Here is a 55,662-nt window from a genome sequence, read left to right as displayed (position 1 = left end):
GCGCCGGACCGTAGGAGAGGTCCAGAAGGGGAGAGGCCTCCAACCCGTAGCCGTCGCCAGAGGTGGAGATAAACGAGCGGCGGTTGGCGTACAGCGGCGTAGACTCGGCGCGGGCACCCAGGAACCCGGCGGTCTCGCGGCCCAGGTAGCCGTCCAGAAGCGCCCGGTCCACGGCAGACATCCCGCTCGCGTCGATCGAGTCCAGCATCGCGAGGGCCGCGCGCGTGTTGAGCGGCAGCGCGCCGGGGTCCAGCCGCGGCAGGCGCCCGAGCGCGTGCTGGCGCAGCACGAACCGTTCGAGGTCGCTCTCGATCTGCGTCAGCCCCTCGGCCTGAGCGCGGGCCTCTGGCGCAGCGAGGAGGAGAAAGGGGAGAGCGAGGAGCGGGAGAAAGCGGCACATGGGCGGAGCGGAGGGGCACGCGAAGGTAGGCTCGCGCGCGGTCCCTCCGGCGCCAGAGGCGCACGCGCACCAGACGTGCTACGCGGCCGTTCGGACGAGCCCCTAGCTTCTGCCACATGACCCGGCTGGCCGCTGTTCTCCTGCTCCTCGCGCCTCTGGCGGCTCCGCTCGCGCAACCGGGGGACTGGCTCGCGCCAGAGGCCCCACCGATGACGCTCTCGCTGCGCATCCCGATCAACCCCGCGCCCGGGCAGCCGACGATCACGCCGCGCCAATGGGCCGAGATGGGCGCCGTCGCGCTGACGGGCGTGGGGCACCTCGCGGCGTCGGAAGCCGGACTCTCGGCGGCGTACATCCCTGTCGTGATCGGCGGCTGGGGCGGCTACGTGGGGTACCGCGGCGTGACGGACGAGGACTTTTTCCGCGACCTCGGGTTCACGTCAGAGAACCTCGGCCCGGCGTTCCGCGACGCCTCCATCCTGGCGGGTGTCGCAACGGCCGGGATGGTCGCGATCGGCGCGGCGCAGGGGACGCTGCGGCTGGAAGCGGACATGCTGCCGCTTCTCGTGCTTTACCCCGCGTGGGGGCTTACGCAGCAGATGCTCGTGCAAGGCATGGTCACGCGCCACCTCAGCGATGGGGGCTTGAGCCCGTACCTCGTCACGCCGATCGCCGCCGCCGCGTTCGGGTCGGTCCACGTCCCCAACTGGGAACTCACCGCGGCCACAACGGGCCTCGGGCTGGCCTACGCCGGGCTGTACCAGAAACACGAGAACCTGTGGCCGCTCGGGATCTACCACGGCGTGCTCGGCGCCGAGTTCTACGTCTGGGTGCTGGGGCGGAACCCGTGGGAGGAAATGTTTGGCGGCGAGGCGCCATAGCCACGCTGCCAGAGGCCTCTGGCGCGACACGCGAGGCGGCCCTACCGCCCGCGCCACGCGTAGACGGTCGTCGTCCCGCTGGGGTCGGTGATCCACAGGCGGCCGCCATGGAGCGCGAGGCGAGCGGCGCCGGGGAGTGCCTCCAGGCGCAAGCGGCCTCTGGCGACGGTGCCCACGAACGCCTCCGGCCGGCCGCCATTGAGCCGCTCGTCCCACCCGCGGAGCGTGGCGCGGCCCGTCGGGTTGACGATGAGCGTTTTCGCGAGGCGCCGCAAGCGGAGGTCGAGCGTTGTCGAACGGTCGCCACGCACCTCCACGGCGTCCCACCGGCCCACGATGGACGTCTCGCCCAGCAGCACGTCGCGGTGGGACTCGATCGCCGAGGGTGCGCCGTGCGGGTCCAGGGTCTGCGCCGACGCGGCCGCCGCGAGAAGGAAGGGAAGGGCGAGAGCGATTCGCCAGAGGCGGAACGGGAGCATGCGCGGTACCTCGCGGAGACCGTGCCGGCGCCCCGCGTGTCGGAGAATAGCGCGCCGCTCGGTGCCTCTGGCGCGACAGCGAGGGGAGAGAGGTGCCGCGCCCCACCTGTTTCGCCTCTGGCGCCAGAGGCGAGCGGAGTCGAATGCCAGAGCCCCATGTTGCTACTCCGTGCGCATCACGCAGTACGCATCACCCCCCTGCGCCAGAGGCCCGCCCGACGGCGATCTTCCCCCTTCCACTCCATCGCGCCCATGTCCGACTTCGACGCCGCCGTCCGCACCGTTCCTGACTTTCCCGAGCCGGGCATCCAGTTCAAAGACCTCACGCCTGTCCTAGCCAACGCAGCCCTGTTCGCCAGAGGCGTCGAGGCGTTGGCGGAGCCGTGGAAAGACGCAGGCGTGACGCACGTGCTCGCCATCGAGTCGCGTGGGTACTGGTTTGGCGGCGCGCTAGCAGTGCGGCTCGGCGCCGGGCTCGTGCCGGCGCGGAAGCCGGGCAAGCTGCCTCTGGCGGGGCCGCGCGAGACCTACGCGCTGGAGTACGGCGAGGACGCCATCGAACTGCCCAAAGACGTCCTGCCACCGGGCGCACGCGTGCTCGTCCACGACGACGTGATCGCGACCGGCGGCACGGCGGGGGCGGCGTGCCGGCTCGTCTCGCGCGAGGGCGCGGCGGTTGTCGGCGCGTCGTTCGTGCTGGAACTCGCGTTCCTCGGTGGCCGCGCGGCGCTCCCCGAAGGCACGCGTGTCCACGCGCTGATGACCGAGGGGTAAGCCTCTGGCGCCAGAGGCGCGCCCCAGAGAATTAGAATTAGGCGACCGCGATGCAGGAGATCTCGACCTGCGCGTCGCGCGGCAGCTTGCCCACTTCGAGGGCCTCGCGGGCGGGCGTGGCGCCGCTGAAGTAGCGGGAGTAGACCTCGTTCATGAGCGCGTAATCGTCCATGTCGCGCAGGAAAACCGTTACCTGCACGACATGCGCGAAGTCCATCTGCGCCTCGCGGAGCACGGCCGCGATGTTGTCCAGCACCTGCGCCGTCTCCTCCTGGATGTCGCCCTCGATCTTCTCGCCGCTCTCCGGGTCCATCGCGATCTGGCCCGAGACGTACAACGTCTCGCCCACGAGCAGTCCCTGGCAGTACGGACCAATGGCAGCGGGCGCGCCAGCGGCGTTGATTCGGCGTCTCGGCGAGGGCGGTCGCGGGGTCATAGGGGCGTGGGGTTGGAGCGCTCAAGTTGCCTGTCGCCAGGGGCCCACCCAAGCGAAAAACCAGCGGAACGCGCGAGAAGGACGGGTGCGCCGCGTTGTTGCACCTAGGTTCCCTCTGCCCCTTCCGTCCCACCCTGAGATCCCATGAGCCGTCACGGCCGCGTACTTGTCGCCATGAGCGGCGGCGTCGATTCCAGCGTCGCCGCGGCCTTGCTCCATGAGCAGGGGTACGACGTGGTGGGCGTCACCATGAAGACGTGGGACCACGCCACGACCGGCGGCAAGGCCGAGGCGCAGGCTCGCGCAAAGGCGCCCGGTGGCAAGCAGGTCGGCTGTTGCTCCTTGGACGACATGAACGACGCCCGCGCCGTTGCCGTCCGGCTCGGCGTGCCGCACTTCATCGTCGACATCCGCGACGAGTTCGGCTCGTTCGTCATCGACCGCTTCGAGCGCGACTACCTCACCGGACGCACGCCCAACCCCTGCGTGCTGTGCAACACCCACGTCAAGTGGGCCGCCCTCCTCAAGCGCGCCGACGCGCTGGACTGCGAGTGGATCGCGACGGGGCACTACGCGAGGGTCCGGGCCTCTGGCGCGGAGGTATTGGGCGGTGGAGACGTGGCAACGGGAGGGCCTCTGGCGCCAGAGGCGGAGTCTGCCGCTGGCCGCTCCCCGCAGGCTACCTCCCGCCGCTACATCCTCTCGCGCGGCGTGGACCGCAACAAGGACCAGAGCTACGCGCTGTGGGGCGTGGAGCAGGCGCACCTCGCGCGCACGCTGCTCCCGCTCGGCGCGATGACGAAGCCGGACATCCGCGCCCTCGCGGCCGAGATGGGACACCTCGAAGTGGCCGACAAGAAGGACTCCTACGAGATCTGCTTCGTGCCCGATGGCGACTACCGAGGCTGGCTGGAGCGCCGCCGTCCCGGCCTCGCCGAGCGCGTGGGCGGCGATTTCGTGTGGGAGGCCTCTGGCGACGTTCTGGGGCAGCACCGCGGGACGCCGTTCTACACCGTAGGGCAGCGGCGCGGACTCGGACTCGCGTGGAGCGAGCCCATCTACGTCACGCGCATCGACCCGCTGACGGAGACGGTCTACCTCGGGCCGCGCGAGGCGCTGAGCGGACGGACCGTTCTCGCGAGCGACCTCAACTGGGTCGGCGTGGGTGGCTTCCCGGAGGAGACGCGCGTAACGGCGCAGGTGCGCTACAAGGACCCCGGCGCGCCCGCGCTCGTGCGGCAGACCGGCGAGGACTCCGTCGAAGCCGTCTTCGAGGCCCCGCGCTCGGCGCCCGCGCCCGGACAGGCGCTCGTGCTGTACGACGGCGACGACGTGCTCGCCGGCGGCTGGATCGACGCCGCGCACCGCGACGGCGCGCTAGAGGCGAAGCGCGCCGGAGCCTCTGGCGACGGCGAGATGCACACCACGCTGCCCGTCCTGTCGTGAGCGAGACCCGAGAGTGCCCCGCCTGCGCCATGCCGACCGACGCCGAGGCGCCGGAGTGCGAGGTCTGCGGCTACGAGTTCCCCGAGTCCAAGGCCGGCGTGACGGCGATGACGTGGCTGTTTATCGGTCTGATGGTCCTTTTCGCGGTCCCGCTCTTGGCGTGGCTCGCGGGGTGGTTCGGCTAGCCTCTGGCGCCAGAGGCTCTCAGACCGGCTCCGGCTCGCCGAGCGCTACGTCGAGGTCGTCCACGACGACGCGGAGCCGTGCTTGGGCGTCGCGGAGGCCCTGGTTGTAGATGGACGGACCGATCTCCTCCAGCACGAAGTCCAGGACGAACCCTGCCTGCAGGTCCCCGATGGTTTCGTCGCGCTCATCCTGGAAGTAGGCCTGAATGGCGCGCGTGAGGTGGCGGCGCGTCGGGTCAGGGAGTGAGATGGGCATGGGCACGGCGCCAGAGGCCTCTGGCGGGGTCGGGAAAATGGAGGCGAGAAACGAAAAGCGGGGAGGTGCGCTGGCAGAGGGGGGCACGTGTCACGCCTTGCGCACGAACTCGGACTTGAGGCCCATCGCGCCGATGCCGGGGATCTTGCAGTCGATGTCGTGATCGCCGTCGGTCAGGCGGATGTTCTTGACCTTGGTGCCGACTTTGACCACGGACGACGAGCCGCGCACCTTGAGGTCTTTGATGACCGTCACGGTGTCGCCGTCCGCCAGGGGCGTGCCGTTGGCGTCGGTCACGCCAGAGGCCTCTGGCGCCGCCACCTCGGCGGCGTCCTGTGACCACTCGTGCGCGCACTCGGGGCAGACGTAGTTGTTGCCGTCCTCGTAGACGTAGACGGAGGAGCAGTGAGGGCAGGGGGGAGGCTCAGGCATAAGCTCGGTGGGGAGCCCGAAGCTACCGGGGCGCGGGCGCCAGAGGCTTTACGAGCCGCCGTAGATCCCGTCGAGCAGGCTCGCCGCGGCGAGAGCCACGAGCGCGAGCAGTGCGGCTGCGATGCCAACTCCGACGGCCGCTCCACTAGCTACGCCGGTAGCAGTGCGGGTTTTACCGGCGGATGGTTGCTGTGTATCCACGCGACGAATGTCCGTAAGGGCGAAGGCGACCCGGGCGTTCTCCACTCGGCCGATAAGGCTGTCGCCCACGGTTGATGCTTTTTTGATGTACAGCTGACGACCGTCGAGCAGCAGGAGCCGGACTGTTTCGGGGCCACTGGTAGGGCCGCCAACGCTCGCGCGCGGGACGGGCCGCCAGGCTGTGCATCCGGCGAGCAGGAAAACGAGGCTGAAAACAACTAGCCGCATCGCAAGGCCTAACGTGTGGGCGCGTAGTGTGCGGCCAACGTACGCCGTTACGCGTTGGTCTCACCAGAGACATGGGGCTCGGCCTCTGGCGCCAGAGGTGGGGAGCAGGCCGGCGCCACCCGCTTGCGGTTCTCGCTTCCGGTCGTACTCTTTTGGTCCTGATAGACTTATCCCACGCGATGATCATGACACGCTCTTACCTCCTGACTCGTACGCTCCCGTTCCTGCTCGCCCTCGCTGCGGTAGCGCTCATTGCCCTGCCAGCCACCGCGCAAACGGGTTTCCTCAAGATGGATGGCATCGACGGGGATGCAAAGGCCCGCGACCACATGGGCTGGATCGACGTTGTATCCGTCTCCTATGATTGGGAGAGGGCGGCCGGTCCGGGAACGGGGCAGGGAAGACGGCGAGCCAGTGTGACCTACGGCGACGTGGTCATCGTCAAGGAGATCGACGGCTCTACCCCTATGCTCATCGATGCGCTAGCGCGAGGGCGTGCCATTCCATCGGCTTTGCTCGACGTGATGCGCGGCAATTCGGTGGTGCTGAAGTACGAACTCACCAACGTGGCGGTCACCTCTCATTCCATAAAGGACGGAAGGGAGCAGGTGTCTCTGAGCTTCGAGAGCATCGCGATCACGCATCCAGATTCAGGCCGCGAGACCGAAGTCAATACCGTCACTGGCAGGTGACCGGCCTAGCTTCGTAGGATCCGTAGCGTGCGCACGACTTCCTGAGCTGAGCCTCTGGCGCCAGAGGCCACGCGTCACGCGGGCGCCTGCCGACGAGGCCAGCGGTCGCTCTTGCCTATTACCGGAGCGCGTGCCTCCGCTAGTTCATCCGCGGGTCATCCGGGAACGTGGAGAGCAAGGCGTACTCGCCACCCATCTCACGCAAGATCTGGCGCCAGAGGTCGTCGTCCTCCTCGGCGAAGGCAACGCCGGGCGTGCCTTCCATGACGATCCACGAGCCGTCCTCGGCTTCGGCGTCCAACTGCCCCGAGCCCCAACCGGAGTAGCCGACGAAAAAGCGGATGCGATCCGCGTCCAGACGGCCGCTGGCGATGCCGTCCGAGATGGCGTCGAACTCGCCGCCCCAGTACACGTCGTTCAGGACCGGCATCGCGCCGGGGACTGTGTCGCCGTAGGGGTGGAGGTAGTGCAGCGTGTCCGGCTGGACCGGGCCACCGTGCCAAAGCGTCGCGTCGAACGGGAGGTCGATCGTTGCGACTTCGGAGAGCTTCACGTTTGCGGGCCGGTTGAGCACGAGCCCGAATGAGCCCTCCATGGTGTGCTCGCAGATGAGGATGACGGTCCGCTTGAAGTTGGGATCGGGCATCGGCGGCTCGGCGAGGAGCAGCGATCCGGGGACGGGCGAGGTCATGCGGCGGTGGGAGGAGGGGCCGATCTAACGGCGCGCCCGCGGCACGGGTTCGGCCTCTGGCGCCAGAGCCTACTGTCCCGGCGGAGGCGGCCCGGAGGGAGGGCCGCGGCGCACCGGACGAGCAGACCTGGCCTCTGGCAGCGCGAGCGCGCCGAGGTCGATCTCGCCCATGTCCGTCTCGAAGCGAGCGCGGATGGTCTGCGTGCCCGAGGCGAACGCCAGAGTCTCCGGAGCCGCGTAGGGCGCGAGGCGCCCGCCCGTCCACGCGCCGTCGCCGTCACGGTCGACGACGAACCGAACGCGGAACTCACCCGGGGGAAGCGCCGGGAAGGCGAACCGGCCGCTGGCGTCGGCTGTGGTGCGGTACGGCTCACCCGAAGCGGGGAGCGCTTCGATGAGGACGGTCTCGCCAGAGGCTCCGCGGATGGAGCCGCCCGATGCGTCTACGATGCTCCCAACAAGTGCGCCCGTTTCGCTGGGTGCCAGGCGCCGGTATCGCTGCGTCTGGGTGGAGTCGCCGGCGCGGAGCGTAAAGGCCGTGGCCTCTTGCGAGACGAGAAAGCGGAAGGTGAGCCCGTCCGATGTCTCCCACGCCAGAGGCTCGTCGGTGGACGCGCCGGTGACGGAGACGGCGTCGAGCGCGGCCGAGTCTGGCGGTGCGGTAAAGCGGACGCCGGGTAGCACGCCTGGCCGGAGCGTAACAACGGAGTCTGTCGGCGCCTCTGGCGAGGGCACGAAGCCGGCGAAGCGCGCCGTGACCGTATCGGGCCGCGCGGGCGGCGTGAACGTGAGGCTGAACGCCGCCGTCCCGTTGCCGGTGGAGTCGGTCACAACGCCTTGCGCGACCTGCGCGATCTGGTGCGGCACGTTCGCCAGAGGCCGCGAGGCGACCAGGCGCACCTCTTGCGGGCTGATCGGGTCCACGTAGACGGCGCGGATCGGCACGCGCGCGCCAGAAGCGGAGTCCGCCAACGCCCACGCCTCTGGCGAAGCGGAGCCCAGCCGCACGAGTTCGGAGAAGCGAACGGCGAGGCGCTGGTCGCTCAAGCCTCGGGCGCGTTGCGGCTCGGGCGCGAGGCTGTCTGCGCTCGCGAGGTACAGCGCCAGCGGCGCGGCTTCGGTCGTGTCCGCCGTCGCCAGAGGCCGGGCGGGGAGCGCGAAGGCTTCGCCGGGGTCGGCGCGGCGGTTGCGGTTGGCGTCTTGCACGGCGGCCACGAAGAACGTCCCGCGGCGGAGGTATTCCAACGAGAACGCGCCGTCGGCGCCGGTCTCGGTCTGGTAGTCCGGGGGCCTCTGGCTGGGATCGGGGAGCGCGCCGGAGGAGTCCGCGGCGTAGGCCCACACGGCGACGCCAGAGGCCGGCGTGCCGTCCTGGGGCAGCAGCACGCGGCCGGAGATCTGCGCGCGGTCCAACTCGTCGCCCGTTGCGAAGGCGAGCGTGATCGGCGCCCGGAGTGCCACGCGCCGCGCGTCGCGGAGGTCGGTCGTGACCGTCACGACGTAGGTGGTCGCCTCGCGCAGGGAGTCCAGCGTGATGCGGACCTCGCGGCCGCGGATCTCCACCTCGGGCGGCGTCTCGGCCTCTGGCGTCACCTGGACGGCGCGCGCACCCGCCGCGTCCAGCCGCTCGGAGAACGTGAGCACGATCTCGCCAGAGGCCACGCGCACGGCTCCGGCCTCTGGCGAGCTGGAAACGAGCGCGGGCGGCGTCGTGTCGGCCGGTCCACCGGTGGGGGGGACGGGCGTGGCGCAGCCGGCGGCGGCGAGGGCGAGCAGGAAGGCGAGGAGGCGCAGAGCGAGGACCAGAGCGTGTGGATACAAAACCGCCTCTGGCGCGAACGCCAGAGGCGGGAATCTCGCACCATCGGTGGATGGCGAGAGGCGTGCGCCAGAGGCGCGTACGCGGCGTTACGCGTAAATGCCGCGGAGGCGGAGCGCGTTGGCCACCTTCTCGATCGCCATCACGTAGGCGCCGATGCGCATCGGCACGTCGTACTTCGTGGTCTCGGCGTAGACGGCGTCGAAGCCGGAGCGCATCATGCGGTCCAGGCGGCGGTTGACGCGGTCCAGGCTCCAGAAGTAGCCCTGGCGGTCCTGCACCCACTCGAAGTAGGAGACGGTCACGCCGCCCGCGTTCGCGAGGATGTCCGGGACCACGAGGATGCCCTTGTCGCTCAGGATCTCGTCCGCGTTCGCCGTCGTGGGGCCGTTGGCGCCCTCGACGATGATCTTGGCCTGCACGTCGGCGGCGTTCTTGCTCGTGATCTGGTTCTCACGCGCGCACGGCGCGAGCACGTCCACGTCGAGCGCCAGAAGCTCCTCGTTCGTGATCGTCTCCGCGCCGTCGAAGCCGGCGAGCGAGCGCCCGTGCGCCTCGGAGTACGCGATGGCGGCGTCGATGTCGATGCCGTTGGCGTTGTAATAGCCGCCGCTCACGTCGCTGACCGCGACGATGGTGCAGCCCTGCTCACGGAGCAGCTGCGCCGCGATGGAGCCCACGTTGCCGAAGCCCTGCACGGCGACCGTGCACTGGCCGGGGCGGAGGCCCAGCTTCTCCATCGCGCTGAGCGTGGAGGTCATCACGCCGCGGCCCGTGGCCTCGCGGCGGCCCTGAGAGCCACCGATCGAGATCGGCTTGCCGGTGACGACGGCGGGCTCGGTCCGGCGCACGTGCATGGAGTACGTGTCCAAGAGCCACGCCATGACCTGCTCGTTCGTGTTCATGTCCGGCGCCGGGATGTCCTTGTCCGGGCCGAACACGTCGAGGAGGTTGGCGGTGTAGCGCCGCGTGAGCCGCTCGATCTCGCCGGGGCTCATCGTGGACGGGTCACACGTGATGCCGCCCTTGGCGCCGCCGAACGGGACGCCCACGATGGCGCACTTCCACGTCATCCACGCCGCCAGCGCCTTCACCTCGTCGAGGTGCACGTCGGGCGCGAAGCGGATGCCGCCCTTCGAGGGCCCGAGGACCTCGTTGTGGATCACGCGGTAGCCCTGGAAAACCTCCAGGTCGCCGCTGTCCATCACCACGGGCACGCTCGTGATGTGGATGCGCGACGAGGAGCGGAGGTACTTGTAGAGTCCGTTGTCCAGTTCGAGCAGTTCGGCTGCGTAGTCGAACCGCTCCATCATGTCCTGGAACGGGTTGTCTTTGTCGACGTGGGGCGTGGGCTCCTGGTAGAGAGCGGGGGTCGTGACGTCGCGCTTGAAGGGGGTAGCCATGGAGTCCCGGCGGGCCGGGAGCGGGTGTGTGTCGAAAGGGATCGCCATGCGAAAGCTACGCGGAGGGGCAGCGGCTCGTGATGAGGAGCAATGCTCGCCGCTTTGAGGAAATGGCGAACGTCAGGAAAGCATGCAGGCCAGATACCGCCGATGGATCGGAAGCGCTTCCGGCAGGGGAAGCTATCGGCGGATCTGCTCTGTTCTCAACACGGGATTCTCCTGAGGAGCGGTTCGGCCCCGTCTTCACGCGGAAACAGACAGGCCACGCCCTGCCAGAACCCAAACTCCGGCCGAGCGCTCGCCAGAGGCCTCTGGCGCGTCCGATCTTGCCGCTCCCCACCCGGTACCTCTGCGTGACCCGCCAGCGGCTTAAAGACCTCGCTTCTCTCTCGTCCCGCAAGGGGCGTCGTCAGAACGGCGCGTTCCTGGTGGAGGGCGTCCGCTCGGTCGAGTCCGCCGAAGCCGCTGGGGCGCCTCTTGCGGAGGTGCTCGTGGCGCACGAGGCCGCGGAGACCGACCGCATCAGTCTGCTCATTTCGCGCCTGGACGCCAGAGGCGTGCCCGTCCACCGCGTGGCGGCGAAAGACATGGCGCGCGTGGGCGACGCGCGGACCTCGCAGGGCGTCGTGGGCGTGGCGCGGTCCATCGTCGCGCCTCTGGCGCCACCGGATCGGCGCCCAGGGGAGGCGCCGGCGGCCTCACGGGTTTTGGTCTTGGACGGCGTGCAGGACCCCGGCAACGTGGGCGCGCTGGTGCGAACGGCCGCGTGGTTCGGCGTGGATGCCGTCCTGGCCGACGCCAACAGCGCCGACTTCGAAGGCCCCAAGGCCGTCCGCGCCGCGATGGGCGGTTTGTGGGACGTGCGCCTCTCGCGCGTGGACGATCTCGGCGCGGCGCTCGACGCGCTCCGCGCCAGAGGCCTCGCGCTCTGGGGCGCGCACGCCGCGCCCGGCTCCAGCGTGCCTCTGGCGGAGTGGGCGCCGCGCGCCCCCTCTGCGCTGGTCATGGGCAGCGAGGGGCACGGGCTCTCCGAGGCCTCGCGCCAGAGGCTGACGGGCGGCGTGTGGATCCCCGGCGGCGGAGGAGAAGGCGCCGAGTCGCTCAACGTGTCGGTCGCAGCCGGCATCCTGATGCACGCGTGGGTGCAGGGATAGCAGGATGCGCCGTGGGGGAATGGGCGGGTCCACGCCTCTGGCGCCAGAGGCGAGCCCTCTACGCCAGCGCGTCGAGGCTGAACGCTTCCAGCGTTTCGAGCACGACCGTCGCGCCGGTCTGGTTGAGCGCGTCCATGTCGTAGCGGCCCGTCGCGACCGCCACGCTTTTTGCGCCGACCGCCTGCGCCGCCTCCACGTCGCGCGGGGTGTCGCCGATGAGGACGAGGTCCTCCGCCGCCAGAGGACGCTCAAACAGGCCTCTGGCGCGCTCCAGCGCCACGAGGGGGAGCTCGTTGCGCGCCTCGCGGTCCGAGCCGTAGGCGCCGAACGCGAAGGCCTCGCCGAGCCCGATGCGGCCGACTTTGAGATGCGCCATGGGCTCCAGGTTGCCGGTGAGAAGCCCCAGCGGCTCGCCTCTGGCGCCGAGCTGCTCCACGAGTTCGACCGCACCCGGGAGCGCGTCGACGGTCGCCTCGTCCCAGGTCGCGTGCATCCGGCGGGCGTACGCCTCGCAGGCCTGGCGGACCGCCACGTCAAGGTCGAGGTCCAGATCGCCGGCGATGTCGGGGTCCGAGAGGATCTCGCGGAAGATCTGGGGGTCCGTCTTGCCCGAGAACGGGACCGACTGCGTGTCGAACGGGCGCCCGAAGTGCGCCTGCAGCGAGTGCTCCACGGCGCGGCGGCCGACGCCGTGGGACTGAAGGAGCGTGCCGTCGATGTCGAAGAGGAGGACCATGCGGGAGGGAGGCGGGATGGAGAGATAGGGGATGAAGGAACGCGGGACAAGATCCCAGGCCTCTCGCGCGCCACCCTGCTTTCGTGCGGTCTTCGGCCGCTGGCGCCAGGGGGCCCCACATCCTTCCCGCTGCGCCAAACCGCTGTCGCTCGTGCGCGTTACCATGCGCCCCAGACTCCGCCGACCGCTTTCGATGCCCGAGCCCTCGCTCTTCGACGACCTCCCCGAGCCGCCCGCCACGCCAGAGGCCTCTGGCGACACCGCGCCAGCCGGCGCGCCCGACCTGTTCAGCGCGCCAAGCGCCTCCGCCACAGCGGAGCCCGCGCCAGAGGCGCCCTCCAGCGACGACACGCCGCCCTGGGACGAGCCCGACGCCGACGCACCTGACGACGCGCCAGAGGCCTCTGGCGAAGACGACGAGGAAGGGGAGGAGCGCGAGACGCTGTTCCTCGCCGACGCGATGGCGCTGGCCTACCGCGCCTTCTTCAGCATGAAGAACGCGTCCATGAACGCGCCCGACGGGACCGATACGCGCACGCTCTACGGCTTCGCGACGGCGCTGCTCAAGCTGCTGGAGGACCACCAGCCCGAGCACATCGCCGTCGTGTTCGACCCGCTCACGGGCGGGCCCAACTTCCGCGACGAGCTCTACGAGGACTACAAAGCGCACCGGCCGCCGATGCCGAGCGAGATCAAGTCCTGCATCCCGCTTATCAAGGACCTCTGCCGCGGCTTCGACATCCCCGTTCTGGAAGTGGACGGGATGGAAGCCGACGACGTGATCGGCACGCTCTGCCGCCGCGCCGAGGGCGAGGGCGTGGACGTCGTCATCTTCTCCGCCGACAAGGACTTCCGCCAGCTCCTCTCCGACGAGGCCTCTGGCGCCGGCCCCGGCTGCGTGCACATGCTGCGCCCGCCGTACATGGGCGAGGTGTTCAACCGCGAGACCGCCGAGACCTTCCGCGAGAAGTACGACGGCCTGGAGCCCGTGCAGTTCATCGAGCTCCTCGCGCTCATGGGCGACAGCGCGGACAACGTGCCCGGCGTGCCCGGGATCGGCGAGAAGACCGCCATCAAGCTCATCAAGCAGTACAAGACCGTCGAGAACCTCATCGAGCACCGCGACGAGGTCAAGGGCAAGCGCGCCAACGACGGCCTCACCAACCACGCCGAGGACGCGCTGCTCAGCAAAAAGCTCGTCACTATCGCCACCGACCTCGACGTCACCGACGACTTCGGCGACCCGTTGGACTGGCACTCGCTCCGCCGCACCGACCCCGACATCGGCGCGCTGAACAACCTCTTCGACCACGTCGGCTTCGGCACGCGGCTGCGCAACCGCGTCAAGGACTACGCCGAGGGCCGCGAGCGCACCCGCGCCTCTGGCGGCTACCGCAAGAGGCAGAGCACGCACCTGCCCGAGAGCGACCCGTCGCTGGACTTCGACTTCGGCCCCTACGAGCCCGTCACCGCGATGGACTCCGACGCCGTGAGCTACGCGACGGTCTACGAGAAGGCCGACCTCGGCACCGCCGCTGAGGAGGCCGCGGGCGAGCCTCTGGCGTTCGACACCGAGACCACGAGCGTGGACGCGATGGAGGCCTCGCTTGTCGGCGTGTCGCTTTCGTCCAAGGAAAAACGCGCCGTCTACGTCCCCACGCCGCTGCCTGACGGGACGCAGACGCAAGAGGCCCTGGACGCGATTCGCCAGAGGCTGGAGGACCCCGGCGTCGAGAAGGTCGGCCACAACGTGAAGTACGACCTGCTCGTCCTGGGCAACCACGGCGTCGAGGTGGCCGGGCCGTTTTTCGACACGATGGTGGCGCACTACCTCATCGAGCCCGAGGCCAGCCACAAGCTGGACGACGTCTCTAGCTTCTACCTCAACTACCGCCCGCAGCCCATCACGGACCTGATCGGCACGGGCAAGAACGCGCTCAACATGCGCGACGTGCCGGTGGAGGACGTGGGCCCCTACGCCTGCGAGGACGCCGACATCACGCTCCGCCTCGTCCCGCTCCTGCGCCAGAAGCTCATCGACGATAAGCTCCTCGCCATCGCGGAGGAGATCGAGTTTCCCCTCGTGCCGGTCTTGGCCGACATCGAGCGGCGCGGCGTCAAGGTGGACGTAAAGGTCCTGGACAAGATCAGCGTCCAACTCGAAGCCGAGATGGAGCGGATCGAGAAGGAGGTCGGCGAGCTCGCGGGCCGCGTCTTCAACATCGGCTCGCCCAAGCAGATCGGCGAGATCCTGTTCAACGACCCGCCCACGGACGAGGAGCGCGCGGCGGCCGCGCAGTGGGAGCAAGACGTGCGCGACAACGAGTCGGGCAAAGTTGAGGGCGACCCCGATGCGAAGCCCAAGACCAAAAAGCAACTCGCCGAAGAGGCGCCGACGTGGGGCCTCGGGCTCCAGCCTCTGGCGAAGACCAAGAGCGGCGCGCCCAGCACGGCCGAGAACGTGCTCAGCGAGCTCGCCCAGGAGCACACCCTGCCCGCGCTCATCCTGGACTGGCGCAAAGTGTCCAAGCTCAAGAGCACCTACGCCGACCGCCTGCCCGAGCTCATCCACCCCGAGACGGGCCGCATCCACACCGACTTTAACCAGACGGTCACGGCCACAGGCCGCCTCTCGTCCTCCAACCCCAACCTCCAGAACATCCCCATCCGGACCGAGATGGGCCGCGAGATCCGCCGCGCGTTCGTCGCAGCGGATGGGTGCAAGCTGTTGGCGGCGGACTACGCGCAGATCGAGCTCCGCATCATCGCGCACATGAGCCAGGACGCGGGGCTCGTGGAGGCGTTCAGCGAAGGGCGCGACATCCACACCGCGACCGCCGCCCGCGTGTTCGACGTGGACTACGAGGACGTCACGCGCCCGCAGCGCGACCGGGTCAAGCAGGTCAACTACGGCATCCCGTACGGCATCAGCGCCTTCGGGCTCGCCAACCGGATGCGGATCTCCAACTCCGAGGCGCAGGAGCTCATCGACCAGTACCGCGCCAGCTACCCGACCGTGATCCGGTTCCTGGACGGGCTCGTGGACGACGCCCGCGCCAGAGGCTACGCGGAGACGCTGCTCGGCCGCCGCCGCTACCTCCCGCAGCTCAACTCCCGCAACCCTAACGACCGGGCCTACTCGGAGCGCATCGCGCTCAACATGCCCATCCAGGGCACGCAGGCGGACATGATCAAGCGCGCGATGGTCTCGCTGCACAACGCGCTGCCTCTTGCGGGGTTGGAGACGCGCATGATCCTCCAGGTCCACGACGAGCTCGTCTTCGAGGTGCCTCTGGCGGAGGTGGACGCCGCGACGGAGTTGATCCGGCGCGAGATGACCGCCGCCTTCCCGCTCGACGTGCCGGTCGTGGTAGACGTGGGCGTGGCCGACAACTGGCTGGACGCGCACTGACGCCTCTGGCGTCCGCATCCGGTAGGGGAGAGGGACACCCCCTCTCCCCGCCATGCGCACCCTCCTGCTCTCCGCCGTCCTCCTCCTCGCCAGCGGCTGCGCCTCCGACGCGCCCGCGGACGCCGCCCCCTCTGACGATTCCGCCTCTGGCGACGCCACCTCCGCGTCAGAGGCCGCGGCTCTCTCCAACGCCAGCGGCGCCGGCTGCCTTGTCGGCACGTGGCAGATCGACCCGGCGTCGATGGACGTAGGCAAGGTCCCCGCGATGCAGCAGATCCCGGACGCGCAGTTCTCCGTCGGCGGCAGCAGCGGGCGCGCGCTGCTCGTCTTCGAGGCCTCTGGCGACGCCGTGCAGCGGTTCGAGAACTTCTCCGTCACGATCAACGCGGCCGTGATGGGCCAGACGGTGAGCGTCCGCAACGACTACAGTGGGACCGCGCGCGCGACCTACGCCGTCGAGGACGACCGGATCGTGATGACGCCGGGCGAGGCCGAGCTGACCTCGTCGGTGAGCGTCAACGGCGGCGCGGCTGAGCCCAACCCGTTCGCGACCGAGAGCGTCTTCGAGGAGTGGGAGCGCGGCCGGACCGCCTTCGAGTGCAGCGGCGACGAGCTCACGCTCGACATCTACGGCCCGGACAGTGCCGGCGGCGAGGTCTTCGTCCGCGACGTGCGCTACACGCGGGTCGCGGCCTGACACCAGAGGCGGCGCATACGCGGTGCTCGAAGCCTCTGGCGCCTGAGACGTCCGGCGCCAGAGGCCCAAACCGCTGTCATCGCGAGGAGCGCAGCGACGCGGCGATCTCGCGGTTCAGCGCTCGGCGGGACGAGATCGCCGCGCTTCGCTCGCGATGACACCTGTCTGGAGAATGGCGCACGTAGAGCCTCTGGCGCCAGAGGCGGGAGCTACTTCTGGAACCGGACCTTGAGTTCTGACGCCACGCGGGGCATCAGAGCGACGGCTTTCGCAATCGTCGCCTGCTTGGCTGCCGACGAGCTGTGCGTCGCCACGAGCCACCCGTCTGTGACCTCGCGCACTTGGCGGTGGAACTCCGGCTTGCCGGGATAGAGCGCCTCTGGCGTCGGGGCGAGAAGCCTCCGCTTCTTGGTTCGGGTTGCCACATCGAACCGCTCTAGGAACGACGGGTCTCGCTCAGAAAAGGCGCGCAGAACCCCCGCCAATACGTCCGCTCCCGTTTTGCAGGCCACGAACCGTCCGTCGAGTTCGAAGCCTCTGGCGGGGAGCGCGCTCGCATTCAGCGCAGCAGGTGGCGTTGCCTCTGGCGCGAGAGGCGCCGGCTTCTGTCGCCTGGGCGTTCGAGGCTTCGACTTCTTGCCCTTCGGCAGCGCGCCAGAGGCGGGCGCGAGCGTGGCGAGAAACGCCACGAGGTCGGCGGGCTCGGACTGGAAGCCGCTCACGCTCTCCACCTCTGCCGCCAGACGCTCCAAGATCGTAGCGTCCTCGCTCTTGACGAGATTGGCCCACGCCTGCGGGATCGCCGCTAGCGCCCCACGCCTCTGGCGGGCGCGCTGGCAGTCGCGGCGTGCGCGGTCGAACGCCTCGCCAGAGGCCACGGCGTCGCGCGCGAGGTAGCGCGTGAGCTTGTCGGCGCCTTCCGTCAGCGACCGCTCCGCGAGGTCGAGGAAGAATGCTCGGCGCTCCTCCATTGAGCCCTGCTCGGCGGGGACGTGCACGCTCCACGTCGCGCCATCCGTCAGCACCGCCAGAGGCACGCCCTCCATGAACGCGTACTCGAACAGCTGGCGGTCGGCGCCCGCAGCCTTGCCGGGCTGCTTGACTTCGACAAAAACCGCCGGCCGCTCTCCTACGAACAAGGCGAGGTCAACGCGCCGCGCACCGACGCGGTACTCGGGCTTGTTTATTGACGGGTTGTAGAGGTCCCATCCAAGCGCGTTTAGGATGGGATCAACGACGCCGGAGCGGATCGCGGCCTCGTTATCGAAGCTGTTCGTAGCGAGCCGCTCGCGGGCGGTCTCAATGCGGTCGCGGAGGTTGGACATAAGGCAAGAGAAAGACTGAGCAAGATCGCACGCCGGCTCCAACGCGCCAGAGGCCTTTGGCGTGAGAACCCGTCACGGGGACACTGGTACGCACCGCATGCCGCCCGATCTGCCCCCCGTCCCCGACGCCGCCCCGCCGTTTGTCACGCCCGAGCCTCTGGCGCTCCGCTTCGATGGCTTCCCCGCCGAGGGCCTGGAGGCGCTGGAGCGCTTGCGTGCCGAGCCGCACATCGGACGCTACCGCGAGGAGAAGGAGGTCATCAAGCGCGCCATTACCGAGCCGTTCAAGCTCTACCGCGACGACCTCGCGCTCAACTGGGTGATCCCCAACGGCATCCCGTTCGAGACCGAGAAAAACGTCTTCTCGCGCATCCTCAAAAACGACTTCGGCGCCGGCGGCTCGCACAGCCACCTCTGGATGAGCTTCTACCGCCTGCCGCGCAAGAGGCTGACGGACATCCAACTCAGCCACGCCGTCCACCCCGACGCCTTCCGCTGGGGGCTCTACATCGGCGACTACGCGCGCGGCCTGTTCGGTCCGGCCCGCCAGAGGCTGATGGACGAGCCGTCCGATGCGCTCGCGATCCTCAACGGGCTCATCGAACGCGGCTACCGCTTCTCGTTCGCGCCTCACGTTACCAAGCCCGAAGGCCGCCCCGAGTTCTCCGAGCCTCTGGCGGCGTTGCCGGACGGCCTGGAGCGCGCCAAGGGCATCTGGATCATGCGCCGGATCGGACGCGAGGAGATGGACGCGCTGGGGCCGCGCCTCGTCGCGCGCGCCATCGAGGAGCAGGCGGCGCTGTGGCCGCTGTACCGGTTTCTGGCCGAGGCGCCTCTGGCGGGAATGGAGGGATAGGCGGAGCGGTGGAGCTTCGCGCCTCTGGCGCCAGAGGCGCGAGGGATGGGAGGCACACAAAAAAAGCCGCCCTCCCGAAGGAGAGCGGCTCGTGGAAAGGCCGAGGCCTATCCGGTTGCGCTTACATGAGGCTGCTGCCAGCCGAGGAGAGCGCGGCGCCGAGCTGCTCGAGCGCGGCGTCGCCGCCGGCTGCTGCAGTCGTCTGCTCACCGAGCGAGCTCAGCGTTGCGCCGATGGCGGCACCGTCGAGCGGGTCGGTCGTGAGCTGCGTCTTCAGCGTCTGGAGACCTTCGACGACGCCAGAGGCCTCGGGAACGTCGCTCAGCTTCGCGATCCACGAATCGATGTTGGCGACGGCTGCGCCGGGCGCCATGGCGGTGAGGCCTTCAGCCGGGACGGCGTCGAGCGTCGCCTGTGCGGTGACGTCGGACTCCATCGTGGTGTCGTCAGTCATCATGTCGTCAGCCGGGGTTACCGGATCAACAACCGCGACATCGTCGACGGTCGTGGTTTCGACGGTGTCGTCGTCGGCGCAAGCCGCGAGCGGCAGGACAAACGCGAGTGCGAGGAGGGAGATCTTGTTGAACATGGGGAGGGGGGATGATATGGAGAGCGAGCCACCGTGGGCGAGAGCCGTTCAAGCTCCCGTGCGGTCGATCACTCGATCAGAGCGACACGCGCCGGGTGACACCAGCGTTGTCTAAATGGGCTACCTGCAAACATGAGGTAGGGTTCTCTCACGGCGAAGTCTTCTTTTTCGGGCCGCTTTCGAGGGCTCTCTTCGCCCTCCGAGCCCCTTCTCGCCCGATCTTCCGGCTCCGCCGCCCACCAACTCCCCATGCTCACCGCTGTTTCTGAAGGGTCCGTCCTCACCCTCACGATGGACCGCCCCGAGGTCCGCAACGCGCTCAACGCCGACCTCGTGGCCGCGCTCCGCCAGAGGCTGGACGAGGCCTCTGGCGACGCGTCCGTCCGCGTGATCGTGCTGACCGGGAGCGGCTCGGCGTTCTCTGCCGGTGCCGATCTCGCCGCGCTTCAGGGCCTTCAGACCGCCAGCGCCGAGGCCAACCTCGCCGACTCCGAGCACCTCGCGGGTTTGTTCGACGCCATCGTGCAGCACCCGAAGCCCATCGTGGCCAAGGTGGGCGGCCACGCCATCGCGGGCGGCTGCGGGCTCGCCGCCGCGTGCGACTTCTCGCTCGTGGCCTCTGGCTCCAAGCTGGGGTTCACCGAGGTCCGCATCGGCTTCGTGCCCGCCATCGTGGCCGTCATCGCGCGCCGCAAGCTCGGCGACGCCGCCCTGCGCGATCTCATGCTCACCGGCCGCCTCATCACGGCGCAAGAGGCCGAGGCCTGTGGCCTGATCACGCGCGCGGTCGCGCCAGAGGACCTCGACGCCGAGACCGACGCGCTGTGCCGCTCGCTCGCGGCGGAGACGAGCGGGACGGCGGTGGCACTCACCAAGCGGCTCCTCGCGGACGTGCACGGCATGGGCTGGGCCGAGGGCGTGAGCTACGCCACGCGCCTCAACGCGCTCGCCCGCAGCACCGACGACTGCAAGGCGGGCGTCGCGGCGTTCCTGGGCAAGACCGCGCCGCCATGGAAGGCGGAGGCAGAGGGATAAACGGCTCCGCGGCGTGCGACCCGCCAGAGGAGGACCGTGCCTTTCGCCTCTGGCGCCAGAGGCGCACGTAGGGCATGCGGCTCTTGTTGGATGCGGCCTTAACCCGGAACTCGGAACCCGGAACTCGGAACTGGGCGGCTCCGCCGGTAGCTTCCCGGCACAACCCCCAGCCCACACATGGCGACGTACAAGGAAGCAGGAGTCGACATTGACGCAGGCGAAGAGGCCGTGCGCCGCATCAAAGGCCCCGTACGGGAGACGTTCACGCCCGGCGTGCTGACCGAGATCGGCAGCTTTGGTGGGCTGTTCCACCTCGCGGCCTCTGGCGCCATGCGCGATCCCGTGCTGGTGAGCAGCATCGACGGCGTGGGGACCAAGCTCAAGGTGGCCACGCGCGTCGGCAAGCACGACACGATCGGCGAGGACCTCGTCAACCACTGCGTCAACGACATCGCCGTAAGCGGCGCGCGCCCGCTGTTCTTCCTGGACTACTTCGCCACGGGCAGCCTGCGCCCCGACGTGTTCGAGGCCGTCGTGCTGGGCTTCGCGAAGGCGTGCAAAGCCAACGGCTGCGCGCTGATCGGCGGCGAGACCGCCGAGATGCCGGACCTCTACAAAACGGGCGACTACGACCTCGCAGGCTGCGTGATCGGCATCGTGGAGCGGGATTCCATCGTGGACGGCCGCGACATCGAGGAGGGCGACGTGCTTCTCGGCGTGCCCTCTTCCGGCCTGCACACCAACGGCTACAGCCTCGCGCGGAAGGTCCTCTTCGACCGCTACGTGGCCGCGGACACGCCAGAGGCGCTCGGCGGCGCGTCCGTCGGGGAGGCGCTTCTCCGCGTCCACCGCTCCTACCTCGACAGCATCCAGGCGCTGATCGCGGAGGACCTCGCGACGGGCTTCTCGCACGTGACCGGCGGCGGCATTGAGGGCAACACGCGCCGGGTGCTTCCGGATGGGCTGGACATCGCGGTGGACTACAGCGCGTGGAAACGGCCGGGCCTGTTCCGCCTGATCCAGGAAGTGGGCGAGGTGCCGGAGGAGGACATGCGGCGCACGTTCAACCTCGGCGTGGGGCTCGTCGCCATCGTGCCGGCGGCCAAAAAGGCCCGCGCGAAGACGGTTCTGGGCGCGCTCGGCGAGCCCGCCTTCGAGATCGGCCGCGTGGTCAAGGCGGACGCAGCGTAGCGATCGCCGCGGCTGCTCGCCTCTGGCGCCAGAGGCGAGCGCGCCGGGGCCGAGGCTCACGGGCGGCCGGACCCATCCCGGTGGCTCCACCGTACCTTCGCGCATGGACATCGAAACCGCCCATACCGCCGTCTTCGGCGCTGGAAGCTGGGGCACGGCCCTCGCCTACAGCCTCGCGAAAGCCGGCCACCCGGTCACCCTCTGGGCCCGCCGCGAAGACGCCGCGCGCGAGATCGCGGCCACGCGCCGCAACGCCGCCTACCTCCCCAACGCCGAGCTTCCGGCAAGCCTCCGCGTCACGTCGGACCTCCACGAAGCCGCCTCTGGCGCAAGCGTGTGGCTGTTCGCCGTACCCAGCCAGTCGCTCCGCAGCGTTGCCACGCAACTCGCGGACCGGGCGACCGAGCCCGAGGCCATCGTCTCGGTCGCCAAGGGGATCGAGAACGGGACGCTGCTGACGACGAGCGGCGTGCTCCGCGAGGCGCTGCCTCTGGCGCCAGAGGCCCGCGTGGGCGTGCTCTACGGGCCGAGCCACGCCGAGGAGGTCGCTCTGGGGCAGCCGACGAGCGTGGTGGTGAGCATCCCGGACCTCGCCATCGCGGAGCAGGTGCAGGCGCTGTTCATGACGCCCTCGCTGCGCGTCTACACCAACACGGACCTGGTCGGCGTCGAAATCGCGGGCTCGGTCAAGAACGTGATGGCGCTCGCCGCCGGCATGGGCGACGGGATGGGGCTGGGCGACAACGCCAAGGCCGCGCTCGTGACGCGCGGGCTGGCCGAGATCACGAGCCTCGGCCTCGCGATGGGCGCCGCGGCGCACACGTTCGCGGGCCTCGCGGGGCTCGGGGACCTGGTGGTGACGTGCTTCTCGAAGCACAGCCGCAACCGCGGCTTCGGCGAGATGATTGGCGGCGGGAAGTCGCTGGAGGAAGCCGCCGACGCGATGACGATGGTCGTCGAGGGCATGAAGACCACCGCGTCCGTCCGCGAACTCGCCTCCCGCTACGGCATCGAGATGCCCATCACCGAGGCCGTCGCGCGCGTCATCGACGGCGAGAGCGCGCCGTACGACGAGGTCTGCTCGCTGATGACGCGCGATCCCAAGCACGAGGCCGCGCACCTCGACGGCTCCGCCTTCGCCTGAGCCTCTGGCGCCAGAGGCGCGTGCGCCTGGTCCACACAGGCGGTCCCAAGCGCCAGAGGCCGAGCCGCCCACGTACCGCGCCGCAAACGACGGCAAAGGCAACGCCGACCGCCTCTGGCGCGTTGGCCGGACTCTCCCCCCGACCCCTTCCCCTATGACCCTCGATGATCTCCGCCGCCTCGCCGCGATGGGGGAGGGCCGCTACCTGGAGTTCAAGAACCGCGTGCCGCGCCCGGACCGCCTCGCGCGCGAGATCATCGCGCTCGCCAACACCGACGGCGGCAAGGTCCTCATCGGCGTGGACGACGACGGCTCGGTCGTGGGCGTAAAGGACGCGGACGAGGAACTGTTCGCGCTGCGCGAAGCACTCGGCGGGCGGGTCGAGCCCGAGGTCGAGATCGAGGTCGAGCCCGTGCGGGTGAGCCGCCGCCGGCTGGCGCTCGTCGTGGACGTGCCGCCATCGATGGACCGGCCCCATTACCTCCGGCCGGACGCGGACCCGCGCCAGAAGCGCAAGGTGTTCGTGCGCGTGGAGGACCAGTCCGTCGAGGCCTCGCGGGAGGCCGTGCTGCTCATGAAGGAGCAGCGCAAGGGGACCGGCGCGCGGTTCACCTTTGGCGAGCGCGAGCGGAAGCTGCTGGCCTACCTGGACCGCCACGAGCGCGTCACCGTGGAGGGCTACGCGCGGCTCGCGGGCGTGCCGCCCTGGAAAGCGTCCAAGACGCTCGTCCAACTCGCGCACGCGGGCGTGCTCGCGCTGCACGCGCAGCCTGGCGGCGCGGACTACTTCACGGCGTCGGTCGCCTGAGCGTTAGGAGCCCGGGGCGGCAACGGCGCGGTCGCCAGAGGCCTCTGGCGCTTCGAAATACAGCCCGCGGTGCGCGCGGCACCCGGGGTTGAACGCCGCGCCGCACGATGGGCAGGCGTCGCCAGAGGCGAGGTAGGCCCCTGGCGTCAGAAGCGTGCGGCAGGCGCCGCAGAGGACGGCGGGCTCGTCGGCCCGCGCCAGAGGCCAGGGCGTAAACGCCCGGCCCACCGTGGCCTCGTGGCAGGACGCGCAGGGGTAGAACGCGTCGCAGCAGCCGCACCGCAGCGCGACGATGTCCACGGCGCTGTGCCAGTGCGCGCACCGCGTCTCGGCGTCCACGTCCACGCCGCGGAGGGGGACCGTAAAACGCGAATCGGCCTCTGGCGGGCGCGTGGTGCGCGTCTCGCCAGAGGCCGAGGGGCCGGAACGATCCGGGGAGTTAGTCACGCGAGATCTGGCGCAGGCCGGCGAACGCGCCAGCGGCCAGCCACACCTTCGCGAGGTCGAACGCGATAAAGAGCAGCGCGCCCTTGACGATGGACTCCATCCACGTCGCGTGGCCGGCGGCGAAGTGCAGCCACGTCACGCCCGCGGTGAACACGAGGAGCGAGCCGATGGTCATCGCCGCAGCGGCGCCGACGAACGAGGTCCAACGCTTCGTCATCATGCCCACGAGGAGCGCGACGATCGGGTAGGAGAGGAGGTAGCCGCCCGTAGTCCCGAAGAGGTACTCGGCGCCAAAGGCACCAGAGGCGAAGACGGGGAAGGCGAGGCCGGCGACGAGGTACAGCGCCATCGAGAGCGCGCCGTTGCGCGAGCCGAGGAACAGGCCGGCGCCGTAGACGGCGAGCGTCTGGAACGTGACGGGCACCTCCCAGAGGTAGATGCGCGCCTGCGCGCCGAGGGCCGCCAGCGCGGCGAAACCGACGACGCCGGCCACCTGCGCGGCAACGGTCGCGCGCGGGCCACGGAGGGCGTCGAGGATGGACGGGCGGGGAGCGGAGAGAGCGAGAGCGGACATCGCGGCAGAGAGGTCGGAGGTGAGCGGGCAAACTACGGAGCCTCTGGCGGGATCCGGAAACGTCGTGGGCCTCTGGCGCCAGAGGCCGCGCGCAGACCCCGCGTGCATGCCTCCCGCGCGCCAGAGCCGGTGCAGCGCGGGCGGGGCGGGCTCCGTATGGGCGGGACACACTCATTCCCTCGCCGTGCGCCGACTCCTGCTCGTCCCTCTTTTCCTCCTCGCCGCCTGCGACAGCGGCCCCAGCTTCGGCGACGACTTCCTGAGCGTTTACAGCTTTACAGCGTTCAACGCCAGCGGCCAGAGCGAGGGCGCGGTCCTGACGCGGGGCCGGATCGGCCTGACGTACATCCCGAGCGACGTGAGCAGCATCCCGGACGGCTGGCAGGGCCAGTGGGACCTCCGCGCGGCCGCCGACGGAGGAACGATGGAAGGCGCCGTGGACGGCGAGGGGACCATCAGCGGGCAGACGCTGGAGGACGGCACCATCGAGCTCCGCTTCGCCGTTCTTGTCGGCTCCCGCGCGGATGCGGAGATAGGGTATAGGCTTCGGGGCTCGTTCGAGGATGACGGCGAGCGGTTTGTCGGCACGTGGACCTCGTACGGCGGCTTTACCGGCGGCCCGCTCTTTAGCGGCCCCTTCGAGGCGCAGCTCACGCGCCGCGCAACGGAGTTCATCATCGCCGGCTGACCTCCTCAATTCCCTGCAACCCGCAACGCTCGCCAGAGGCCTCTGGCGCCACCACGCATGACACGGCTCCTCTTCCTGCTCCCGCTTCTCGCGCTCGCCGCGTGCGACAGCGCCTCTGGCGGCAACACCTACGATCTCTCGCTCTACAGCGGTGAAGGCGAGCGCGTCGCCCGTATCACCTTCGAGCGCCCGGTAGGCGACCCCTGCGACGCCATCGGGTGCGGCAGCGGCGAGGCGGAGTGGAAGGCGACCGATGTGGAAAGCGGGTTCCGTCTGAGCCAAAGGCGAGGCACGCTGTACGCTCAGGAGACCGGGTTCGGCGCGTACCGCCTCACGCTCACGCCCGAGATCGCGGACGACGGCATCCGCATCGAGATCGAGGAAGACCCACGTGGCGCCGTATCGGGGCGGTGGTCGTACAGCACGCTTTCTGGCGAGGTGGCCGGTGGGGCCGTGCGCGGGACGCTCGGGTAGGGGGCGGCCTCTGGCGCACGGATGGGCCGCCAGAGGCCCCTGGCGGCGCTCTGAGGCCTACTGACACCGCGGGTGTCACCGGCTCGCGCCGAGGTTGGAGCCCCTTCCCGCCCGTCCTCTCGTGTTGCCCGCCCCTCCGGAGGCTTCGCCGTCGCGCCTTTTCGCGCTCGTCGACGCCAGCAACTTCTACGTCTCCTGCGAGCGCGTCTTCCGCGCCGACCTCCGCCAGAGGCCCGTCGTCGTCCTCTCCAACAACGACGGGTGCATCGTCTCGCGGAGCCAGGAGGTCAAACGCGCCGGGATTCCCAACGGGGCGCCGTACTTCAAGACGAAGCGGCAACTGGAGCGCATGGGCGCGGCCGTGTTCTCGTCTAACTACGAGCTCTACGGCGATTTCAGCCGCCGCGTGATGGAGGTCCTGGGCACGTTCACGCCCGACGTGGAGCCGTATTCCATCGACGAGGCGTTTCTCGTCCTCCACACGCCGACGCCAGAAGACCGTGACCCGGCGCGGCTGCGCGCATTGGCGAAGACGATCCGCGACCGCGTCCTCGCGTGGACCAAGATCCCCGTCCGCGTCTCCATCGCGCCGACGAAGACGCTCTGCAAAGCGGCCAGCGAACTCGCGCGGCTCCGCGGCGGCGCCGTCTCGCTACACGGCCTCTCGCCAGAGGCGATGTCCCGCGCGCTGGAATTGGTGCCCGTCCAGGATGTCTGGGGCGTCGGCCGCGCGACAGCGCGCAAGCTGGACGCCAGAGGCGTCAAGACGGCCCGTCAGCTCCGCGACCTCTCCGACGCGTGGGTGCGGAAGCACCTCCACACCGTCGGGATGCGGACGGTGTACGAGCTCCGCGGCGTGTCCTGCATCCCGCTGGAGCGCGCCCCGAGGCCGCGCCGCACGCTGATGCGGAGCCGGAGCTTTGGCACACCCGTGACCGAGCCTCTGGCGCTGCGCGAAGCGCTGAGCACGCACGCCAGTGCCGCCTGCGCCACGCTGCGCGAGGAGGGCTTGGCCGCGAAGGCCGTCCAGATCTTCTACCACACCGGCCGCCACGGCCCCGGCCCGCACCGCTCGGCCTCGCTCGCGCTTCCTCTGGCGACGCCGACCTCGTGCACGGACGCCATCCTGAGCGCAGTCCACGCGCTTCTGGCGCAGTCGTGGGCATCGGGCGACGCCAGGGGCACGCCGTTCCGCTACAAGAAAGCCGGCGTGATGCTGCTCGACCTCGCGCCGTCGGCGGAGGCGCAGGCGGACCTGTTCAGCCCGCGCTCGCCGGAGCGCCAGAGGCTGTTCGAGACCATGGACGCGCTCAACCGGCGCTACGCCCAGCCCGCGATGAGCCCGGCCGTGTTCCTCGCCGCCACGCACCTGCGCCGCCCGGGCGCGGCGCGCGCGTGGGAAACCCAGCGCAACCACACCAGCCCGCGGTACACCACCGTCCGCGCCGACCTCCCGACCGTCCGCGTCTAGGGCGCCTCTGGCGCTCCCGCCACTCCTTTCCACGTTTCCCTCGCCAGAGGCCCATGTCCCCCGAACCCCGTTCCAGCGTTGTCGGCTTCGTCGCGCCCGTCGTCGCCGAGAGCCGCCACCACCGCATCGACCTCAACGAAGTCGTGGGCCTGACGGAGGCGGGCACGCTCGCCGGCCGCTTTCTCGTGACCGTTGAAGGCCTCTCGCCCGGCGCGCTCGACCTCCGCGCGGGCGACCTCGCGGTCGTGGACTGCACGCGCACGCCAGAGGCGCACGACCTCGTCGTCGTGGAGCGCGATGGGCTCCTCGCGATGGCCTCTGGCGCCGGGAACGAGGAGGTGTTCGGCGTGGTGACGCACTTCCTCGTCGGCGCGCGGTAACCACGCCAGAGGCTGGGCGCCAGAGGCTCAGGCGCCGGGGGCCGCGTCCGCCACGTTCCAGCCCCAGGCCAGGAGCGGCATCGCGTCCTGCGCGAAGGCGACCACGTCGCCAGCGAAGCCGGGCGACTGCGTGGCCTCTGGCGCCACCTCGCGCGTGGCGACGGTCCCCTTCCACTTGAGGTACGGCGCGATGGCGGCGTCCGCGAAGCCCTCGAAACCGCGCGGCATCCGCTTGAGCGTGCCCGCGGGGCCGGTCCCGAGCGTGAGCCCGCTGCCTTCCAGTTCCTCCACCACCGCGAGCCAGGCCTCTGGCGCCCCAGCGATCCGCTCGCGCCAGCGGCGCAGCAGTGGGGACTCCATCGCCCAGAAGCCCGCCGCCAGGAAGCAGTGCTCGGGCTCGACGTGGACATAGAGCGAGCCGGGGCTTTTCTTCTTGCCGTCGCGGGAGAGGACGAGGCCGAGGTGCGTTTTGTAGGGCGCTTTGTTCTTGGAAAAGCGCGTGTCACGATAGATGCGGAACGGGGCCTTTTTCGGGTCGCCCGTGAGTGGGAGCCCGGCACGCGGCATCGCCTCCGCGAGTTCGCCGACGAGGCAGCGCGCCGGCCACAGCAGCTCGTCGTCGTAGGTGGCCTTGCGCGGCTTGAACCAGTCCCGCTCGTTGTGGGCGCGGAGGTCGCGGAGAAACGCGAAGGCCTCGTCGCGGAAGCCGGGGAAGGGGGGGAGGGAGTCGGGCGTCATGCGAGGGCGAGAAAGAGACCCGAAGCTAGCGGGCGGCCGCGCCAGGGGCGTGTCGCGGGCCTCTGGCGCCAGAGGCGGAAACCGGGTAGACCCTGGACATCGAGGCCGCCAGAGGCGCTATGCGCCGGGAGCCTCGCCTTCGGGCACCTCCACGGCTTGGCGGGGCGCCTCAATGGGGAGGCAGACCGTGAACGTCGTCCGGCCGGGCTCGCTCGCCACGTCGATCCGGCCCTCGTGCTGCGCCACGATGCGCTGCACCACGTCCAGCCCGAGGCCTGTCCCTTTGCCGGGGTCCTTCGTGGTAAAAAAGGGCTCGAAGATGCGGTCCACGGCCTCTTGCGGGATGCCCTCGCCGTCGTCCTCGATGTCCACGCAGATCAGGCGGCCCTCGCGGCGGGACCGCAGTGTGAGCGTGCCCGCCTCTGGCGCGGCGTCGATGGCGTTGTCGAGGAGGTTGGTCCAGACCTGGTTGATCTCGCCGGGGTAGACGCAGACGCCGGGAATGTCCTCGCCCCACTCGCGCTGCACGCTGAGGCTCTTTTTGCGGATGGAGTGGCCCAGCATGGTGAGGGTTTGCTCGATCCCCTCGTGGAGGTCCGTCGTCTGGCGCGTGGGCGCGCGGTCCATGTGCGAGTACGACTTGACCGACGCGACGAGATCCGAGATGCGCGCGGCCGACCGCTCGATCTCGGCCATGAGCCGGTCCACGGCCAGCCCCTTCTCAATCCACAGGACCACGTCTGAGAGTGCCTCTGGCGGGATCTCACGCGCGAGGCGGTCCAGCGATTGGGGCGTGGCGCCCTCCTCCGCGAGGACTTCGGCGACGACGTACGCCTGCGGCACGCCGTGGTCGTCCAGCCAGTCGGCCAGCTCGTCCTCGCGCTCGCTGCGCTCCAGCGCGGACTGCGAGCCTACCCCGGGCGCCGTGCACGTCTTGAAGGCGGCCCGCGCGGCCTCCACCTGGTCCGGCGAGAGCCCGTGGCCGACCAGGCTGGAGACCAGCGGCATCATCCTGCTAAAGCGGTCTCGCAGGTCGCTGGCGCCGCGCTGGATGGCGGCGGCGGGGTTGTTGAGCTCGTGCGCCAAGCCAGCCGAAAGCTTGCCAAGCGAGAGCATCTTCTCGCGCTGCTGGTCCTGCCGCGAGGACTCCCGCACGCGGTCGGTCATCCGCGCCACGAGCCGCTTGCCGACTTCGGGCATCCGCTCCATCATCTCCCAGAAGTGGTCCTTGTGGATCGCGGCGATCCGCGCGTCCTCCGTCACCACGCCTTCTCCGCCGAAGGTCTCCATGCGTGAGAACGGGAGCAGCCCCGAGATGTCGCCCGCGTGGATCGTCCCGAACGGGCGCCGCTGCCCCCCATCGAGGGTAAAGATTTGGAAGGCCCCTTCCAACACCACGAACATCTCCACGGCCTTGGCGCCGGTCTCGAACGGCGCCTCGCCCTCGGCATAGCGCCGCTCCTCGGCCGTCTCGGCCAGCCACGCGAGGTCGGCCTCCGGCTGGTCATGGAACACGTCGACGGACTGAAAATCGGCGGCGGTGAGCATGGCGCCAGAGGCTGTGTACGCCGTGAACGCGGCCTCTGGCGCGGGGCTCCCGGGGACGATCTGGAGCGCGAGCCTCTGGCGTGCGGGCGGAGGCGCGTCGCCAGAGGCCAGATGTAGCCGTCCCGAGCGATCTTGAGGCCTCCGCCTGAATCCTCATGTCCGTCCCTCTCGCGCGCCTCCTTATCACCTGCCCCGACGCCCCCGGCATCGTCGCGGCGGTCAGCGGGTTTTTGCGCAACCACGGCGCCAACATCACCGCGCTAGACCAGCACTCTACCGACCCCGAGGGCGGTCGCTTCTTCCTCCGGGCGGAGTTCACCACGCCACACCTCGACCTCGGCGCGGGCGCGCTAGAGGCGGCCTTCGCGCGCGTCGTGGCGGAGCCGTTCGAGATGGAGTGGCGCATCCTCTACGCCTCGCGGCGCCAGAGGCTCGCGCTGATGGTCTCCAAGGTGGACCATGCGCTCTTGGAGATCCTGTGGCTGTGGCGCCGCGGCGAGTTGGACGCCGAAATCCCGCTCGTGGTCAGCAACCACGACGCGCTCCGCGAAGAGGTGGAGCGCTTTGGCGTGGCCTTCCACCACATCCCGGTCACGCGGGAAACCAAGCCGGAGGCCGAGGCGCAAACGCTCGCGCTGTACGAAGACGCCGGGATCGATCTCGTCGTCCTCGCGCGCTACATGCAGATCCTTTCGCCGGCGTTCGTAGGGCGCTACCCCCAGCGCATCCTCAACATTCATCACTCGTTCCTGCCCGCTTTTATCGGCGCGGACCCATACCGGCAGGCGTTCGAGCGCGGCGTCAAGGTGATCGGCGCGACGGCGCACTACGTCACGGACGATCTGGACGAGGGGCCGATCCTAGAGCAGGGCGTCGCACGCGTCACGCACCGGCAGTCCGTCGCCGATCTCAAGCGGCTCGGGCAGACGCTGGAGCGCGACGTGCTCGCGCGAGCGCTTCGGTGGCACTTGGAAGGGCGCGTGCTCGTGCACGGCAACAAGACCGTCGTGTTCGCTTGAGCCTCTGGCGCGGGGCTCCCAGCCAAGCCACCGAGCCCTGCGGCGCCCTCCGCCGCCAGGGGCCAAACGAGCGCGAGCCGCCCCGGGTGTGGAGCGGCTCACGAGGGGAAGGGTGGGCGCCAGCGGCTACTGGCCGCGCCCGGTCTTGTCCTGAAGCTCCTCGATCTTCTCGGAGGCCTCGGCCTTGGTCAGGCCTTCCACTTCGGAGGGGTCGGCGTCGGCCTCTTGCGCGAGGGTGTGGAGGTACGACTGCTGCGCGCCGGTCATCTTCTCGTCGCCGGTGACCCAGTTCTCGGGGTCCTTCTGCGCGTTGCTGTCGGTGTTGTTCTGATCTGCGGGGGTAGACACGTCGGTTTGGGAGGTGTGTGCCCCTAACCTCGCGAACGGTGCTGCCACCGGTGTGTCGCCGGGAAATCCCTGAGCCTCTGGCGTGCCGCCCTCGCGCCAGAGGCTACGCGCCCGGGCGTGCTCGCCAGAGGCCGCGACGCACGCGGCGTGCAACCAACGGGGGGCAGCGGCATTGGCAGCCCATGACGCTCTCCGTGACCTGCCGCCTCGTGTTGCTCCCGTTCCTTCTGGTGCTCGCCAGCGGCTGCGGCGCCGACGGCAACACGCCGGAGGAGGTCCCGGACGCCGAGGCGCTTACGCAAGCCGCGGCTTACCTCGACGCGGACCGCCCCTGGGGCGCGGCGCAACTCCTCCGCTCGTACACAGCGAGCGACCTGGAGGCCCTGACTCCCGAGACGCGCGTGCTGGCCGCTCGCGCGGAAGCCGCCGGGGGGGAGTGGGAGCGCGTCGGCGTTCTCCTGAACGGCGTGGAAGGGCTTGACTCGCTGGATGGAGGCCGGGGGATCTACCTCCTCGCGCGCTCCCGCGATGACGCCGGTGACTTGGACGCGGCGCGCGAGGGGTACGACGCGTTTCTCAGCACGTCCGACCCGGCTCGCATGGGCATCGAGCGCGACGCGGCCCGGTTGCGGCGGGCGCTCGTGATGGCCCGGCAAGACCCCGAGGCGGGGAACCGCGCCCTTGCGGAGGTGCCGGGCGTCTCGGCCGAGTGGCGGGCGGTGCTGGAAGCGGAAGCGCTGGCGCAGAGCGGCGATGCCGAGCGCGTCGAGGCGGTCGCCGGGCCGTACACGCGGGGCGCGCTCGGTCGCCGAGCGTGGGCGGCGCGTATCGAGGCCGCGCGCAAGTCGGGCGATCTCGGCGCGGCGCGGGTTTTGGCGGATCGGGCCCGCACGCAGGCGGCGTCCGGTCCGGCTCAGGCCGCCTTCGCGCTCGCCTCTGGCGACCTCGCCGCCGAAGCGGGCGAGGCCGAGACCGCACGCGCGCGTTTCCGAGAGGCCATCGGCGCCTCGCCTGGAAGCGCCGCCGCGCGCGACGCTGCCGCGCGCCTCCGCACGGGCACGCCAGAGGCCGCCGACTGGCTGGCGCTCGCGGAGACCGACCGCGCGCTCGGCCTCAACGCCGAGGCCGCAGATGCCTACGCCGCGTGGCTGGCCTCTGGCGCGGGCACCCCCGCCCAGCAAGCCGAGATCCGCTACAAAGCGGCCGACGCGCTCTTCGACGCCCAGCGTTACGACGAGGTGGAGGCCGTGCTCGCGCCCATCCTCAGCCGGACCGACGCGCGCGAGCTGTGGGCCGGCACGCTCGGCCGGATGGGGCGCACGCCAGAGGCCGCGGCGCTCTACCTCGGCCTCGCCTCTGGCGACCCGGCCCCCAACCTCTACTTCGCCGCCGACGTGCTCCACCAGGGCGGGGACCTCGCCGCGGCGCTCCCGCTCTACCAGCGCGTCGAGCAGGAGCACGCCGGGTCGCGCTGGGCGGGCCTCGCGACGATGCGCCGGGCGGGGCAGGCGTTCCTGGAGGAGGACTACGCAGAAGCGGCTCGGCTCTGGGACGGCTACCGAGCGCGCCAGCCCGGGGGCACGCACGCCCTCCGCGCGCTCTACTGGGCCGGGGAGGCGCTCGCAGCGTCCGGAGACTCCACAGCTGCGGACGCGCGTTTTCAGGGCGTCCTGCGCCAGGAGCGCGACTCGTACTACGCGCTCCTCGCGAGCCGAGCGCTTGGCGTGGACTTCTGGCCCCTCCCTATGAGCGCGTCGCCGCCAGAGGACCCCGCCGCGGCCTCTGGCGCGGAGCAGGCCTTGCGGGGCGTGGACGTGCTCCGCGAGGCCGGGTTCGACGACGCCGCCGAGGCGGAACTGGATCGCGCCATCGCCCGCGTAGGCCGGGGGGACGCCGCGCGGTACGCGCTCGCCGAGGCGCTCGTGGAGCGGGGTTACGGCCGGCACGCGATCCAGATCGGACTGTCGCTGGGCGGAGGCACGAACGCGCGGCGGCTCCGCGTCCTGTACCCGTTCCCGTTCCGGCGCATGATCTCGGCCGAAGCCGAGGCGCGCGGGGTGGACCCGTTCGTCGCCGCAGCGCTGATCCGGCAGGAGTCCCAGTTTTCGGCGCGCGCCACGTCCCACGTCGGCGCGCGGGGGCTCATGCAACTCATGCCCGCCACGGCGCGAGCCCTCGCGCAAGAGGAAGGGCTGGACGGCTGGGACCCCGACTTGCTGTACCTCCCCGAGGTCAACGTGTACCTCGGCACGCGCTACGTCGGGCAGCAGGTGGCTGCGTACGGGGGCGCGCTGCCCGCCGTGTTCGGGGCGTACAACGCGGGCCCGCACCAGATCGACGCGTGGCGGGCGTTCCCGGAGTACGGGCGCGACGCGCTGTTCACCGAGCGCATTCCTTTCCGCGAAACGCGCGACTACGTCAAGATCCTGACCCGCAACCGCGCGATCTACGAAGGCCTCTACGGCGCGCGCTAGGCCTCTGGCGAACGCAACCGGGGCGCTCTCCGCCAGAGGCCTCTGGCGGCACGCCGCTACAGCGACGCCAGGTGTTGGTGCACGAACGCGACCGCGACGGAGCCCTCGCCGACGGCGCTGGCGACGCGCTTGACCGACTCGTGGCGCACGTCGCCCGCCACGAACACGCCGGGCACGCTGGTTTCCAGCAGGAACGGGTCTCGCGCCAGAGGCCAGTGCGCGAGGTCCTCTGGCGTGAGGTCCGGCCCGGTGCGGACAAACCCCTTGTCGTCGCGCGCGATGAAGTCGCCCAGCCAGTCCGTCTGGGGCGTCGCGCCGATAAAGACGAACACGTAATGCGTCTCGACCTCGGTCGTCCCGCCCCCCTCGCGGTCCCGGATCGTGATGCGCTCCAGGTGGCCGTTGCCGTGGCAGGCCTCGATCTCGTGGCCCAGGCAGACCTCGATCTGCTCGTGCGCCTCGATGCGGTCCACGAGGTACTGGCTCATGCTTTTCGCGAGGTCGTCGCCGCGGACGAGGATCGTGACCTGCGCGGCGTACTCCGCGAAGTGCAGCGCCGCCTGCCCTGCCGAGTTGCCTGCGCCGACGACGAACACGTGCTCGTCCTGGCAGCCGATGGCCTCGGTCATCGCGGCGCCGTAGTAGACGCCCTGGCCGGCCATCTCGTCCGCGCCAGAGGCCGGGAGCGTGCGCCAATCCACGCCCGTCGCGAGCATGAGCGCGTGGCAGGCCACCTCGGAACCCGTGCTGAGCGAGAGGATCTTGTACGGCCCCTCGGCGCGGATCGACTCCACGCTCACGGGCGCGAGGATCTCGACGCCGAAGCGCTTGGCCTGGCTCACGCCGCGCCGTGCGAGGTCGGCGCCTGAAAGGCCGGAGGGAAAGCCGAGGTAGTTCTCGATGCGGCTGGACGTGCCGGCCTGCCCGCCCGGCGCCTCGCGCTCGATGAGGACCGTTTTGAGGCCTTCGCTCGCGCCGTAGACCGCGCTCGCCAGCCCCGCCGGGCCGCCGCCGATGATGGCGAGGTCGTAGAACTCCCGCTCGGCCGTTTGGCTGAGCCCCGAGGCCTGGGCCACCTCGGCGTTGGTCGGGTTCTCCAAGTGCGCGCCGTCGGGCGTGACGACAAGCGGGAGCGTGGCGCCAGAGGCCAGCTCGCAGGCGCTTTCGTCGCGCTCGACGTCGAGGAACGTGTACGGGATCTGGTTGCGCGAGAGGAAGTCGCGGAGCCTGTGGCCGTCCGAGCTCCAGCGGTCGGCGATCAGGCGGAAGCCGCCGAAGCCAGGGCGCCACGTGCCGCGCCAGTCCGCGAGCAGGTCGTCCAAGACGGGGAAGAGCTTCTCCTCTGGCGGGTCCCACGGCTTGAGGAGGTAGTAATCGATCCGCCCGCTGTTGATGGCGCCGATGGCGGCGTCGGTATCGGCGTAGGCCGTCAGCATGGCGCGCTTGGCCGCTGGCGCGATCTCGGCGACCCTTTTCAGCGTCGCCACGCCGTCCAGGTCGGGCATTCGCTGGTCGCTGAGCACGAGGGCCACGGCGTCGCCGCGCTCCGTCAGTTTCTGGACCGCGTCCACAGCCTCGGCGCCCGAGGAGGCGCGGATCACGCGGTAGCTCTCGCCATACTGGCGGCGGAGGTCCCGCGCGATGGCGCGGAGCACGTCGGGCTCGTCGTCAACGACGACGATGGCGGGGTTGCGGGTGTCGGCCATGCGGAGAGGGGAGTGGGCCGACAACGCCAGAGGCCGCGCAAGGCTCCGGGGCGCGGGGGCGGGACACCCGCCTGAAGCAAAGCGGCCGCTGGCGCCAGAAGGCCGGCTTTCCCGGCGCCGGAACGCCAGAGGTCCGGCGCCAGAGGCTCAGCCCATGATGCGGATGCCGGGGCGGCCAGGGCCGCCGCCCGATCCCGCGAGGTCGTACACGAAGCGGAGCAGCACGTAGCGGCCGAGCGAGCTCACGCGCTCCTCCTCCAGGTACGAGGCCGTGTTGTTGTACGTCACGCCGAGGTTGCGGTCCAGGAGGTCCGTCGCCACCAGCTCGATGCGGCCGCGGCCTTGCATGATGGTGTAGGCGGCGGAGGCGCGCCAGAGGGGAACGGCCTGGGTGCTCGCGCTGCCGCCCGCGACGGCGTTGCCGTACACGTCGAGGTCGAAGTCGGTGCTGATCTCGAACGCGTCGCTGGGCGTCCAGCCTAGGCCGGCGGAGAGGCCCCAGTTGACGTAGCTGCGGTCGAGCTGCGGGTTGAGGGAGTACGCCGCGTTGTTGTACGTGATCTTCGGACCGATCGAGAGGTCGAAGCGCTCCTTGTTGCGGTTCTGCACGGTCGCGTTGAGCGTGCCGCGGAAGAGGCTGGAGGCGTTTTCGTCGCCGTTGATGATCTCGACGGCCCGGTTGAACAGCGTGTTGGCGGAGAGGCTGACGCGGCTTTTGATGGGCTTGTAGACCGTCCCGAACGAGCCGTTGCCGATCACGCTCCACGTCCCCGACGTGTTGATGGGCGTGGAGGTCTGGCGGAACTGCGCGTCCACCGTCCGCGAGGTGGAAATCGCCGTCGGGCTGTAGGAGCCGCGGACGAAGCCGAAGAAGTTGGTGGAGGTGAACTGGTCGAAGGTGAGGTAGCGCGCGTTGAGACTGTGTGTGTAAGCGGGCCGGAGGTCCGGGTTGCCGACGTAGATCCGCAGCGGGTCCGTGATGTCCACGACGGGCTGCAACTCGCGCACGCTGGGCTCGCGCGTCGAGGTCTCGTAGCGGAGCTCGACGTTCCGGCTCTGCGAGAAGGCGTAGCTGACGGTCGCCTCGGGCAACAGGCGGAGGTACTGCTGGTCGATGTTCTGGTCCGCGCCGCGCTGGGTGCCGTCCAGGCGCGTGAGCTGCGCTGTCAGGCCTGCGGAAAGGCTCACGGGCTCCGTATTGCGCACGTAGGTCACGCCGACCTTGTCGTAGAGGTAGGTCCGCTCAAAGGCCGAGCTCTGAGCGGCGTTGAGCGTTCGCACATCGCCCAGGATGTCGAACACCTCGCGCGTCTGGTCCTCTCGCGTCTCGCGATGCTCGACTCGCGCCTGGAGCGCCTGCTTCGGCGCCAGAGGCTGGGTGAACAGCAAGGAGCCGCCGGCCGTGAACGTGTCGCCGCGTTGGGACTGCAACTGGTTGATCTCCTCGGTCGTGAGGAGGTCGCCGCTGGCGTAGAACCGGTTGGTCGCGAGGAAATCCGCGTCGGCGTCGGTCTGGTTGAGGTCGGCGTTGAGCTCGGCGACGAGGCTGCGGCGGCCGAACTTGCGGCGGTACGTGAGCGCCGCGTCGCCTCCGGCGTTGGAGCCGTCGGTGTCGATGTCGGTGTCGCTGGTGTTTTCGAGGAGGTCGGCGGTGTTGAAGGTTTGCTGCTCGGTAAACGTGCGGGCGCCGTTGGTGCCGTAGCGGAGCGAGGAGCGGAGGCGGATGTCGTGCCCGTCGCTGATCTTGTGCTCGCCGAAGAGGTTGAGGCGGTGGATCTGAGTGCCGTCGTCGCCGTCGGCGGTTTCCTCCAGGCGCGAGGAGAGGTCCTCGCCGAAGAACTGCTGGCGCTGGATCGACCTCTGGCGCGTCTTGTCCAGGTTGTGCAGGAAGTAGCTCGTGCGGATCGAGGTCTTCGGGCTGAACTCGCGGTTGAAGTTGATCCCGCCAGAGGCCGTGTCCGAGAAGCCGTCGCCCAGGTCCTCGCCCACGGGGATGCCGCCGCCGCCGACGCGGAATGTGCCGCCGTTGGCCATCATGCTCATGCCGCCCATGAACTGGAAGTAGTCGCCGACGGAGAAGCTCTGCCGGTTGATGTTGTTGACGTTGCCGATAAACGAGATCTGCGTGGACGGGCTGAAGCGGTTGACGGAGGCCTGCGCGTCGTACAGCATCCCGGGGCCGCTGGCGCCGGAGGCTGAGGGGAGCCCGGCGCCGCTGGCGTTGCTGGAGGGCACGCCGCCCAGCCCGCCGCCGACGTTGCCGAAGTAGCCGCTTTTGCGGTCTTCCTTGAGTTCGAGGTTGATGGTGCGCTCTTCCTCGCCGTCTTCCACGCCGGTGAACTCGGCGGTGTCGGAGGACTTGTCGTAGACCTGCACGCGCTCGACGGCGTCGGCGGGGAGGTTGCGGGTGGCGACGGTGGGATCGTCGCCGAAGAACTCCTTGCCGTCCACGAGCACCCTCTGGACCTTCTGGCCCTGCGCGGTCACGGAGCCGTCCTCCTCGACCTCCATGCCGGGGAGTTGCCGCAAGAGGTCTTCCACGCTCGCGCCCTGCCGCGTGCCAAAGGCCGCGGCGTCGTAGTCCAGCGTGTCGCCTCGCAGCACGATGGGCACGCGCTCCCCGTCTACGACGAGCTTGCCTAGTTCGTCCACGGCCTCTTGCAGCACGAGGCTGCCCACGTCCAGCGCGTCGCCGCCGACCTCGATGTCCTGCGTGGCCGACTGGTAGCCGACAAACGACACTTTGAGGATGTAGGCCCCCTCGCGCACGCGCCGGACCTCGAAAGCGCCATCCGCGCGCGAGGAGGCAAAGGAGACAAGGACGGAGTCCGCGGGCTGCATCAGCACGACCGTCGCGCCCGGGAGCGGGAGGCCGGTGGAATCCGAGACGGTGCCGGTGACGGAGACCTGCGCCCAGACGGCACAGGGAGCGAGAAGGAGAACGAGGCAGAGCGAGCGCATACGAGAACCGGGCGGGCCTCTGGCGCCAGAGGCAGGGAAGGAGCGGCGATGTCGCCAGAGGCTCGGCCTCTGGCGGGAGGCGTCAGCCCCGGATGGTGAAGCCGCCGCGGCGTCCGCCGTACGCCTTCTGCATCTCCTCGATCTTCTCCTTCATGATGGTCGTGAACTCCTCCTCCGTCACGCGGCGGCCGTCTTCCGGCGCGGCGATGGTGCCCTCCGCCAGAGGCTCCAACGTGACCTCGCGTGCGATAAACGTCTGGCGCGCGTCGTCCAGGGTGAGCACGAGGATGAGGCCGGGCAGGCCACCGAAGTCCTCGGGGCCGGCCGAGACGGGTATCTCCGGCGTGAACCACGCCTCGACAGCGACGGTGTCGCGCATGGCAGTCGCTTTCATGCATGGGTACCCCAGGAACTCGCTCTGCTCGTCGGTGAGGCGCCACGCCAGAGGCTCCGGCTCGCCGTCGATGAGGAACGTGCGGCCCATGAAGTCCCGCTTCTCGACGCTCGTGCCCGCGTCGCGGTCCACGTAGAGCGCGTTCTCCTCCTGGGCGCGGCGGAACATCACGCGCATCCCGCCCGAGGAGAAGTCTTCGTCCTCCTCTTCGGCCTCTGGGGCGGCGACGAGCAGCGACGAGCTCTCGTCAAAGTGGAGCAGTTTCGAGGCCGTCATCGTGGACGGAAACTGGTCCGCCATGTGCTGCATCTCTGGAGGAAGCTCGATGTCGAGCCGCGTCGTGATCTCGTAGCGGACGGTCCCCTCTTGCGCGAGGGCCGGGACAGACAGGAACAGGGCGAGGAGGAGTACCAGGTGACGCATAGGAGAGGGGAGGGCGTGGGGCAGAGTACTGCGCAACGCGCGTTGGTTCATCCTCATATTTGTGCCGGTGGATTCTTACGCGACCGAGCCTCTGGCGCGTGCGAGAGGGGCGGGCACGGATGCGGCCCGGCGGCCTGCGCCAGAGGCATAGAAAAGCCGGTGTGCCTCTGGCGCGAACGCCTCAGGCACACCGGCTAAGAGGGGAGTCACGCTCCCAGCGCTAGCGAACGCGCACCAGGCGGCGCGTGGCGCGCGGCTCGCCGTCCACGTCCAGGCGGACGAGGTAGGTGCCCGTCGCCCACGCGGCGGTCTCCAGCGTCACGTTCTGGGGGCCCGCCGGGCGGACGCCCAGCGCCTCGCGCGCGACCTCGCGGCCGAGCAGGTCGAAGACGACGAGCGTGGCGTCGCCGCCAGAGGCGAGGTCCAGCCCGATGCGGACCGCGCCGCTCGTCGGGTTGGGGTACGCGGCGGTGAGCGCGTCGGCCTCTGGCGCGGCGGCGCCCTCCGTCGCGACCACGTTGGCGGGGCCGGCGACGAGCGTGAAGCGGATCTCGCCATCCGTGAGGGCGCCGGACTGCGTGAGGATCTCCTCGCGCGAGCGGGCGGACTTCGCGGCGGAGACCGAGAAGGTGTACCGGTCCGTCGCCAGCAGGTCGATGGTCTCGCCCGTCACGTGGTCGCGGAGCAGGTAGGCCCAGCCCTCGGGCAGGTCCGCTTCTTCGCGCGTCCACGTCAGCGTGAGCGAGCCGGAGTAGCCAACCGCGTCGAGCGCCAGAGGCAGCGCGATGGCGCTCTCGGCGCCGCTCGGGACGGAGGCCGTCGCCTGTAGGAACTCGGATCCCTCGAACGCGAGGGCGACGTAGCGCTCCGCCAGAGGCGTCCGCTTGCCGAGGTCGTAGGCGTCGTAGCCCAGGTCCGCCTCTGGCGAGACGACGAGCGAGGTCGCGTGGTCTGCGACGCCGTCGCCGTTCAGCAGGAAGCGGAGGCGCGAAACGGGCGCGCTCGTTTTGCCCACGAACACGGCGCCGGACGTGACGCCGCTGACAGGGTACGTGAGCGAGAAGCCGCCGGACTTGAGGGCCGTCGGGGCAAAGGAGGCCTCGACCCAGAAGCCCTGCCAGGCCGCGACGGTCGCGTCCGAACTGCGGGACCGCGTGACGTAGGTGCCGGCGTTGCCGTTGGACATCCCGGCGCCGTTGGGGTCCCAAATCGACACGTCGTTTTGCAGAGCGCCGCCCGCGAGTTGGAGGCTGTTCAGCCGGAAGTCGCCCTGGAAGGGGTTGCCGGCCAGAAAGTCCGTGCTGGAGAAGCTGACCTGGACATCACCGGTCGGCGCGGCGCCGGAGGACGTGAGCGTAACGGGGAAGGGCGTGCTGCCACCCCGGTTGGTGTCGCGGAGGAACCAGAAAAAGCCCTCACCGCTGGGCAGGGCGTCCGCTGCGGAAGCGGCGCCTTCGTAGGCGGCCCCGTTCCACGTGTAGACGTTGTCCGCCTCGTCGGGGCTGCTGGAGGGGATGCCCTGCACGAGCGAGAACGCCTGGAGGTCGCCGACCGTGAAGCCGGCCTCTGGCGCGGCGAACATGCGGTAGCCGTCCGCGCCGGAAACCGTGGCTGTGGACGCGGCGACGGTGTAGCTGTAGTTCGCGCCGCCGTTGTTGTTCAGGTTGGCCGTGAACCGGTCCGCCTGCGCGCCGCTGATGAGGAGGCCGTCGGCGGAGGAGAACACGTAGTACACGACCGTCGCGCCGACGCCAGAGGCGGGGATCTCGGCGGTACACGTCTGGGCGGCGCACGCCATCTCGGTCACGGTGGAGCTCGCGAAAGCGTCGGCGGTAGAGCGGAGGTAGACGCCCTGTCCTGTCGGCAGAGGCGCGCTGAGCGTTGCCGTGATCACGGGCCGCTGCGAGCCCTGCGGAGCCGCAGGCGCGCGGCTCACGCCCGCGACGGCCGCCAGAGGCCCGCTCGTCTCGATCACGATGCCCGAGGAGTTCTCGGTGTTGCCCACGTCCTGCATCACGAACGTGTAGCTGTTGCCGGCCGTGACGGCGATCCGGCCGTCGCCGCCCTGGTCGAACCACGTCGTGAGCGCGTCGAACGCGACGGCGTCCCCGCGCGACCACTTCTCGTTGAAGTTCTCGCTGCTGTTGCGGAAGAGGAAGTTGGACTCCGCGTCCGTCGCGGGGGCCGCCAGCGTGACGACCCAGTTGTCCGGTCCGGGCCCGAGGTAGGTCATCGGGGCAGCGGTGAAGCCGTTGAACTCGCCGCTGTAGAACATCGCGGGCTGGTCCTGCGCGCCAGAGGCGGGCGCGAGGCACAGAAAGGCGAAGAGGAGCGCTATGCGCGCGAAGGGGGTATCGAGAGTCATGAGGTCTGTCGGCGGTGGAAAGGGAGCGTATGAAAGCGCTTACCGGAATGGTAGCCAGTCAAGCGGGCACACAGAAAGCCCGACTCCGAAAAATCCCCCGCCGCTGGCGCGGCACTCGCTGCGGCGCCAGAGGCCACCTGTGAAGAAAACGTGGCGCCGGGCCTCTGGCGCGAGTAGTCTTGGGCCATGCCGTTCGCCGCGCCCTCCTATTCGTTTACCGCCCCCGCGTATTTCGATGCGCGGGCCGGTAGCGACGGGCCGTGGCCCGCGTCCTAGCCGGACGCCCACACGACGCCTTCTGCCGAGCCCGCTCCTTCCGAGCGGGCTTTTTTTGTTGCCTGCGCCTCTGGCGCCCCGCCTCATGTCCGACGCCCTCCGATCCCTCCGCGACGCCCTCGACGCCACCGACCGGCGGCTGATCGCCGCCCTCGCCGAACGGCAAGACCTCGTCCGCGACGTGGCCGACCTCAAAGCCGAGAACGACGCGCTCCCGCTGCAAGACGCCCAGCGCGAGCAGTCGCTTCTGGCGCGCGTCCACGCGCTCGCGGAAGAGGCCGGCGTGGACGGCTACTTCGCGAGCCAGCTCTACCGCGAGATCCTGCGCCACTCGGTCCGTTTCCAGTCCGCCCACGCCTCTGGCGAGGCGGCGGGCTTGCGGATCTCCTACCAGGGCGTGCCGGGCTGCTACAGCCACTCCGCCGCGCGGCACCACTTTGCCGCGATGGACGGCGTGACGTACGAGGGCGCGACAACCTTTGGCGGCGCGCTGGAGGCGCTGACCTCTGGCCGGGCCGACCGCGCGCTCCTGCCGGTCGAGAACACGACCGCCGGACCGATCTCGGGCGTGTACGACCTGCTCGTAGCGCCCGGCCTGCACCTCGTGGGGGAGGAGATCCTGAAGGTGGAGCACTGCCTGATGGCGCCGCAGCCGGTCGAGGTGGAGCAGATCCAGCGCATCGGCTCACACCCGCAGGCGATCCGCCAGTGCAGCCTGTTCCTGGACGGGCTCTCGGCCCGCGTCGAGGCCGAGGACGACACCGCCGGCGCGGCCCGGCTCGTGGCCGAGTCCGGCGATCCGACGCGCGCCGCGATCGCAGGCGAGGACGCCGCGGAGCGCTACGGGCTCCACATCATCAAGCGCAACATCGCGAACCGGAAAGACAACTTCACGCGCTTCCTCATCGTCGCGCGGGAGCCTCTGGCGCACGATGCGCGGCTGCCGCACAAAACCTCGCTCGTGCTCTCCACGAATCACGAGACCGGCGCGCTCGCGCGGGTCCTGCAGGTGTTCGCCGATGCCGAGATCAACCTGACCAAGCTCGAAAGCCGCCCCTCTCCCACGACGCCGTTCCAGAGCCTGTTCTACGCCGACATCGAGGGCGACGCGCGAACGCCAGAGGTCGCCGCCGCGGTTGAGGCCGCGCGCGCCCACACGCAGTCGCTCCGCGTGCTCGGCTCGTACCCCGTCTTCCACGCCGGGCGCGACCGCACGGCGACGCCAGAGGCTGCGCCCGTCGCCTCTCGCGCCCCGGCCACGCGCGGCACGGCCAGCGTCAAGGCCCGCCGCGCCAAGCTCGTCGACCGCGGCGACCGGCCGGATACGGTCGTGCAGATCGGTGACGTGCGCATCGGCGGCGACGAGCCGCCTGTCCTGATCGCCGGGCCGTGCTCGGTCGAGAGCCGCGAGCAGATCTTCGAGTCCGCCAGAGGCGTCCGCGAGGCGGGAGGCGTCATGCTCCGCGGCGGGTGCTTCAAGCCGCGCACGCTGCCGTACGATTTCCAGGGGCTCGGCTTCGAGGGACTGACGATGATGCACGAGGCCGGCCGCGCCAACGGCCTCCCCATCGTGACCGAGGTGCTGCACCCGCGCGACGTGGAGGCCGTCGCGCGAGAGGCCGACGTGCTCCAGATCGGCGCGCGCAACATGCAGAACTTCGAGCTGCTCAAAGAGGTCGGGCGCACGCAAACGGCAGTTCTGCTCAAGCGCGGCATGTCGTCCTCTATCGACGAGTGGCTGGCGGCGGCGGAGTACGTCCTCGCGGGCGGCAACGAGCGCGTGATCCTGTGCGAGCGCGGCATCCGCACGTTCGAGACGGCGACGCGCAACACGCTGGACCTCTCGGCGGTGGTCGTCGCACGAGAGCGGACGCACCTGCCCGTCATCGTGGACCCCAGCCACGCCGCTGGCGCCCGCCGGTGGGTCCCCGCGCTGTGCCGCGCGGCCTTGGCCGCTGGCGCGCACGGCCTCATCGTGGAGGCGCACCCGGACCCGGATCAGGCGCTCTCGGACGGGCCGCAGTCGCTCACGCTGGAGGCGCTGGCGGAGTTGGGGCGGGAGGTCTTGAGCCCGGTCGCGGCCTGAGCCTGTGCTGTGGGGCCTCTGGCGCCAGAGGCCCCACGCGCATTCCTGTCCCCGCCAGAGGCCTATCCCACGCGCGCGAAGCCGAGTGATTTCGGCGCTGTCCGCGCGAAGTGCTCGCGTGCGCTCGCCACCTCTGGCGCGCGGAGCTCGGGGTCCGATTCGACGAGCGCGAAGGCGGCCTCTCGCGCCTCGCCGAGGATCTCCTGGTCGCGCACCACGTCGCCGATCTTGAGGTCGGGCAAACCGGACTGGCGCGTCCCGAAAAAGTCGCCTGCGCCACGGATGCGGAGGTCGGTTTCCGAGATCACGAAGCCGTCGGTCGTCTCCACCATCGCCTGCAAACGCTCCTTGCTCTCGGCGGTCTGCTTGTAGTCGGCCATGAGGAAGCAGTACGACTGGTCGCCGCCACGGCCAACGCGGCCACGGAGCTGGTGCAACTGCGAGAGCCCGAACCGCTCGGCGTGCTCAATCACCATGACCGTCGCGTTGGGCACGTCCACGCCGACCTCGATCACGGTCGTGGCGACGAGGATGTCGGTCTCGCCACCCTTGAAACGCTCCATGGCCTCGTCCTTCTCGTAGGCCAGCATCCGGCCGTGGACGAGGTCCACTTTATACGGACGGAAGCGCTCCATGAGTTCGGACGCGCCCGTCTCGGCGTCTTTGAGGTCCAGCTTTTCGCTCTCCTCCACGAGCGGATACACGACGTAGGCCTGTTGCCCTTCGCGTAGCTGCTCCTTGAGAAAGGCGTACATGTCCTCGCGCCGCTTCTCCGTGTACAGCCGCGTGTCGATGGGCTTGCGGCCGGCGGGAAGCTCGTCCATGACTGTCACGTCCAGGTCGCCGTAGACCGTCATCGCGAGCGAGCGGGGGATAGGCGTCGCGGTCATCATGAGCATGTGCGGGCGGAGCCCCTTGCGGAACATGCTCGCGCGCTGCATCACGCCAAAGCGGTGCTGCTCGTCCACGACGGCCAGCCCGAGGTTTTTGAACGCGACGGTGTCCTCGATGATGGCGTGCGTCCCCACGACCACGTCGGCCTCGCCCCCGGCCACGCTCTCCAGGATCTCCTCGCGCAGCTTTTTGCGCTGCCCGCCGATGAGGAGCTGCACGTTGAGGTCCAGAGGCTCCAGATAGCTCTTGATGTTCGCGTAGTGCTGCTCGGTCAGGATCTCGGTCGGCGCCATAAACGCGGCCTGGAAGCCGGCGTCCACGGCCATGAGCATCGCGGCCACGCCGACAACGGTCTTGCCGCTGCCCACGTCCCCCTGCACGAGCCGGCTCATCTGCGCGCCAGAGGCCGTGTCCTGCGCGATGTGGCGCAGCGCCTTTTTCTGCGCGCCCGTCATCTCGAACGGCAGCACGTCCTCCACGAACCGCCGCGCCAGAGGCCCCATGCCCGCGAGCGTCGTGCCCGGCTCGCGCTTCTGGCGGCCTTTGGTGAGCGCGAGGAGGAGCTGGAGGAAAAAGAACTCCTCGAACTTGAGGCGGCGTACGGCGCGGCCCAGCTCGTCGCGGGACTTGGGGAAGTGCACGGCGCGGAGCGCGACGTTGCCCGCGATGAGATCGTGCCTCTGGCGGACCGACTCGGGGAGCACCTCGGGAATGGCCAAGCCGTGCTCTTTAAACAGGCCATAGATGAGGCGCCGAAACGCGCGGCTCGTGAGGCCGACCTTTTCGAGCGCGGCAGTCCCCGGGTAGAGCGGGATGATGCGGCCCGTGTCGAGCGCCGCCTTGGCGTCGTCCAGCTTGTCGAAGTCGGGGTGCGCCATCGAGAACGTCGAGCCGTACTTCTCGACCTTGCCGTGCAGCGCGAGGCGGTCGCCGTTGCGGAACTGCCGGCCGATGTAGTGCCCGCCGCGGAACCACACGGCTTTGAGCGTGCCGCCGCTCTCGTCGGTCACCTTGAGCTCGAAGCGCACCTTGCGGCCCTGGCCGACCTGACTCTTGCCGGTAACGGTCCCAACCACCATGATGGCCTCGGTCCCGCCCTCGACGATCTGGCGGATGGGCGTCACCGTGCTCCGGTCCAGGTACCGCCGCGGGTAGTGCCGCAGGAGGTCGCGGAACGTCGAGATCCCCGCCTTGCGCAGCGGCTCGGCGCGGCGCTCGCCCACGCCGGGGAGCTCCTGGATGTCGGTGTCGAGGACGGTGGGGTTCGGGTCGCCAGAGGCCATATGGGAAACTATCGACGCCCCCCTGACAGCGTGCGTCACCGCCAGAGGCCTCTGGCGCGCGAGATGTGGCCGACGCGTGCCGCCGCCTGGGTTTACCGGTTCATGCCCGGCCCTACCTCCATGCTGAGAACGGGGTGCTCGCCGGGCGCCGTTACCGCGTTGAGCACGGCAAACGAGATCGGGACCGAGAGGACGCGCTCAAGCGTCTTGAACCGGACGACGACCGAGCCCTCGGCGGGGACGGTGATGACGCCGATCCCGTTGTGGAGGGCGTAGGCGCTGCGGTTCTCTAGAAGGAGAGGGGTAGTGGAGCGGTTGACGAGCTCGACGTTCAAGACCGAAATCCCGCCGTTGTTGTAGAAGGTGCGCCCGATACCGAGCGTCGCCCAGAGCAGGGGGAGCACATCGCGCTCCCGGCCGATCAGCGTCTGCTTGAACAAGGCAACGGTCCGGCCCGCGTCCAGCCCCGCCCGGAGGCCGCTGGCGCTGCGCTCGGGCGCGAGCACGAGCGTGACCGGCCGGTGGCCGCCAGAGGCCTCGTGAAACGTCCAGTCCGCGACGCCGTGGAGGTCCGACGTGCCAAGTATGGCGAGGCCGAAGTCGAGGGCCAGCTGGAGCGCCTCGTCGGAGTACGTCTGGTCATTGACGACTTCGATCCCCTGCACGAGGCTGTCGGCGACGAGCTGGCGCTGCTCGTCGGTCAGGCGCGCGATGGCGTCTTTCCGCTGCGTCGTCCAGGCGGGGTGCGTGATAAACGTGAACGCGCCCTGCCGCCGGGCCTCTGCGAACACGTCGCGCGCGCTGTCCAGCAACAGAGCGTTGGCGTCCTCGATGAACACCGCGTTGGCGTGCCCGTACGGCTGCTCGCGCGTGATCTCCGCGCCCCGGATGACCAGCAAGGGGCTTACGCCGTTCGCGCTCGCCTCAAGGGCGATCTCGGCCGAGCGGTTCCGGTCCAGGCCCGGGACATCGGGCGCGCGCTTGAGCAACTCCAGGTGATCGGTGATGGCGAGGGCGTCCAACCCGTCACGCCGAGCCTCTTGCACTCGGATCGTCGGCCACACGTCGCCGTCGGAAAAGACGGTGTGCGTATGGAGGTCCACCACCATCGTGTGGAGCCCCGGCACGTCCGGGAAGAGGATCTGACGGTCCTGAGCCTCTGGCGCGGCGGCGCACGCGAGGAGAAGCGCGAGGGCGAGGGGACGGAGCATTCGGCGGGCGGAATGGGCTTCGCCGGAGACTCCGGCGCCAAGGGGTAAGGTGGGCCCGGCGGGGCTTGAACCCGCGACCTATCGATTATGAGTCGACTGCTCTAACCAACTGAGCTACAGGCCCTCAGGCGACGTCGCCGAATGCGGAAATCGCCCCCGGCGCGCTGCGGCGCCAGAGGCCGAATCTACGAACGGCGCTCGCCAGAGGCCTCTGGCGCGATCACGCGCAGGAAGTGAGGCGTCGTATTGCGAAGGTGTAAACAAGTAAGGCGAGATGGGGCCTTGGCGTGAGTTGCCGCGCTACCTTTGACGCGTTGCCTCCAAAAAAGACATCCGTGGAACGACTCGACGAAACCGACGCGACCATTCTCCGCCTTCTTCAGACGCGAGGCCGCATCAAGCGGACCGAGATCGCCGAGGCGGTGGGGCTCTCCATCCCGAGCGTTAGCGAGCGGATGCGGAAGCTTGAGGAGCGCGGCGTCGTCACGGGCTACCACGCGATCCTGGACGCCAAACGACTCGGGCGCGACATCACAGCGTTTGTCCGCGTCCGCTCCGCCAGCTCCGAGCACTACGCCGAGTTCATCCAGGCCGTGACCGACATGGACGAGGTCCAAGAGCTGCATTCCGTCACGGGAGGCGGCTCGCACCTCCTCAAGGTCCGCGTCGCCAACACGGCCTCGCTCGAAGCGCTCCTCGGCTCGCTCCAGGCGCTCCCGGGCGTTCGGGGGACCGAGACCAGCCTCGTGCTCTCCACCCTTAAAGAGACGAGCTACCTCCACGCCGCGCCCATGACGCTCGTCCCCACCGACTAGCGCCTCTGGCGCCAGAGGCGCCCAACGGTTCCACCCCGCCAGAGGCCTCTGGCGACTCCTGATTTCTCACACCCCGGCATCTTCCTTCTCCCATGCCTGCCACCTTGTCCCGCTCCCGCTCCCACCCGCAAGGGTCGACGTTCGTCAACGGCCACTCGTCGTCTGGGGACGTCGAGGCCATTTTCGGCTCCAACACGTTCGGCCTCGCCGAGATGAAGTCCCGCCTTCCCAAGGCGGTCTACAAGCGCCTCATGGCGACCATCGAGAAGGGCGAGCCCTTTGACGAGACCGTGGCGGACGCCGTCGCGCTCGCGATGAAGGAGTGGGCCGTGGAGCGCGGCGCGACGCACTACACGCACTGGTTCCAGCCGCTGACCGGCCGCACGGCCGAAAAGCACGACTCGTTTATCACGCCCAACGCTGGCGGTGGCGCCGTTGCCGAGTTCTCGGGCAAGGCCCTCGTCCAGGGCGAGCCCGACGCGTCCTCGTTCCCGGGCGGCGGCCTCCGAGCCACGTTCGAGGCCCGTGGCTACACGGCCTACGACCCCACGAGCCCGGCATTCCTCGTCGAGCACAATGGCTCGGCCACGCTCTGCATCCCGACGGCTTTCGCGAGCTGGACGGGCGAGGCGCTGGACCACAAGATCCCGCTCCTTCGCAGCATGGAGGCGCTCAACGCCCAGGCGCGCCGCGCGCTCGACCTCTTCGACGAGAAGGTGGGCCGCGTCTACGCGACGTGTGGAAGCGAGCAGGAGTTCTTCCTCGTAGATGAAAGCTTCTACCTGGACCGCCCGGACCTCGTCACGGCCGGTCGGACCCTGATCGGCGCTGCGCCACCGCGCGGTCAGGAGATGGACGACCACTACTTCGGCTCCATCCCCGAGCGCGTGATGGCGTTCATGAACGCCGTCGAGACCGAGCTATACCGCCTCGGCGTGCCCGTCTCCACGCGGCACAACGAGGTGGCACCCGGTCAGTACGAGTTCGCGCCCATCTTCGAGAACGCGAACATCGCCGCCGACCACCAGCAGCTCATGATGATGACGCTGCAGCGGATGGCGCCGCGCTTCGGCCTCGCCTGCCTGCTCCATGAGAAGCCATTTGCAGGCGTCAATGGGTCCGGCAAGCACGTCAACTGGTCCATGTCCACCGATACGGGCCTAAACCTCCTGGAGCCCGGCGACACGCCGCACTCCAACACGCTTTTCCTGTTCTTCTGTGCCGCGGTGATCCAGGCGGTCCACACGCACCAGGACCTCTTGCGCGCGAGCATCGCGACCGCGGCCAACGACCACCGCCTGGGTGCTAACGAGGCGCCCCCGGCCATTATCTCGATCTTCCTCGGCGACCAGCTGACGGACGTATTCGAGCAGATCCTCGACGCCGGCACGGCGACCGAGAGCAAGAGCTCCGGCCTTCTCGGCTTGGGCTCGCCGGTCCTGCCCACGCTTCCGCGCCACGCTGGCGACCGCAACCGCACGAGCCCGTTCGCCTTTACCGGCAACAAGTTCGAGTTCCGCGCCGTCGGCTCCAGCCAGTCGGTGAGCTTCCCACTCGTGGTCCTCAACACGATCGCGGCTGAGGCCATCTCCGACATGGTGGACCGGATGGAGGCGAAGATGGGCAAGAAGTCCTCCAAGAAGGCACTCATGAGCGCCGCCCAGGAGGTCATCGCCGAGACCATCCGCGAGCACAAGGCCATCGTCTTCAACGGCGACGGCTACGCGCAGGCGTGGCAGGACGAGGCCGCCGAGCGCGGGCTCCTCAACCTCAAGACCACGCCAGAGGCCCTCGGCACGCTTACCGACGAGAAGAACGTCGCCGTGTTCGAGCGCTTCGGGGTGCTCAGCGAGCGCGAACTGGAGTCCCGCAAAGAGATCCTGATCGAGCAGTACGCGACGACGATCAACATCGAGGCCGCCACGACCGGCACGATGCTCCGCACCCTCGTTCTCCCAGCTGCGATCCGCTACCTCGGCGAACTCGGCGAGGCCTCTGGCGCCATCGACGGCATGGGACTGGACGCCAGCGGCACGCGGGACACCGCCGGGCGCGTGGTGACCGAAGTGAACGCGCTCACCAAGGCTCTCAAGGGCTTGGACAAAGCGCTCGAAGCCGCACACAAGGCCAAGGACGAGGCCGCCGCGATGGAGAGCAAAGTGGTCCCTGCGATGGCCAAAGCCCGCACCTCGTGCGACGAGATCGAGAAGGCGGTCCCGGCCGACCTGTGGCCGATGCCGACCTATCGCGAGATGCTGTTCATCAAGTAGAGCTGGGGGCTATTCGCCTCTCTCTTCTCGCGCCCCCGCTAGTCTCCTCTGGCGGGGGCGCGCTGCGTTTGGGACGCGGGCCAGCGCTGGACGACAGCGACCCCGCACGCCCGCAATGCCTCTGGCGCCAGAGGCCGTGGTACCTCAGATCGCTGGGGTGAGAGACACTGTGTGGACCCTCCGCGAGGGGGAGGGGTTAGAAGCCCCCTCATCTCTCACGCTCCTCATGGCCGACAAACAGCACACCCCGCCCGAAGACGTTTCCGCCGACGATCCACCTCAAGCGGGGTCGCTCTTCCTCGAAGACGAGCAACCGGACGAACCGCTCGACACCAACGTGGCCGCGTTCGACCGCGTGCAGACCCAAACGGAGGACATCTCCGAGCATGAGATCGAAGAGGAGTACGAGCGCGACTACAACAAGCGCTACGTCAAGGAGCACGGCGACCACCACGGGCACAAGGGCGAGATCGACTCTCCGCCAGAGGCGTAGCGTAGATACAACGCCGCCAGAGGCACCGAGGCGCCTCTGGCGGGAATCGTCATCGCAACAGGCTCGCCAGAGGCGGGCTTAGTCGTCGTTGCGCGCGAGGAGCTGACCGTCGAGATCGTCCGAACTGAGGTCGAGCTGGAAGTCGCTCAGGCGAGCGGTGTAGACGGCGAAGGTCAGGAAGGCGGGAACGGCCGCGCAGGCGGCGGCCAAAGTCTTGCGGATCGTCATGCTAGGTGTGGATTGCTGCATTATGTCAAGTCAACGACGCGGTGCGGCATAAAGATGCGTGTCTGGCCGTGAATGAGGCGCGAACGGGGTTTGCCCGATGCCGCGGACCGGCGTTCCCCCGGGTGCCCCGCAGTGAACACGTCGCGAACCGCCTTCGGACGCCCAACTCGCCAGAGGCCTCTGGCGTAGCAGCGCGACACAGCAGGTAGCAGCGATGCCAGGCCCAACGATTCGAGGATTCGAACGCCACCCCGATGGAGCTCGTCCGCGCGTGGTCGTGGTGGGAACGGGACACGGAGGGATGGAGGCCGTCAAAGCGCTCAAGCGCGAGGCCGTGGACGTGCTCGTCGTCGACCGCAACAACTACCACAAATTCCAGCCGCTGCTCTACCAGGTCGCCACGGCCGGGCTGGACTCGGACGACATCACGCAACCTGCGCGGCACCTCTACCACAACCAGAAAAACGTCGACTTCCGCCTCGGGACCGTCACGGGCGTTGATCTCGCGCGCCAGAGGCTGGAGGTGGAGCCGGGGCCCCCGGTCCCGTACGACTACCTCATCCTCGCACCGGGCGCCAGCACGGCGTATTACGGCGTAGAGGGCGCGCAGCAGTACGGCTTCCCACTCAAAAACGTGCCGGACGCCATCGCGCTCCGCTCTCACGTGTTGCGCCAGTTCGAGGCTGCCAACCGGGACCCGTCGCTGCTCGCCTCTGGCGTGCTCACGTTCGTCGTCGTCGGCGGCGGGGCGACGGGAGTGGAGACGGCGGGCGCGCTGACGGAACTGTTTGCTGTCTTGGACGAGGACTTCCCCGGGCTCGATACGTCGCAGGCCCGCGTGATCCTCCTTGATGGGAGCGACGCGCTTATGCAGGCCTACGCCCCCAACCTCCAGGCATACACCAAGCGAGCGCTGGAGCGCCGCGGTGTAGACGTGCGCCTCCACCAGCAGGTCTCGCGCGTGACGCCAGAGGCCGCGCACCTCGCCTCTGGCGAGTCGATCCCGGCGAAGACCGTGGTCTGGGCCGCGGGCGTGCGGGCCAACCCGCTCGTGGACACGCTTGGAACAGAACAGGTGAGCGGGGGGCGCGCCGTCGTGGACGACTCGCTGCGCGTGGCGGGCTACCCCGGGGTGTTCGTCGTGGGCGACGCCGCAGGCGCAAGCGATCCCAATGGGGATCTGTACCCTCAGGTGGCCCAGGTGGCGATCCAGCAAGGCATCCACGCCGCTGGCGAGATCGAGCGCGCGTTGCGCGGTCTGGAACCGACGCCCTTCCGGTACACCGACCTCGGCATGATGGCGACGATCGGGCGGAACGCGGCAATCCTGGAACTCCCGTCCGGCTTTACGATGAAGGGCTTTTTCGCGTGGCTGGGCTGGGCGGGGCTCCACGTGGTCAAGCTCGCGGGCTTCCGCAACCAGATCTCGGTTCTGCTCAACTGGGCCTACAGCTACTTCACCTACGACCGCGGGCCGCGCCTCATCCTCGCGGCGGAGCCCGAACACGACGACTTGGACCCCCGGCCGCGCCTCGCCGCCTCGCCAGAGGCGGACTCTCCCCGCGGCTCGTACAGCCCGGACCTCGCCGAGCCGCCGAACTAGGCCTCTGGCGCCCCGAGCTCACACCGGGATCGCGCCAGAGGCGCTCTTCCTCTATCCCTGCAGGGATGGCGGGACGGCCTCACCTCTGGCGTCGCCGTGGTCGGAGATGAAGGTGCCGGGCTTGCCGTCCTTGGTCACAACGCCGTGCTGGATGCCGACGCGCTGGAAGATGTCCAGGATCTCGTCCAACTCCTCGTCCGAGTGCGTCGCCATGTAGCTGGTGCGCATCAGCGACTGCCCGCGAGGGACGGCCGGCGGGACGACGGGGTTGACGAAGACGCCTTCTTTGAGGAGGTCGCCCCACATCCGGAGGCATGTCATCTGGTCGCCGATAACGACCGGGATGATCGGCGTTTGGCTGGTCCAGACGTTGAAGCCTCTGGCGCGGAAGCCATCGCGCATCTTGTTCGCGACCTCGTCCAAGCGCGTGAGCCGCTCGGGCTCGGCTTCGAGAATGTCGAGGCAGGCGAGGACCGTCGCGACGTTGGCGGGCGGCATGGAGGCGCTGAAGATGTGCGCGCTCGCCGTGTGGCGGATGTACTCGATGTTCTCGTGCGAGCCGACGACGAAGCCGCCCAGGCTCGCGAAGGACTTGGAGAACGTGCCCGTCGTGAAGTCCACCTTGTCCACCAGGCCGAACTGCGCAGCCGTGCCTTTGCCGCCGGGGCCGACCACGCCGACGGCGTGCGCGTCGTCCAGCATCAGGCCGGCGCCGAACTCTTCGGCGAGCTCTACCAGACCAGGAACGTTCGCGATGGTGCCGGACATCGAGAACACGCCGTCGGTGACGATGATCTTGCCGGCGTTCGGGCGCTCCGCGCTGTGCTTCTCCAAAAGAAGCCGGAGGTGCGCCATGTCGTCGTGCCGGTAGCGGACGGTCTCCGCCGCGGCCACTTGCGTGCCAGCCACGATGCACGCGTGGTTGTCTTTGTCCGAGAACAGCAAGTCGCCGCGTCCCGCGATGGACTGAATCACGCCGAGGTTGGTCATGTAACCCGTCGAGAACAGCACGCAGGCCTCGGTGCCCATGAACCGTGCAAGGCGGGCCTCCAATTCAATGTGGAGGTCCAGCGTGCCGTTGAGGAACCGGCTGCCGGTGCAGCCCGAGCCGTATTTCTCGATGGCCGCTTGCGCGGCTTCGACCACCGCCGGGTGGTTCGTGAGGCCGAGGTAGTTGTTGGACCCGGCCATGATGACCTCCTTGCCGTTGATGACGGCGCGGGTGCCTTCGGCGACCTCGATCGGCCGGAAGTACGGGTACACGCCAGCCGCCTTGGACTGCATATACCGGCCATCGGGCGCGAAGAACTGGCGCGCCTTCTCGAAGATGGCTTTGGGCGCCGTGGAGGCGGAGGCGGGATCGCGACGGGGAGCGAGAGCGGACATGGCAGGACCGGGGGGCCACAGGCGGGACCGTTCAAGATAGTCGGACCATGTGCAGACCGGGTCCGCGGCTCGCCAAGAGCACAAGAACGGTGCGCGCGCGGGTGCGCTTCCGGCCGCCAGAGGCCCCGCGGCCCCTTTCTCTCCCGCGCGAGCCTCTGGCGCGAACGCCCGCGCGAGGGGCTACAGGCCGAGGCGCATCGTGAGCGTGACGCCGCCAGAGGCCTCGGGCGCGACGTGCAGCGAGAGGTCCTCGCCCACGTCGAAGTCCTGGAGGTGAGCCGAGACGTACGCGTCGAGCGCCTGGAGCGCGTAGACAGCGCCGGTAAGCACGATGGCGATGTCGCGGCTGGAGCGGGCGTTTTCGCGCAGGCTGCGGAGCGTGACGGCCGAGAGCGAGCCGGCCTCTACCCATTCGTCGGCGAAGCGCTCGAACTCGTTGGGTGTGATCCCCGCCTCCACGCGGGACTGGTAGAGAAACGCGTGGCGGTAGAGCAGGTAGCGGTCGTGGTTGTACGCCGCGTAGGCGCCTGCCCCCAGCAGCGCCACAATCACGAACGGCGTTTTCTCCGCCTGCCCGTTGTACACCTGCCCCAACCCCGGCGCGAGCAGGGATCGGCGGAGCGCTCGGCCCGGCGTACGAAGGGTGTCCACGGCCGCCGTGTCCACGACCACGACGCTGGCCTCTGGCGCGGCTGGAACGAGGCGAGGCGTGAGGTCGGCCTCTGGCGTGGCCGTGGAGTCCGGCGTCTGCGCCGCCAGAGGCGAAGCGGCCAACACGAGGAGAGCGGCGAGCCCCGCGCGCCACAGGCTGCGGGGCCGGCGGCGTTCGCCAGAGGCCGCCACGGGGCTAGCGGCCCGTCAGCGCCTCGATCACGCGCTCCAGGTCCTCGGGGGAGTAGTAGGAGAGCGTGATGGTGCCGGCGCCGTCCGAACCGCGGTGGCGGATCTGGACTTGGGTGGCGAGCCGCTCGCGGAGGTCGGACTCGTACTTCTCGATCTGGAGCTTGTCGCGCGAGGAGAGCGCCTCGGTCTTTTCTGCGGCCTTCTCCGCCGTCGGGGACGGCTCGGTCGCGGCGCCAGAGGCGCTGTCCCGCATGGCGCGGACGCGGCGCTCGACCTCGCGGACGCTCAGGCCGTCGTCCACGATCTCGCGGTGGAGCGCGAGCTGCGCGTCTTCGTCTTCCAACGCGACGAGCATCCGGGCGTGGCCCGCGGTAACGGTGCCCTCGCGCAGCGACGCCTGAACGCGCGGTGGCAGCTTGAGCAAGCGCAGCGTGTTGGCAACCGCCGAGCGGCTTTTGGAGACCTTTTCCGCCACCTGCTCCTGCGTCAGGCCCACCTCTTCGGTTAGGCGCTGGTAACCGAGCGCGATCTCGACCGGGTTGAGGTCCTCGCGCTGCACGTTCTCGACGATGGCCATCTCAAGGATCTCCTCGGTCGTGGCCTCGCGGACGTAGGCGGGCACCATCTTGAGCCCGGCGCGGCGGCTGGCGCGCAAGCGGCGCTCGCCGGAGATGAGCTCGAACTGGTTGCGGCCGGTCGAGCGGACCGTCAGCGGCTGGATCACGCCGAGTTGGCGGATGGAGTCCGCGAGCTCATCCAGGGCGGACTCGTCGAAGTCCTTGCGCGGCTGGTACGGGTTCGGCCGGATCGAGTCGATCTCGACGTCGGCCACGCGGCCGGCGAGCCTCTGGCGTTCGTCGAAGTTGTAGAGCCGCGTGCGCGGCAGCCCTTCTTCGCCTTCGGCATCCGGGGCGCCGGGCTGGGAGGGGAGGAGGGCGCTTAGGCCTTTGCCCAGGGCGGCTTTCTTGGCGGCCATCAGTCGGAGGAGTCGGAG

52 protein-coding genes and 1 tRNA gene (1 of these 53 running past the window's edge) are annotated in these 55,662 nt (G+C 69.6%); 24 read left to right on the top strand and 29 right to left on the bottom strand.

The genetic code is table 11. The features are described 5' to 3' along the window. Nucleotides 1-400, bottom strand: the beginning of a protein-coding gene (locus tag BSZ36_RS10615; RefSeq protein ID WP_094548729.1) for a capsule assembly Wzi family protein. The gene continues 1,292 nt to the left of window position 1, outside the view; 400 of the gene's 1,692 nt are visible here — the first part of the coding sequence; it begins with the start codon at nucleotides 398-400; the stop codon falls past the left edge of the window. A 116-nt stretch (nucleotides 401-516) separates the two neighbouring features. Between BSZ36_RS10615 and BSZ36_RS10610 the strand changes: the two genes are divergently transcribed. Beyond that, nucleotides 517-1,281, top strand: a complete 765-nt coding sequence (locus BSZ36_RS10610; protein WP_094548727.1) for a CPBP family intramembrane glutamic endopeptidase — start codon at nucleotides 517-519, stop codon at nucleotides 1,279-1,281. A gap of 41 nt (nucleotides 1,282-1,322) precedes the next feature. Here BSZ36_RS10610 and BSZ36_RS10605 read toward each other — a convergent pair whose 3' ends face one another. Next, nucleotides 1,323-1,760 carry a hypothetical protein gene (locus tag BSZ36_RS10605; RefSeq protein WP_094548725.1) on the bottom strand — a complete coding sequence of 146 codons (438 nt, stop codon included), beginning with the start codon at nucleotides 1,758-1,760 and terminating at the stop codon, nucleotides 1,323-1,325. Between the two features lie 252 nt (nucleotides 1,761-2,012). Between BSZ36_RS10605 and BSZ36_RS10600 the strand changes: the two genes are divergently transcribed. Further along, complete coding sequence (locus BSZ36_RS10600; protein WP_094548723.1) at nucleotides 2,013-2,534, top strand: adenine phosphoribosyltransferase; 522 nt, start codon at nucleotides 2,013-2,015, stop codon at nucleotides 2,532-2,534. A 37-nt stretch (nucleotides 2,535-2,571) separates the two neighbouring features. Here BSZ36_RS10600 and BSZ36_RS10595 read toward each other — a convergent pair whose 3' ends face one another. Then, entirely contained in the window at nucleotides 2,572-2,970 is a 399-nt protein-coding gene (locus BSZ36_RS10595) for a Rid family detoxifying hydrolase (RefSeq protein ID WP_094548721.1), read from the bottom strand. Between the two features lie 144 nt (nucleotides 2,971-3,114). Here BSZ36_RS10595 and BSZ36_RS10590 point away from each other — a divergent pair, with 144 nt between their 5' ends. Both BSZ36_RS10590 and BSZ36_RS18965 read left to right on the top strand, forming a co-directional pair. Beyond that, nucleotides 3,115-4,416, top strand: a complete 1,302-nt coding sequence (locus BSZ36_RS10590) for an MnmA/TRMU family protein (RefSeq protein ID WP_094548719.1) — start codon at nucleotides 3,115-3,117, stop codon at nucleotides 4,414-4,416. After that, entirely contained in the window at nucleotides 4,413-4,601 is a 189-nt protein-coding gene (locus BSZ36_RS18965; RefSeq protein ID WP_143536848.1) for a zinc ribbon domain-containing protein, read from the top strand. The genes BSZ36_RS10590 and BSZ36_RS18965 overlap by 4 nt, the downstream gene beginning before the upstream one ends. Nucleotides 4,602-4,620: 19 nt before the next feature. On the opposite strand, the gene BSZ36_RS10585 is transcribed toward BSZ36_RS18965, so the two are convergent. Genes BSZ36_RS10585 through BSZ36_RS18960 form a run of 3 tightly spaced genes read right to left on the bottom strand, consistent with a single transcriptional unit; the run spans nucleotide 4,621 to nucleotide 5,718 of the window. Then, a complete protein-coding gene (locus tag BSZ36_RS10585) occupies nucleotides 4,621-4,944 on the bottom strand; it encodes a DUF2164 domain-containing protein (protein WP_218827644.1) in 324 nt (107 codons plus the stop codon). 3 nt (nucleotides 4,945-4,947) lie between these two features. After that, complete coding sequence (locus BSZ36_RS10580) at nucleotides 4,948-5,289, bottom strand: zinc ribbon domain-containing protein YjdM (protein ID WP_094548715.1); 342 nt, start codon at nucleotides 5,287-5,289, stop codon at nucleotides 4,948-4,950. A gap of 48 nt (nucleotides 5,290-5,337) precedes the next feature. Further along, nucleotides 5,338-5,718 (bottom strand): hypothetical protein, encoded by a 381-nt coding sequence (locus BSZ36_RS18960; RefSeq protein WP_143536847.1) that lies wholly within the window; start codon nucleotides 5,716-5,718, stop codon nucleotides 5,338-5,340. A gap of 185 nt (nucleotides 5,719-5,903) precedes the next feature. On the opposite strand from BSZ36_RS18960, the gene BSZ36_RS10575 reads away from it, so the two are divergent. After that, a complete protein-coding gene (locus BSZ36_RS10575; protein ID WP_179271137.1) occupies nucleotides 5,904-6,410 on the top strand; it encodes an Hcp family type VI secretion system effector in 507 nt (168 codons plus the stop codon). A gap of 139 nt (nucleotides 6,411-6,549) precedes the next feature. Here the strand turns inward: BSZ36_RS10575 and BSZ36_RS10570 are convergent, their stop codons facing one another. From BSZ36_RS10570 to BSZ36_RS10560, 3 genes are all read right to left on the bottom strand, one after another. Further along, a complete protein-coding gene (locus BSZ36_RS10570; RefSeq protein WP_094548711.1) occupies nucleotides 6,550-7,101 on the bottom strand; it encodes a YqgE/AlgH family protein in 552 nt (183 codons plus the stop codon). Nucleotides 7,102-7,170: 69 nt separating this feature from the next. Continuing rightward, a complete protein-coding gene (locus BSZ36_RS10565) occupies nucleotides 7,171-8,922 on the bottom strand; it encodes an Ig-like domain-containing protein (protein WP_179271136.1) in 1,752 nt (583 codons plus the stop codon). 87 nt (nucleotides 8,923-9,009) lie between these two features. Next, a complete protein-coding gene (locus tag BSZ36_RS10560) occupies nucleotides 9,010-10,323 on the bottom strand; it encodes a Glu/Leu/Phe/Val family dehydrogenase (RefSeq protein WP_094551281.1) in 1,314 nt (437 codons plus the stop codon). A 326-nt stretch (nucleotides 10,324-10,649) separates the two neighbouring features. Between BSZ36_RS10560 and BSZ36_RS10555 the strand changes: the two genes are divergently transcribed. Further along, nucleotides 10,650-11,477 carry a TrmH family RNA methyltransferase gene (locus BSZ36_RS10555; RefSeq protein WP_179271135.1) on the top strand — a complete coding sequence of 276 codons (828 nt, stop codon included), beginning with the start codon at nucleotides 10,650-10,652 and terminating at the stop codon, nucleotides 11,475-11,477. 58 nt (nucleotides 11,478-11,535) lie between these two features. Here BSZ36_RS10555 and BSZ36_RS10550 read toward each other — a convergent pair whose 3' ends face one another. Next, nucleotides 11,536-12,213 carry an HAD family hydrolase gene (locus tag BSZ36_RS10550; RefSeq protein ID WP_179271134.1) on the bottom strand — a complete coding sequence of 226 codons (678 nt, stop codon included), beginning with the start codon at nucleotides 12,211-12,213 and terminating at the stop codon, nucleotides 11,536-11,538. Nucleotides 12,214-12,406: 193 nt separating this feature from the next. On the opposite strand from BSZ36_RS10550, the gene BSZ36_RS10545 reads away from it, so the two are divergent. Continuing rightward, a complete protein-coding gene (locus BSZ36_RS10545) occupies nucleotides 12,407-15,625 on the top strand; it encodes a DNA polymerase I (protein WP_094548703.1) in 3,219 nt (1,072 codons plus the stop codon). Between the two features lie 52 nt (nucleotides 15,626-15,677). Next, nucleotides 15,678-16,322 (top strand): hypothetical protein, encoded by a 645-nt coding sequence (locus BSZ36_RS10540; RefSeq protein ID WP_094548701.1) that lies wholly within the window; start codon nucleotides 15,678-15,680, stop codon nucleotides 16,320-16,322. A 209-nt stretch (nucleotides 16,323-16,531) separates the two neighbouring features. On the opposite strand, the gene BSZ36_RS10535 is transcribed toward BSZ36_RS10540, so the two are convergent. Then, nucleotides 16,532-17,647: a hypothetical protein gene (locus BSZ36_RS10535; protein WP_094548699.1), complete on the bottom strand. Its 1,116-nt coding sequence runs from the start codon at nucleotides 17,645-17,647 to the stop codon at nucleotides 16,532-16,534. A 97-nt stretch (nucleotides 17,648-17,744) separates the two neighbouring features. Between BSZ36_RS10535 and BSZ36_RS10530 the strand changes: the two genes are divergently transcribed. Next, the gene (locus BSZ36_RS10530) at nucleotides 17,745-18,503 is read left to right on the top strand and encodes a hypothetical protein (RefSeq protein ID WP_094548697.1); all 759 of its coding nucleotides are present in this window, start codon (nucleotides 17,745-17,747) and stop codon (nucleotides 18,501-18,503) included. 121 nt (nucleotides 18,504-18,624) lie between these two features. Here the strand turns inward: BSZ36_RS10530 and BSZ36_RS10525 are convergent, their stop codons facing one another. Then, nucleotides 18,625-19,092: a hypothetical protein gene (locus BSZ36_RS10525; RefSeq protein ID WP_094548695.1), complete on the bottom strand. Its 468-nt coding sequence runs from the start codon at nucleotides 19,090-19,092 to the stop codon at nucleotides 18,625-18,627. A gap of 249 nt (nucleotides 19,093-19,341) precedes the next feature. Here BSZ36_RS10525 and BSZ36_RS10520 point away from each other — a divergent pair, with 249 nt between their 5' ends. The 4 genes from BSZ36_RS10520 (at nucleotide 19,342) to BSZ36_RS10505 (ending at nucleotide 23,270) form a co-directional block, all read left to right on the top strand. Next, a complete protein-coding gene (locus BSZ36_RS10520) occupies nucleotides 19,342-20,127 on the top strand; it encodes an enoyl-CoA hydratase/isomerase family protein (protein ID WP_094548693.1) in 786 nt (261 codons plus the stop codon). Between the two features lie 177 nt (nucleotides 20,128-20,304). Continuing rightward, entirely contained in the window at nucleotides 20,305-21,318 is a 1,014-nt protein-coding gene (gene purM, locus BSZ36_RS10515) for a phosphoribosylformylglycinamidine cyclo-ligase (protein ID WP_094548691.1), read from the top strand. Between the two features lie 103 nt (nucleotides 21,319-21,421). Next, nucleotides 21,422-22,462 (top strand): NAD(P)H-dependent glycerol-3-phosphate dehydrogenase, encoded by a 1,041-nt coding sequence (locus BSZ36_RS10510; RefSeq protein WP_094548689.1) that lies wholly within the window; start codon nucleotides 21,422-21,424, stop codon nucleotides 22,460-22,462. A 154-nt stretch (nucleotides 22,463-22,616) separates the two neighbouring features. Next, nucleotides 22,617-23,270: an AlbA family DNA-binding domain-containing protein gene (locus tag BSZ36_RS10505; protein ID WP_094548687.1), complete on the top strand. Its 654-nt coding sequence runs from the start codon at nucleotides 22,617-22,619 to the stop codon at nucleotides 23,268-23,270. Nucleotides 23,271-23,273: 3 nt separating this feature from the next. Here BSZ36_RS10505 and BSZ36_RS10500 read toward each other — a convergent pair whose 3' ends face one another. After that, the gene (locus tag BSZ36_RS10500) at nucleotides 23,274-23,717 is read right to left on the bottom strand and encodes a CHY zinc finger protein (RefSeq protein ID WP_094548685.1); all 444 of its coding nucleotides are present in this window, start codon (nucleotides 23,715-23,717) and stop codon (nucleotides 23,274-23,276) included. Then, complete coding sequence (locus BSZ36_RS10495) at nucleotides 23,710-24,291, bottom strand: biotin transporter BioY (protein WP_094548683.1); 582 nt, start codon at nucleotides 24,289-24,291, stop codon at nucleotides 23,710-23,712. Before BSZ36_RS10495 ends, BSZ36_RS10500 begins: the two co-directional genes overlap by 8 nt. 184 nt (nucleotides 24,292-24,475) lie before the next feature. Here BSZ36_RS10495 and BSZ36_RS10490 point away from each other — a divergent pair, with 184 nt between their 5' ends. From BSZ36_RS10490 to BSZ36_RS10475, 4 genes are all read left to right on the top strand, one after another. Further along, complete coding sequence (locus BSZ36_RS10490) at nucleotides 24,476-24,979, top strand: hypothetical protein (protein WP_094548681.1); 504 nt, start codon at nucleotides 24,476-24,478, stop codon at nucleotides 24,977-24,979. A gap of 57 nt (nucleotides 24,980-25,036) precedes the next feature. Further along, nucleotides 25,037-25,453, top strand: coding sequence for a hypothetical protein (locus tag BSZ36_RS10485; protein ID WP_094548679.1), 417 nt, complete (start codon nucleotides 25,037-25,039; stop codon nucleotides 25,451-25,453). 121 nt (nucleotides 25,454-25,574) lie between these two features. Next, nucleotides 25,575-26,924 carry a Y-family DNA polymerase gene (locus BSZ36_RS10480; protein ID WP_218827642.1) on the top strand — a complete coding sequence of 450 codons (1,350 nt, stop codon included), beginning with the start codon at nucleotides 25,575-25,577 and terminating at the stop codon, nucleotides 26,922-26,924. Between the two features lie 53 nt (nucleotides 26,925-26,977). Further along, nucleotides 26,978-27,304: a S24/S26 family peptidase gene (locus BSZ36_RS10475; protein ID WP_094548677.1), complete on the top strand. Its 327-nt coding sequence runs from the start codon at nucleotides 26,978-26,980 to the stop codon at nucleotides 27,302-27,304. A gap of 27 nt (nucleotides 27,305-27,331) precedes the next feature. Here the strand turns inward: BSZ36_RS10475 and BSZ36_RS10470 are convergent, their stop codons facing one another. Together BSZ36_RS10470 and BSZ36_RS10465 are read right to left on the bottom strand one after the other, a co-directional pair. After that, a complete protein-coding gene (locus tag BSZ36_RS10470; protein ID WP_094548675.1) occupies nucleotides 27,332-28,042 on the bottom strand; it encodes a DUF2461 domain-containing protein in 711 nt (236 codons plus the stop codon). 117 nt (nucleotides 28,043-28,159) lie between these two features. Beyond that, nucleotides 28,160-29,590: a sensor histidine kinase gene (locus BSZ36_RS10465; protein ID WP_094548673.1), complete on the bottom strand. Its 1,431-nt coding sequence runs from the start codon at nucleotides 29,588-29,590 to the stop codon at nucleotides 28,160-28,162. A 155-nt stretch (nucleotides 29,591-29,745) separates the two neighbouring features. On the opposite strand from BSZ36_RS10465, the gene purU reads away from it, so the two are divergent. After that, a complete protein-coding gene (gene purU / locus BSZ36_RS10460) occupies nucleotides 29,746-30,609 on the top strand; it encodes a formyltetrahydrofolate deformylase (protein WP_094548671.1) in 864 nt (287 codons plus the stop codon). Nucleotides 30,610-30,735: 126 nt separating this feature from the next. Here purU and BSZ36_RS10455 read toward each other — a convergent pair whose 3' ends face one another. Continuing rightward, on the bottom strand, nucleotides 30,736-30,957 hold the full coding sequence (locus BSZ36_RS10455) for a DUF3072 domain-containing protein (protein ID WP_218827641.1): 222 nt from the start codon (nucleotides 30,955-30,957) through the stop codon (nucleotides 30,736-30,738). A 182-nt stretch (nucleotides 30,958-31,139) separates the two neighbouring features. On the opposite strand from BSZ36_RS10455, the gene BSZ36_RS10450 reads away from it, so the two are divergent. After that, a complete protein-coding gene (locus BSZ36_RS10450; RefSeq protein ID WP_094548667.1) occupies nucleotides 31,140-33,431 on the top strand; it encodes a transglycosylase SLT domain-containing protein in 2,292 nt (763 codons plus the stop codon). A gap of 56 nt (nucleotides 33,432-33,487) precedes the next feature. Here BSZ36_RS10450 and BSZ36_RS10445 read toward each other — a convergent pair whose 3' ends face one another. From BSZ36_RS10445 to BSZ36_RS10430, 5 genes are all read right to left on the bottom strand, one after another. Beyond that, nucleotides 33,488-35,137, bottom strand: a complete 1,650-nt coding sequence (locus BSZ36_RS10445; RefSeq protein ID WP_094548665.1) for an FAD-dependent oxidoreductase — start codon at nucleotides 35,135-35,137, stop codon at nucleotides 33,488-33,490. 147 nt (nucleotides 35,138-35,284) lie between these two features. Further along, nucleotides 35,285-38,098, bottom strand: coding sequence for a TonB-dependent receptor (locus tag BSZ36_RS10440; RefSeq protein ID WP_094548663.1), 2,814 nt, complete (start codon nucleotides 38,096-38,098; stop codon nucleotides 35,285-35,287). An 82-nt stretch (nucleotides 38,099-38,180) separates the two neighbouring features. Next, nucleotides 38,181-38,915: a GLPGLI family protein gene (locus BSZ36_RS10435; RefSeq protein WP_179271133.1), complete on the bottom strand. Its 735-nt coding sequence runs from the start codon at nucleotides 38,913-38,915 to the stop codon at nucleotides 38,181-38,183. Nucleotides 38,916-38,990: 75 nt separating this feature from the next. Then, on the bottom strand, nucleotides 38,991-39,125 hold the full coding sequence (locus BSZ36_RS20010; RefSeq protein WP_281253149.1) for a hypothetical protein: 135 nt from the start codon (nucleotides 39,123-39,125) through the stop codon (nucleotides 38,991-38,993). A gap of 10 nt (nucleotides 39,126-39,135) precedes the next feature. Beyond that, nucleotides 39,136-41,280, bottom strand: a complete 2,145-nt coding sequence (locus BSZ36_RS10430) for a T9SS type A sorting domain-containing protein (RefSeq protein ID WP_094548659.1) — start codon at nucleotides 41,278-41,280, stop codon at nucleotides 39,136-39,138. 361 nt (nucleotides 41,281-41,641) lie between these two features. On the opposite strand from BSZ36_RS10430, the gene aroF reads away from it, so the two are divergent. Beyond that, entirely contained in the window at nucleotides 41,642-43,642 is a 2,001-nt protein-coding gene (aroF, locus tag BSZ36_RS10425) for a 3-deoxy-7-phosphoheptulonate synthase (protein ID WP_179271132.1), read from the top strand. 62 nt (nucleotides 43,643-43,704) lie between these two features. On the opposite strand, the gene recG is transcribed toward aroF, so the two are convergent. From recG to BSZ36_RS10410, 3 genes are all read right to left on the bottom strand, one after another. Then, nucleotides 43,705-45,858: an ATP-dependent DNA helicase RecG gene (gene recG / locus BSZ36_RS10420; RefSeq protein ID WP_218827640.1), complete on the bottom strand. Its 2,154-nt coding sequence runs from the start codon at nucleotides 45,856-45,858 to the stop codon at nucleotides 43,705-43,707. 53 nt (nucleotides 45,859-45,911) lie between these two features. Next, complete coding sequence (locus tag BSZ36_RS10415) at nucleotides 45,912-47,030, bottom strand: Sb-PDE family phosphodiesterase (RefSeq protein WP_094548653.1); 1,119 nt, start codon at nucleotides 47,028-47,030, stop codon at nucleotides 45,912-45,914. A gap of 50 nt (nucleotides 47,031-47,080) precedes the next feature. Further along, a tRNA-Ile gene (locus BSZ36_RS10410) sits at nucleotides 47,081-47,154 on the bottom strand. 211 nt (nucleotides 47,155-47,365) lie between these two features. On the opposite strand from BSZ36_RS10410, the gene BSZ36_RS10405 reads away from it, so the two are divergent. From BSZ36_RS10405 to BSZ36_RS10395, 3 genes are all read left to right on the top strand, one after another. Next, on the top strand, nucleotides 47,366-47,845 hold the full coding sequence (locus tag BSZ36_RS10405; protein ID WP_218827639.1) for an Lrp/AsnC family transcriptional regulator: 480 nt from the start codon (nucleotides 47,366-47,368) through the stop codon (nucleotides 47,843-47,845). Nucleotides 47,846-47,937: 92 nt separating this feature from the next. Next, nucleotides 47,938-50,115 (top strand): glutamine synthetase III family protein, encoded by a 2,178-nt coding sequence (locus tag BSZ36_RS10400; RefSeq protein WP_094548649.1) that lies wholly within the window; start codon nucleotides 47,938-47,940, stop codon nucleotides 50,113-50,115. A 226-nt stretch (nucleotides 50,116-50,341) separates the two neighbouring features. Next, entirely contained in the window at nucleotides 50,342-50,608 is a 267-nt protein-coding gene (locus BSZ36_RS10395; protein WP_143536846.1) for a hypothetical protein, read from the top strand. A gap of 78 nt (nucleotides 50,609-50,686) precedes the next feature. On the opposite strand, the gene BSZ36_RS19410 is transcribed toward BSZ36_RS10395, so the two are convergent. Beyond that, nucleotides 50,687-50,836: a hypothetical protein gene (locus BSZ36_RS19410; RefSeq protein ID WP_179271131.1), complete on the bottom strand. Its 150-nt coding sequence runs from the start codon at nucleotides 50,834-50,836 to the stop codon at nucleotides 50,687-50,689. A 214-nt stretch (nucleotides 50,837-51,050) separates the two neighbouring features. On the opposite strand from BSZ36_RS19410, the gene BSZ36_RS10390 reads away from it, so the two are divergent. Next, entirely contained in the window at nucleotides 51,051-52,439 is a 1,389-nt protein-coding gene (locus BSZ36_RS10390; protein WP_094548644.1) for an NAD(P)/FAD-dependent oxidoreductase, read from the top strand. A gap of 51 nt (nucleotides 52,440-52,490) precedes the next feature. On the opposite strand, the gene BSZ36_RS10385 is transcribed toward BSZ36_RS10390, so the two are convergent. From BSZ36_RS10385 to BSZ36_RS10375, 3 genes are all read right to left on the bottom strand, one after another. Then, a complete protein-coding gene (locus BSZ36_RS10385; RefSeq protein WP_094548642.1) occupies nucleotides 52,491-53,825 on the bottom strand; it encodes an aminotransferase class I/II-fold pyridoxal phosphate-dependent enzyme in 1,335 nt (444 codons plus the stop codon). 180 nt (nucleotides 53,826-54,005) lie between these two features. After that, nucleotides 54,006-54,602, bottom strand: a complete 597-nt coding sequence (locus BSZ36_RS10380; RefSeq protein ID WP_143536845.1) for a DUF5683 domain-containing protein — start codon at nucleotides 54,600-54,602, stop codon at nucleotides 54,006-54,008. A gap of 70 nt (nucleotides 54,603-54,672) precedes the next feature. After that, nucleotides 54,673-55,662, bottom strand: a 990-nt coding sequence (locus BSZ36_RS10375; RefSeq protein ID WP_218827637.1) for a ParB/RepB/Spo0J family partition protein, incomplete at its 5' end; no start/stop codon positions are given.

It is taken from the genome of Rubricoccus marinus (genome assembly GCF_002257665.1).
In the GTDB taxonomy this organism is placed as follows: domain Bacteria; phylum Bacteroidota; class Rhodothermia; order Rhodothermales; family Rubricoccaceae; genus Rubricoccus; species Rubricoccus marinus.
The sequence above is the reverse complement of the archived record's forward strand: the minus strand, read 5'-3'. Positions and strand labels throughout refer to the sequence as shown.

Coding starts and splice junctions, on each gene's coding strand:
- BSZ36_RS10400 (WP_094548649.1), top strand. CDS start 47,938: ATGCCTGCCACCTTGTCCCGCTCCCGCTCCCACCCGCAAGGGTCGACG.
- BSZ36_RS10505 (WP_094548687.1), top strand. CDS start 22,617: ATGACCCTCGATGATCTCCGCCGCCTCGCCGCGATGGGGGAGGGCCGC.
- BSZ36_RS10575 (WP_179271137.1), top strand. CDS start 5,904: ATGACACGCTCTTACCTCCTGACTCGTACGCTCCCGTTCCTGCTCGCC.
- BSZ36_RS10600 (WP_094548723.1), top strand. CDS start 2,013: ATGTCCGACTTCGACGCCGCCGTCCGCACCGTTCCTGACTTTCCCGAG.
- BSZ36_RS10535 (WP_094548699.1), bottom strand. CDS start 17,647: ATGTCCAACCTCCGCGACCGCATTGAGACCGCCCGCGAGCGGCTCGCT.
- BSZ36_RS10390 (WP_094548644.1), top strand. CDS start 51,051: ATGCCAGGCCCAACGATTCGAGGATTCGAACGCCACCCCGATGGAGCT.
- BSZ36_RS10605 (WP_094548725.1), bottom strand. CDS start 1,760: ATGCTCCCGTTCCGCCTCTGGCGAATCGCTCTCGCCCTTCCCTTCCTT.
- BSZ36_RS10485 (WP_094548679.1), top strand. CDS start 25,037: ATGACACGGCTCCTCTTCCTGCTCCCGCTTCTCGCGCTCGCCGCGTGC.
- BSZ36_RS10590 (WP_094548719.1), top strand. CDS start 3,115: ATGAGCCGTCACGGCCGCGTACTTGTCGCCATGAGCGGCGGCGTCGAT.
- BSZ36_RS10465 (WP_094548673.1), bottom strand. CDS start 29,590: ATGCTCACCGCCGCCGATTTTCAGTCCGTCGACGTGTTCCATGACCAG.
- BSZ36_RS10440 (WP_094548663.1), bottom strand. CDS start 38,098: ATGCGCTCGCTCTGCCTCGTTCTCCTTCTCGCTCCCTGTGCCGTCTGG.
- BSZ36_RS10395 (WP_143536846.1), top strand. CDS start 50,342: ATGGCCGACAAACAGCACACCCCGCCCGAAGACGTTTCCGCCGACGAT.
- BSZ36_RS10470 (WP_094548675.1), bottom strand. CDS start 28,042: ATGACGCCCGACTCCCTCCCCCCCTTCCCCGGCTTCCGCGACGAGGCC.
- BSZ36_RS10550 (WP_179271134.1), bottom strand. CDS start 12,213: ATGGTCCTCCTCTTCGACATCGACGGCACGCTCCTTCAGTCCCACGGC.
- purM (WP_094548691.1), top strand. CDS start 20,305: ATGGCGACGTACAAGGAAGCAGGAGTCGACATTGACGCAGGCGAAGAG.
- BSZ36_RS19410 (WP_179271131.1), bottom strand. CDS start 50,836: ATGACGATCCGCAAGACTTTGGCCGCCGCCTGCGCGGCCGTTCCCGCC.
- BSZ36_RS10610 (WP_094548727.1), top strand. CDS start 517: ATGACCCGGCTGGCCGCTGTTCTCCTGCTCCTCGCGCCTCTGGCGGCT.
- BSZ36_RS10495 (WP_094548683.1), bottom strand. CDS start 24,291: ATGTCCGCTCTCGCTCTCTCCGCTCCCCGCCCGTCCATCCTCGACGCC.
- BSZ36_RS10530 (WP_094548697.1), top strand. CDS start 17,745: ATGCCGCCCGATCTGCCCCCCGTCCCCGACGCCGCCCCGCCGTTTGTC.
- BSZ36_RS10510 (WP_094548689.1), top strand. CDS start 21,422: ATGGACATCGAAACCGCCCATACCGCCGTCTTCGGCGCTGGAAGCTGG.
- BSZ36_RS10445 (WP_094548665.1), bottom strand. CDS start 35,137: ATGGCCGACACCCGCAACCCCGCCATCGTCGTCGTTGACGACGAGCCC.
- BSZ36_RS10525 (WP_094548695.1), bottom strand. CDS start 19,092: ATGTTCAACAAGATCTCCCTCCTCGCACTCGCGTTTGTCCTGCCGCTC.
- BSZ36_RS10570 (WP_094548711.1), bottom strand. CDS start 7,101: ATGACCTCGCCCGTCCCCGGATCGCTGCTCCTCGCCGAGCCGCCGATG.
- BSZ36_RS18960 (WP_143536847.1), bottom strand. CDS start 5,718: ATGCGGCTAGTTGTTTTCAGCCTCGTTTTCCTGCTCGCCGGATGCACA.
- purU (WP_094548671.1), top strand. CDS start 29,746: ATGTCCGTCCCTCTCGCGCGCCTCCTTATCACCTGCCCCGACGCCCCC.
- BSZ36_RS10545 (WP_094548703.1), top strand. CDS start 12,407: ATGCCCGAGCCCTCGCTCTTCGACGACCTCCCCGAGCCGCCCGCCACG.
- BSZ36_RS10430 (WP_094548659.1), bottom strand. CDS start 41,280: ATGACTCTCGATACCCCCTTCGCGCGCATAGCGCTCCTCTTCGCCTTT.
- BSZ36_RS10520 (WP_094548693.1), top strand. CDS start 19,342: ATGCTCACCGCTGTTTCTGAAGGGTCCGTCCTCACCCTCACGATGGAC.
- BSZ36_RS10560 (WP_094551281.1), bottom strand. CDS start 10,323: ATGGCTACCCCCTTCAAGCGCGACGTCACGACCCCCGCTCTCTACCAG.
- BSZ36_RS10435 (WP_179271133.1), bottom strand. CDS start 38,915: ATGCGTCACCTGGTACTCCTCCTCGCCCTGTTCCTGTCTGTCCCGGCC.
- BSZ36_RS10580 (WP_094548715.1), bottom strand. CDS start 5,289: ATGCCTGAGCCTCCCCCCTGCCCTCACTGCTCCTCCGTCTACGTCTAC.
- BSZ36_RS10475 (WP_094548677.1), top strand. CDS start 26,978: ATGTCCCCCGAACCCCGTTCCAGCGTTGTCGGCTTCGTCGCGCCCGTC.
- BSZ36_RS10385 (WP_094548642.1), bottom strand. CDS start 53,825: ATGTCCGCTCTCGCTCCCCGTCGCGATCCCGCCTCCGCCTCCACGGCG.
- BSZ36_RS10450 (WP_094548667.1), top strand. CDS start 31,140: ATGACGCTCTCCGTGACCTGCCGCCTCGTGTTGCTCCCGTTCCTTCTG.
- BSZ36_RS10415 (WP_094548653.1), bottom strand. CDS start 47,030: ATGCTCCGTCCCCTCGCCCTCGCGCTTCTCCTCGCGTGCGCCGCCGCG.
- aroF (WP_179271132.1), top strand. CDS start 41,642: ATGTCCGACGCCCTCCGATCCCTCCGCGACGCCCTCGACGCCACCGAC.
- BSZ36_RS10540 (WP_094548701.1), top strand. CDS start 15,678: ATGCGCACCCTCCTGCTCTCCGCCGTCCTCCTCCTCGCCAGCGGCTGC.
- BSZ36_RS10595 (WP_094548721.1), bottom strand. CDS start 2,970: ATGACCCCGCGACCGCCCTCGCCGAGACGCCGAATCAACGCCGCTGGC.